54 protein-coding genes and 2 pseudogenes (1 of these 56 only partly in view) are annotated in these 56586 nt (G+C 64.0%); 16 read left to right on the top strand and 40 right to left on the bottom strand.

What is annotated here, in order from left to right:
• The 3 genes from VSR68_RS16000 to VSR68_RS15990 all read right to left on the bottom strand — a co-directional run.
• Window positions 1-360: the beginning of a fimbria/pilus outer membrane usher protein gene (locus VSR68_RS16000; RefSeq protein WP_342940778.1), read on the bottom strand. It extends 2238 nt beyond the left edge of the window; the window shows 360 of its 2598 coding nt (coding positions 1-360); its start codon is at window positions 358-360; its stop codon lies off the left edge, out of view.
• A 121-nt stretch (window positions 361-481) separates the two neighbouring features.
• Window positions 482-1240, bottom strand: a complete 759-nt coding sequence (locus VSR68_RS15995) for a fimbria/pilus periplasmic chaperone (protein ID WP_342940777.1) — start codon at window positions 1238-1240, stop codon at window positions 482-484.
• Window positions 1241-1305: 65 nt separating this feature from the next.
• Window positions 1306-1854: a fimbrial protein gene (locus VSR68_RS15990; protein ID WP_342940776.1), complete on the bottom strand. Its 549-nt coding sequence runs from the start codon at window positions 1852-1854 to the stop codon at window positions 1306-1308.
• A 351-nt stretch (window positions 1855-2205) separates the two neighbouring features.
• On the opposite strand from VSR68_RS15990, the gene VSR68_RS15985 reads away from it, so the two are divergent.
• Window positions 2206-2709, top strand: a complete 504-nt coding sequence (locus VSR68_RS15985; RefSeq protein WP_342940775.1) for a hypothetical protein — start codon at window positions 2206-2208, stop codon at window positions 2707-2709.
• Between the two features lie 187 nt (window positions 2710-2896).
• On the opposite strand, the gene VSR68_RS15980 is transcribed toward VSR68_RS15985, so the two are convergent.
• The 11 genes from VSR68_RS15980 to VSR68_RS15930 form a co-directional block, all read right to left on the bottom strand.
• Window positions 2897-4126 (bottom strand): porin, encoded by a 1230-nt coding sequence (locus VSR68_RS15980; protein WP_342940774.1) that lies wholly within the window; start codon window positions 4124-4126, stop codon window positions 2897-2899.
• Window positions 4127-4178: 52 nt separating this feature from the next.
• Window positions 4179-5684: an aldehyde dehydrogenase family protein gene (locus VSR68_RS15975; protein ID WP_342940773.1), complete on the bottom strand. Its 1506-nt coding sequence runs from the start codon at window positions 5682-5684 to the stop codon at window positions 4179-4181.
• Between the two features lie 24 nt (window positions 5685-5708).
• Window positions 5709-6155: a c-type cytochrome gene (locus VSR68_RS15970; protein ID WP_428983517.1), complete on the bottom strand. Its 447-nt coding sequence runs from the start codon at window positions 6153-6155 to the stop codon at window positions 5709-5711.
• Window positions 6156-6319: 164 nt separating this feature from the next.
• Window positions 6320-6832 carry a cytochrome c gene (locus tag VSR68_RS15965; protein ID WP_342940771.1) on the bottom strand — a complete coding sequence of 171 codons (513 nt, stop codon included), beginning with the start codon at window positions 6830-6832 and terminating at the stop codon, window positions 6320-6322.
• Complete coding sequence (locus VSR68_RS15960) at window positions 6829-7374, bottom strand: methylamine dehydrogenase light chain (RefSeq protein WP_342940770.1); 546 nt, start codon at window positions 7372-7374, stop codon at window positions 6829-6831. Before VSR68_RS15960 ends, VSR68_RS15965 begins: the two co-directional genes overlap by 4 nt.
• Window positions 7375-7413: 39 nt before the next feature.
• Window positions 7414-8040: a methylamine dehydrogenase accessory protein MauD gene (gene mauD / locus VSR68_RS15955; protein WP_342940769.1), complete on the bottom strand. Its 627-nt coding sequence runs from the start codon at window positions 8038-8040 to the stop codon at window positions 7414-7416.
• Window positions 8037-8615 carry a MauE/DoxX family redox-associated membrane protein gene (locus tag VSR68_RS15950; protein WP_342940768.1) on the bottom strand — a complete coding sequence of 193 codons (579 nt, stop codon included), beginning with the start codon at window positions 8613-8615 and terminating at the stop codon, window positions 8037-8039. The genes mauD and VSR68_RS15950 overlap by 4 nt, the downstream gene beginning before the upstream one ends.
• Before the next feature lie 7 nt (window positions 8616-8622).
• Window positions 8623-9780 carry an amine dehydrogenase large subunit gene (locus VSR68_RS15945; protein WP_342940767.1) on the bottom strand — a complete coding sequence of 386 codons (1158 nt, stop codon included), beginning with the start codon at window positions 9778-9780 and terminating at the stop codon, window positions 8623-8625.
• 245 nt (window positions 9781-10025) lie between these two features.
• Entirely contained in the window at window positions 10026-11150 is a 1125-nt protein-coding gene (locus VSR68_RS15940) for a hypothetical protein (protein ID WP_342940766.1), read from the bottom strand.
• A 9-nt stretch (window positions 11151-11159) separates the two neighbouring features.
• Window positions 11160-14201, bottom strand: coding sequence for a hypothetical protein (locus VSR68_RS15935; RefSeq protein ID WP_342940765.1), 3042 nt, complete (start codon window positions 14199-14201; stop codon window positions 11160-11162).
• 26 nt (window positions 14202-14227) lie between these two features.
• On the bottom strand, window positions 14228-15352 hold the full coding sequence (locus tag VSR68_RS15930) for a hypothetical protein (protein WP_342940764.1): 1125 nt from the start codon (window positions 15350-15352) through the stop codon (window positions 14228-14230).
• Window positions 15353-16098: 746 nt separating this feature from the next.
• Between VSR68_RS15930 and VSR68_RS15925 the strand changes: the two genes are divergently transcribed.
• A complete protein-coding gene (locus VSR68_RS15925) occupies window positions 16099-17175 on the top strand; it encodes a M4 family metallopeptidase (RefSeq protein WP_342940763.1) in 1077 nt (358 codons plus the stop codon).
• Window positions 17176-17276: 101 nt separating this feature from the next.
• A complete protein-coding gene (locus VSR68_RS15920; RefSeq protein WP_342940762.1) occupies window positions 17277-17579 on the top strand; it encodes a protealysin inhibitor emfourin in 303 nt (100 codons plus the stop codon).
• Window positions 17580-17666: 87 nt separating this feature from the next.
• Here VSR68_RS15920 and VSR68_RS15915 read toward each other — a convergent pair.
• Window positions 17667-17908 (bottom strand): annotated as a pseudogene (locus VSR68_RS15915) (hypothetical protein).
• A gap of 153 nt (window positions 17909-18061) precedes the next feature.
• On the opposite strand from VSR68_RS15915, the gene VSR68_RS15910 reads away from it, so the two are divergent.
• The 3 genes from VSR68_RS15910 to VSR68_RS15900 all read left to right on the top strand — a co-directional run bounded on the left by VSR68_RS15910 (window position 18062) and on the right by VSR68_RS15900 (window position 19803).
• Window positions 18062-19273, top strand: a complete 1212-nt coding sequence (locus tag VSR68_RS15910; protein ID WP_342940761.1) for an MFS transporter — start codon at window positions 18062-18064, stop codon at window positions 19271-19273.
• Window positions 19274-19360: 87 nt separating this feature from the next.
• On the top strand, window positions 19361-19558 hold the full coding sequence (locus tag VSR68_RS15905) for a hypothetical protein (protein ID WP_342940760.1): 198 nt from the start codon (window positions 19361-19363) through the stop codon (window positions 19556-19558).
• A 50-nt stretch (window positions 19559-19608) separates the two neighbouring features.
• Window positions 19609-19803: a hypothetical protein gene (locus tag VSR68_RS15900; RefSeq protein WP_342940759.1), complete on the top strand. Its 195-nt coding sequence runs from the start codon at window positions 19609-19611 to the stop codon at window positions 19801-19803.
• A gap of 67 nt (window positions 19804-19870) precedes the next feature.
• Here the strand turns inward: VSR68_RS15900 and VSR68_RS15895 are convergent, their stop codons facing one another.
• The 8 genes from VSR68_RS15895 to oxlT form a co-directional block, all read right to left on the bottom strand.
• On the bottom strand, window positions 19871-20185 hold the full coding sequence (locus VSR68_RS15895; RefSeq protein ID WP_342940758.1) for a hypothetical protein: 315 nt from the start codon (window positions 20183-20185) through the stop codon (window positions 19871-19873).
• Between the two features lie 184 nt (window positions 20186-20369).
• Window positions 20370-21335 carry a vWA domain-containing protein gene (locus tag VSR68_RS15890; RefSeq protein WP_342940835.1) on the bottom strand — a complete coding sequence of 322 codons (966 nt, stop codon included), beginning with the start codon at window positions 21333-21335 and terminating at the stop codon, window positions 20370-20372.
• A gap of 5 nt (window positions 21336-21340) precedes the next feature.
• Window positions 21341-21901, bottom strand: a complete 561-nt coding sequence (locus VSR68_RS15885) for an MxaK protein (RefSeq protein WP_342940757.1) — start codon at window positions 21899-21901, stop codon at window positions 21341-21343.
• Entirely contained in the window at window positions 21898-22896 is a 999-nt protein-coding gene (locus VSR68_RS15880; protein ID WP_342940756.1) for a vWA domain-containing protein, read from the bottom strand. The genes VSR68_RS15885 and VSR68_RS15880 overlap by 4 nt, the downstream gene beginning before the upstream one ends.
• The gene (locus VSR68_RS15875; protein ID WP_342940755.1) at window positions 22893-23849 is read right to left on the bottom strand and encodes a hypothetical protein; all 957 of its coding nucleotides are present in this window, start codon (window positions 23847-23849) and stop codon (window positions 22893-22895) included. Before VSR68_RS15875 ends, VSR68_RS15880 begins: the two co-directional genes overlap by 4 nt.
• A complete protein-coding gene (locus tag VSR68_RS15870) occupies window positions 23846-24727 on the bottom strand; it encodes a DUF58 domain-containing protein (RefSeq protein WP_342940754.1) in 882 nt (293 codons plus the stop codon). The genes VSR68_RS15875 and VSR68_RS15870 overlap by 4 nt, the downstream gene beginning before the upstream one ends.
• Window positions 24724-25743: a MoxR family ATPase gene (locus VSR68_RS15865; protein WP_342940753.1), complete on the bottom strand. Its 1020-nt coding sequence runs from the start codon at window positions 25741-25743 to the stop codon at window positions 24724-24726. Before VSR68_RS15865 ends, VSR68_RS15870 begins: the two co-directional genes overlap by 4 nt.
• Before the next feature lie 361 nt (window positions 25744-26104).
• The gene (gene oxlT, locus VSR68_RS15860) at window positions 26105-27454 is read right to left on the bottom strand and encodes an oxalate/formate MFS antiporter (protein ID WP_342940752.1); all 1350 of its coding nucleotides are present in this window, start codon (window positions 27452-27454) and stop codon (window positions 26105-26107) included.
• A 732-nt stretch (window positions 27455-28186) separates the two neighbouring features.
• On the opposite strand from oxlT, the gene VSR68_RS15855 reads away from it, so the two are divergent.
• From VSR68_RS15855 to VSR68_RS15840, 4 genes are all read left to right on the top strand, one after another.
• The gene (locus VSR68_RS15855; RefSeq protein ID WP_342940751.1) at window positions 28187-29545 is read left to right on the top strand and encodes an MFS transporter; all 1359 of its coding nucleotides are present in this window, start codon (window positions 28187-28189) and stop codon (window positions 29543-29545) included.
• Between the two features lie 108 nt (window positions 29546-29653).
• Window positions 29654-30235: a YdeI/OmpD-associated family protein gene (locus VSR68_RS15850; protein ID WP_342940750.1), complete on the top strand. Its 582-nt coding sequence runs from the start codon at window positions 29654-29656 to the stop codon at window positions 30233-30235.
• Window positions 30236-30495: 260 nt separating this feature from the next.
• Entirely contained in the window at window positions 30496-31320 is an 825-nt protein-coding gene (locus VSR68_RS15845) for a substrate-binding periplasmic protein (RefSeq protein WP_428983515.1), read from the top strand.
• Complete coding sequence (locus VSR68_RS15840) at window positions 31320-34067, top strand: bifunctional diguanylate cyclase/phosphodiesterase (protein ID WP_342940749.1); 2748 nt, start codon at window positions 31320-31322, stop codon at window positions 34065-34067. Before VSR68_RS15845 ends, VSR68_RS15840 begins: the two co-directional genes overlap by 1 nt.
• Window positions 34068-34172: 105 nt before the next feature.
• On the opposite strand, the pseudogene VSR68_RS15835 reads toward VSR68_RS15840, so the two are convergent.
• Window positions 34173-34630, bottom strand: a pseudogene (locus VSR68_RS15835) (DUF2846 domain-containing protein).
• Window positions 34623-35087, bottom strand: a complete 465-nt coding sequence (locus VSR68_RS15830) for a hypothetical protein (protein ID WP_342940748.1) — start codon at window positions 35085-35087, stop codon at window positions 34623-34625. The pseudogene VSR68_RS15835 and the gene VSR68_RS15830 overlap by 8 nt, the downstream one beginning before the upstream one ends.
• 148 nt (window positions 35088-35235) lie before the next feature.
• Here VSR68_RS15830 and ltaE point away from each other — a divergent pair, with 148 nt between their 5' ends.
• A complete protein-coding gene (gene ltaE / locus VSR68_RS15825) occupies window positions 35236-36240 on the top strand; it encodes a low-specificity L-threonine aldolase (RefSeq protein WP_342940747.1) in 1005 nt (334 codons plus the stop codon).
• Between the two features lie 78 nt (window positions 36241-36318).
• On the opposite strand, the gene VSR68_RS15820 is transcribed toward ltaE, so the two are convergent.
• Window positions 36319-37698, bottom strand: coding sequence for an MFS transporter (locus tag VSR68_RS15820; protein ID WP_342940833.1), 1380 nt, complete (start codon window positions 37696-37698; stop codon window positions 36319-36321).
• Between the two features lie 458 nt (window positions 37699-38156).
• Window positions 38157-38384: a hypothetical protein gene (locus VSR68_RS15815; RefSeq protein WP_342940746.1), complete on the bottom strand. Its 228-nt coding sequence runs from the start codon at window positions 38382-38384 to the stop codon at window positions 38157-38159.
• A 451-nt stretch (window positions 38385-38835) separates the two neighbouring features.
• On the opposite strand from VSR68_RS15815, the gene VSR68_RS15810 reads away from it, so the two are divergent.
• On the top strand, window positions 38836-41289 hold the full coding sequence (locus VSR68_RS15810) for a glycogen/starch/alpha-glucan phosphorylase (protein ID WP_342940745.1): 2454 nt from the start codon (window positions 38836-38838) through the stop codon (window positions 41287-41289).
• Window positions 41290-41417: 128 nt separating this feature from the next.
• Here VSR68_RS15810 and VSR68_RS15805 read toward each other — a convergent pair whose 3' ends face one another.
• The 3 genes from VSR68_RS15805 to VSR68_RS15795 all read right to left on the bottom strand — a co-directional run bounded on the left by VSR68_RS15805 (window position 41418) and on the right by VSR68_RS15795 (window position 43539).
• Window positions 41418-42533: a hypothetical protein gene (locus tag VSR68_RS15805; protein ID WP_342940744.1), complete on the bottom strand. Its 1116-nt coding sequence runs from the start codon at window positions 42531-42533 to the stop codon at window positions 41418-41420.
• 154 nt (window positions 42534-42687) lie between these two features.
• Window positions 42688-43014, bottom strand: a complete 327-nt coding sequence (locus VSR68_RS15800; protein ID WP_342940743.1) for a hypothetical protein — start codon at window positions 43012-43014, stop codon at window positions 42688-42690.
• A gap of 138 nt (window positions 43015-43152) precedes the next feature.
• On the bottom strand, window positions 43153-43539 hold the full coding sequence (locus tag VSR68_RS15795) for a DUF6232 family protein (protein ID WP_342940742.1): 387 nt from the start codon (window positions 43537-43539) through the stop codon (window positions 43153-43155).
• Between the two features lie 296 nt (window positions 43540-43835).
• Between VSR68_RS15795 and VSR68_RS15790 the strand changes: the two genes are divergently transcribed.
• Window positions 43836-44063 (top strand): hypothetical protein, encoded by a 228-nt coding sequence (locus VSR68_RS15790; RefSeq protein ID WP_342940741.1) that lies wholly within the window; start codon window positions 43836-43838, stop codon window positions 44061-44063.
• 133 nt (window positions 44064-44196) lie between these two features.
• Here the strand turns inward: VSR68_RS15790 and VSR68_RS15785 are convergent, their stop codons facing one another.
• From VSR68_RS15785 to phnG, 10 genes are all read right to left on the bottom strand, one after another.
• Entirely contained in the window at window positions 44197-45363 is a 1167-nt protein-coding gene (locus tag VSR68_RS15785; RefSeq protein WP_342940740.1) for a porin, read from the bottom strand.
• Between the two features lie 296 nt (window positions 45364-45659).
• Entirely contained in the window at window positions 45660-46775 is a 1116-nt protein-coding gene (locus VSR68_RS15780; RefSeq protein ID WP_342940739.1) for a succinylglutamate desuccinylase/aspartoacylase family protein, read from the bottom strand.
• A gap of 297 nt (window positions 46776-47072) precedes the next feature.
• Window positions 47073-47855 (bottom strand): ABC transporter substrate-binding protein, encoded by a 783-nt coding sequence (locus VSR68_RS15775; protein ID WP_342940738.1) that lies wholly within the window; start codon window positions 47853-47855, stop codon window positions 47073-47075.
• Between the two features lie 416 nt (window positions 47856-48271).
• Window positions 48272-49405, bottom strand: coding sequence for an alpha-D-ribose 1-methylphosphonate 5-triphosphate diphosphatase (locus VSR68_RS15770; protein WP_342940737.1), 1134 nt, complete (start codon window positions 49403-49405; stop codon window positions 48272-48274).
• A gap of 25 nt (window positions 49406-49430) precedes the next feature.
• Window positions 49431-50186, bottom strand: coding sequence for a phosphonate C-P lyase system protein PhnL (gene phnL / locus VSR68_RS15765; protein WP_342940736.1), 756 nt, complete (start codon window positions 50184-50186; stop codon window positions 49431-49433).
• Between the two features lie 10 nt (window positions 50187-50196).
• Window positions 50197-50967 (bottom strand): phosphonate C-P lyase system protein PhnK, encoded by a 771-nt coding sequence (phnK, locus tag VSR68_RS15760; protein WP_342940735.1) that lies wholly within the window; start codon window positions 50965-50967, stop codon window positions 50197-50199.
• Window positions 50964-51884, bottom strand: coding sequence for an alpha-D-ribose 1-methylphosphonate 5-phosphate C-P-lyase PhnJ (locus VSR68_RS15755; protein WP_342940734.1), 921 nt, complete (start codon window positions 51882-51884; stop codon window positions 50964-50966). The genes phnK and VSR68_RS15755 overlap by 4 nt, the downstream gene beginning before the upstream one ends.
• Window positions 51881-53020, bottom strand: coding sequence for a carbon-phosphorus lyase complex subunit PhnI (locus VSR68_RS15750; protein WP_342940733.1), 1140 nt, complete (start codon window positions 53018-53020; stop codon window positions 51881-51883). Before VSR68_RS15750 ends, VSR68_RS15755 begins: the two co-directional genes overlap by 4 nt.
• Window positions 53020-53667 (bottom strand): phosphonate C-P lyase system protein PhnH, encoded by a 648-nt coding sequence (phnH, locus tag VSR68_RS15745; protein ID WP_342940732.1) that lies wholly within the window; start codon window positions 53665-53667, stop codon window positions 53020-53022. The genes VSR68_RS15750 and phnH overlap by 1 nt, the downstream gene beginning before the upstream one ends.
• On the bottom strand, window positions 53667-54191 hold the full coding sequence (gene phnG, locus VSR68_RS15740; RefSeq protein WP_342940731.1) for a phosphonate C-P lyase system protein PhnG: 525 nt from the start codon (window positions 54189-54191) through the stop codon (window positions 53667-53669). The genes phnH and phnG overlap by 1 nt, the downstream gene beginning before the upstream one ends.
• Before the next feature lie 199 nt (window positions 54192-54390).
• On the opposite strand from phnG, the gene phnF reads away from it, so the two are divergent.
• Genes phnF through phnN form a run of 3 tightly spaced genes read left to right on the top strand, consistent with a single transcriptional unit; the run spans window position 54391 to window position 56503 of the window.
• Window positions 54391-55149: a phosphonate metabolism transcriptional regulator PhnF gene (gene phnF, locus VSR68_RS15735; protein WP_342940730.1), complete on the top strand. Its 759-nt coding sequence runs from the start codon at window positions 54391-54393 to the stop codon at window positions 55147-55149.
• Window positions 55146-55877 (top strand): DUF1045 domain-containing protein, encoded by a 732-nt coding sequence (locus tag VSR68_RS15730; protein WP_342940729.1) that lies wholly within the window; start codon window positions 55146-55148, stop codon window positions 55875-55877. The genes phnF and VSR68_RS15730 overlap by 4 nt, the downstream gene beginning before the upstream one ends.
• Before the next feature lie 20 nt (window positions 55878-55897).
• Window positions 55898-56503, top strand: coding sequence for a phosphonate metabolism protein/1,5-bisphosphokinase (PRPP-forming) PhnN (gene phnN / locus VSR68_RS15725; RefSeq protein ID WP_342940728.1), 606 nt, complete (start codon window positions 55898-55900; stop codon window positions 56501-56503).
• Window positions 56504-56586 lie beyond the last annotated feature (83 nt).

Here is a 56586-nt window from a genome sequence, read left to right as displayed (position 1 = left end):
CTTGCCCACGTCCACGCCGATGTGCTCCAGCATCGCGCGGTCAAAGCAAGGCTGTACGTCGCCGCCTCCGACCTGGCGCAGCACGGCCTGCGAGCGCCCCGTCCAGACCTCGTTGACGTACAGATCCACCCGGTAGATGCCCGGTGCCGCCGCATTGCCCTGATTGAAGCGCGAGACGTCGAGCCGCGTGCCGCCTTGTTCATGCAGGAACGGATCGTTGAATTCGACCGAAGCGATCGTCGTATCGGCGGGTGCCGGCTGGGCTGCCCATGCACCGACGCTGGAGAACAAAGAAAGCGCCACCGCACTGACCGGACTGAGTCGCGACGGGATCGGGCAGGTACTTCGATACGAATGCATGCAGTCGACTCAGGATCTTTAGACAACAGCCCGCCCTGCAGCTGTCGCAGCTGCATCAAAGAGCCGTTCGGAGTGAGGTGAAGGTCAGCAGCCGGTTACGACGTGCCCGTCCTGGCTGCCCCTAGTTGGCTGCGGATAACGGTGCCTCGCCGTCGATCGGGCCGCCCCAGTCATTGATCGCGCGGTAGTGAACCTTCGCGCCAGCCGCAGGAACGCCTTCGCCCGTCAGAGGAAACACTGCGGTTTCGCCCGCGGCGACCATGCCGCCGTCGTCGTTCTTCAGGGTCTTGCCGCCTGCGCTGACTTCCAGGCTGGCAAAGGAAACGTAGTAGGGCGTCGGGTTGCGTGCCTCGATAGCCGGTGTCTTCGCCGATTGCGTGATGCGCCAGGAAAGCTGTGCCGGCGCATCGGTCGCCACGCCCTTGAGACCGGACGGACGGTAGAAGAGCTTGATACGCGTACGGAAAGCCAGTTGCAGCTTGTTGACATCGGCCAGCTCGCCCGTCGGCTTGGGCGGCACTTCGAGTACGTTGAGCCAGAACACCGATTCCTTGTCCTGCGGCAACGGCTCGCCCGTGTAGATAATTCGCAGGGTCTGCGCTTTGGCGGGATCGATGCGCGCGGCGGGAGGCATGATCGTGAAAGGCACTTCGATGGAAGACGGCGTCTCTTTCGCGTTGCCTTTGTCCACCCACGACTGGACCAGTGCGGGCAGTTTGCCCTCGTTGGTCATCTTGACTGTGGCTTCGCTGTCCTGCGAGTTGAAGATGACGCGTGTTGCACCGACCACCACGGACGCATGCGCACCAGGGGACCCGATGAGTCCCAGTGCAAGCATCCCGGCAGCGAGCACGGATTGGATTGTTTCCCTGGCGTTCATTGCAGCATCCAAAAATGAAATGCAGGGGGACGCCTTTCGATCAGGGCGTCACCCCGCAGAGTCGATTAGTTATACGAGATGTCGTAGGTCACGGTCGCGGACACCGAGCCAGCGCCGGCGGCACCCACCGTGGCGTGGTACTGCGAGTAGTAGTCCAGGTTGGCAGCACCGCTCACGATGGGAACCGACTTGGAGTTCTGCAGGCCCGCGCCGATACCGTCCGATGCACCGACCGTGATGACGCTCGCGTCCTGGTTCAGCAGTTCGACCTGCACGTTGGCGGCTGTGCCGGCATTGATCAGGCGGCCCGTGCCGAGGTCGACCGTCGGGCTGGCTTCAAAGAACGTATGCACGTTGCCCGTGCCCGTACAGTTGCTCAGTGCGATGCGAAAGCCGGTGCGGCCCGAGGTCTGGTCGACCGACGCCAGGGTGGTCGTCGAAACCGTCGGCATCGTCACGGTGAAGTTCTGGGGCGCCGTGCCACCATTGATCAGGCAGGTGGTGGACGTGATTGCGCCGTTGAACGTGATCGTCCCGTCCGGAGCGGCGTGCGCAAACTGCGAACCCATGGCGCCAGCGGCAACGATCAGAGCTGTGAAGAGCTTGATTTTCATAGTGAGTGTCGTGTGAGTCGAAAAATATTGATGAACCAAAGCCGCCCTCGACACGAGAACGCTGCCCGGATTCCACGCTCCTTGGTGCTTGCCAGCGGAATGGCCGTGCATTGCCTGAGGAGTTGCGGCATCGTAGCGACGCGCAGACTCAGCCTCTATAGAACAATTATTAAAATTGGCGAGCCGGATCGAAGAATTTCTAAAATTGCCAGATGAGGATGTTTGTCGAAGGGTGCGGCCGTTCGCCACCATCCGAAGGCCAGTCATTTGATCGCCGTCGACTCTCGAAAGATGCCCTGAGGCATACGATCGTCCTACTATTTCGTAGGGCTTATTCGAGAGGAGGCCGTGATGGTGGCGAGAGGGAAAAGCAATCCAATGAACTGGCGGGTGATTGTCAGAGCGCTGGTCACGGCCACAGCGCTTTGCACATCCGTGATGGTTTCGGCGGCAGAGGGCGGGGCCATTTCGTTTATCGGCGCGGTGGTCGAGCCGCCCTTCGAGGTGATGGCCGCGAGTGCCGAAGCGGCGGAACTGCCGCGGGTCGTTCATTCCGCAGCACGATCCGGCGCCGACGCATCGGCAATGAGCGTGACGTTCGCCGTTCTCGCCAGCAGCACGCCGAGCGCCAGGATCTCGATCGAGGCGGTCAGAAGTTCAGCGACGCGTACAGGGTCCGATGCTTCGGGTTACGTGACGTCCGTGTTTGCCGACGGCTCCGGCCACAAGACCGCGCAAGACCGGAGCGGCGAATATCACGTCGGACGTAAGGGCGGCACGCTGTTGCTGACGTCCGTGGGCGTGAAGTCCGCTGTCGAAGCTCCGCGCGTCACCATAGTGAGCCAGTACAACTGAGTCGAATGGATTGACGTCGATGCTTCTTCTCGACGAGGCGGCGGCAGATCGCATTGCAGATCACGCTGGAGCGCGGCGTGCAAACGCAGATGCAATGCCGGCACCTGCGAGGCGTAGTCGCGGATGCCATCGGCGCGCGTGGCACACCGACACAACACGCCGTCGCAGACAAGAAGCTCAGTGAAATTCAAAAGCTATGCTTCAACCCCACCGTGACCGACACCTGCTTGTCGGTCGATGAATTCGGCAGATTGGGAATCTCCGCATAGTTCGCAGCCTGCCCCGTCACAGGGTCCGTGCCGATCCCGCTTCCCGCCGCCTTCTGGAAAATCCCCACCGCGTAAAGCGTCGTGCGCTTCGACAAACTGTACGTCGCGCCGAGATTCACCTGATGGAATTTCGGCGAGCCGCTCACATCGGTTTTCATCGAGTTGTAGATGTACGCCGCGCCGAGCGTCAGCGCCGGTGACAGCGCATACGTCCCGTTCACCTCGACGATATCGAATCGCGCATCCGCGCCTTGTGGACGCGTGGCGCTGGCGAAATACAGGCTGTCGTCGAGCGTCGTATGCGTATAGACGAGGCCGATCGTCGCCGGCCCGATCGTGTACGAGCCGCCCGCGCCGAAGGCCTTCAAAGCATGCGCGTTCTGCAACTCGCAGTACATCGCCGTCGGATTCGCGCACGCGAAGTCGCCGATATAACCCTGCTCGCCGCCGAGCGCCGCATCGAGCGGATTGTTCAAATCGAGGTAGCCGATGCCGAACGAGAACGGCGCGTTGTTGTAGCTCGCGGAAACGGCCCAGCCGCGCTTCTGCGAGAAGTCGCCCGCAACGCCGCCCAGCGAATACGTGCCGCTCACGGAGAAGCCCGCGAAGGTCGGGCTCACGTATTGCACCGCGTTGTTCAGATTGAGCGCGGCATTCAGGTTGTCGACGTCGCCGATGTGCGAGCCGTACAAGGTCGCCCACGTGATGCTCGACGCGTATGGCGCGAGCGCGTTCGTGTACGAGTCGAACTGTCGGCCGAAGGTCAGCGTGCCATAGCGCTCGTTGGTCAGGCCGACCCACGCGTTCTGGTTGAAGAGCGCGCCCGCTTGCACGAAGTTGCCGCTTCCCGTGAAGAAGCTGTTTTCGAGCTTGAACGTCACGGCCGTGCCGCCGCCGATGTCCTCGCTGCCCGTCAGGCCGAAACGCGACGGCGCGAGATTGCCGCCCGTGAACTGAAAGTTGTGGCCGCCGCCGACACTGCCGTCCGCATGCGTGACCTGCTGGTTGTTCGTGTACGTGATGCCGGCGTCGACGTCGCCGTATAACGTGATGCTGCTTTCGGCATGCGCGATGCCGTGCGCAGCCATCGACGCGGCGAGCGCCGCCACCGCCGCCGCGATCGTGCGCGGCGTCGTCGGATGCTTCATCTGTCTTCCCCTTTTTCCTTGTCTTGTCCTTGCAATCGCGTGACGCGACGCTCTATGCGTAATTGATCATCACCGACTTGCTTTCCGTGTACTGATCGATGACGGCGCGGCCCAGTTCGCGTCCAAAGCCCGATTGCTTCATGCCGCCGAACGGCATCGCGTTGTCGAGCAGCGAGTGGCAGTTGACCCACACGGTGCCCGCCGCAATGCGCGGAATGAGCTTGTGGATCGCCGGGAGATCGTTCGACCAGATGCTCGCGCCGAGACCATACGGCGTGTCGTTGGCGAGTTGCACGGCCGTGTCGATATCGTCGAAGGGCATCGCGACCAGCACCGGCCCGAAGATCTCTTCGCGCACGACGCGCATCGTGTGATTCGTATCGACCATCACGGTCGGCTCGACGAAGAAGCCCGGCCTGTCGAGCGCGTTGCCGCCCGCAACGGCGCGCGCGCCCTCCGCGAAGCCCGAGTCGAGATAGCCGCATACGCGCTCGCGCTGCTTCGCGGACACGAGCGGGCCGATCTGCGTCGACGGGTCCATGCCCGCGCCGATCTTCAGGCTCTTCGCGATCTGCGCGACGCCGTCGATCACCTTGTCGAATACCTTGCTGTGGATATAGACGCGTGAGCCCGCCGTGCACACCTGGCCCTGGTTGAAGAAGATCGCATTCGCGACGCCTTGCGCGGCCTTGTCGATATCGACATCGGGCAGCACGATCACAGGCGACTTGCCGCCCAGTTCGAGCGACATGCGCGTCATGTTGTCGAGCGCCGCATGGCCGATCAGCTTGCCCGTCTGCGTCGAGCCCGTGAACGCGATCTTGTCGATACGCGGATCGCGCGACAGCGCAGCGCCCGCCGTGTGGCCGTAGCCTGTGACGATATTGACGACGCCGTGCGGATAACCTGCTTCGACGATCAGTTCGCCGAGGCGCAGTGCGGTGAGCGGCGTGTCCTCGGCGGGCTTGAGCACGACGGTGCAGCCCGTTGCGAGCGCGGGGGCGAGTTTCCACGCGGCCATCAGCAGCGGGAAATTCCACGGAATGATCGCGCCGACCACGCCGACGGGCTCCTTGCGCGTGTACGCGAACACTTCGCTGTTCGGCATGTACGGCAGGCCCGCATCCATCACGCTGCCCTCGATCTTCGTCGCCCAGCCCGCCATGTAGCGGAAGCACTGCGCGGCCATCGACACATCGAGCCCCTGCGCGACCATCACGGACTTGCCGTTGTCGAGCGATTCGATTTCGGCGAGCTCGCGCGCATTCGCTTCGACGAGATCGGCGAGCTTGAGCAGCAGACGTTCGCGGTCGGTGGTCTTCATCGCGCGCCACGGGCCCGCGTCGAACGCGCGGCGCGCGGCGGCGACGGCCTGTTGCACGTCGTGTTCGTTCGCTTCGGGCACGCGCGTGAGCACGCTGCCGTCGGCGGGATTCACGACGTCGATCGCGCGGCCCGACGAGGCATCCGTCCACTCGCCGCCGATCAGCATCTTCTTCGGCTTCGCGAGAAACGCTCGCGTCGAGTCGAGCAGCGCAAAGGTGTTATTCGTCTCCATGTCCGTTTCCTTGATTGAAAATGTTCAGTAGCGGTCCGCAACGCCCGTGATGCCGCGCTCGTGCAGATCGCGAATCAACTGCGCGCGCACGGTTGCGACATCGGAGAAGGCAGGGCGGCGGTGCGCCGTGATTTCATCGGCTGTGTAGGGCTTGAAGTCTTTCGGCAGCGCATCGCGGTTCATCGTCGTGAGCAGCCAGTTCAGCACGTCGGCGAGTTCCTGGTCGGAGAGCGCCGAGTTCGACGCGCCCGGCACGCGCATCACGTATTCGCGGCCGCGAGGCAGATGCTCGAAGTAGCCGAGCGAATTCGCGAGCGGCGGCACCTTGCCAGGGATGCCGCCGCCCGTCGCCGTGTGGCAGCCCATGCAGTTGAGCACCCAATGCTGTTGCGCGAGCGCCGCATCGGCTTTGCTCTGCGCATTCGCAGACGACGGCGGCGCGAGCGTCGCGGCGCATGCAAGCAGCAGCATCGACACGCGGCGCGCAGCGCTCGTCCACAGCGCAGCCGCCGAAGCAACCCGCGCGCGCTTTTGCGTATGCCGTTGCATGAGCGGATGCATGCGCTCATGCATGTGCAGTTGCATGCGCGGTTGCATGAGCACGCGCCGGCCGGCATGAGGCACGCGGGCGGCGTTCATAGGCCGAGTCCCTTTGTGACGACGGCGCGTTGAGCGTGAACGGCCGCGCTGTCCATCGTCTGCGCGCGAGCCGCCTTGATGTCGGCGGCCGTGTACGGCTTTGCGTCGCCGTGCTGCGCATTCAGATCGAACACGACGTAGTTGAGCACCTGAGCCAGGTCTTCGTCGCTTGCGCTCGCGAAGCTCGGCATCTTGAAGTTGTAGCTCTTGTCGCGCACCTCGATCTCGCCGAACATGCCGTGCACGACGGTCGACGTCAGTTGCGCGCGCCCTTGCGCCGTCGTCGAGTACCTGCCCGGATATTCGGTGAGCGGCGGCGCGAGTCCGTCCTGACCCTTGCCGCCCGCCTGATGGCAAACGGCGCATTGCGCGTCGAACATGTTCTTGCCAGCGGGGAAGTGCGCGGCCTGTTGCGCATGCGCGATCCCCGCCGTCGCAAACGATGCAGCCGCCGCGATGCACGCAGCCGCGATTTTTCCAGCGTGATTTCCAGCGTGATGTGCGTTCATTGCTTGGCCGCTCCCAGCAGGACCGAAACCGAACAGTGGTAGTTCGAATTGCCGTTCGCCATGCACCAGTTGATGTCGTTGTCGAGCGACAGCTTGTACAGCGGCTTCTCGCGTTCGTTGCGATTGCAGAAGCACTTGCCGCACGACGTCTTGCCGCAGCAGTCGTTGTACGAAACGATGTAGTCGGAGCCGTCGTGCGGATTGCGGCAGGTGCCGATCCACGTGATCGGCGAAGGCGTCGTGCCCGGCGGGCAACTGCTCGACGTGCCGCCGCAGCAACTGCACAGCCAGCCGTCGATAGCGCAGTACTTCCAGTAGTCGCAGCTCATCGGGTCGTCGCTCGCGCCGGATGCCGCAGCACCCGATGCACCGGATGCACCCGACGCCGCATCGGCCGCATACGCGGTGCGATCGACGGGCAGAAGCGGCAGCATCGCCGAGCCGATCAGCACCTTGCCGAGCTTCGCCATCGCGCTGCGCCGCGAACTGCGCTGCGCGACGCCGCGCGCCGACTTCTCGAACCATGAATCAAAAACGCCCATACGTTGTTCTCCGCTCAGGTTGAAAGAAGGTTCGGCGCGTCACACGTGCTGTGCGTGCTGCTCGTGGCGATGGTCGCCGTGCACGAACTCCTGCAGCGACGCGACGCCGCGTTCCTTCGCTTCGAACAGGCTTTCCAGATGCTCGCGTGTGTTGACGAGACCCTTCGCGCGCACCTTGCCGCTTTCATCGAGCAGGACGGCATACGGCAGCTTGCCGATCTGATAGGCCATGCCAAGTTCTTGCGACAGCACATACGGGAAGCGTTCGAGGTTGTGCTTCTGCGCGAAGCGTGTGTGTTCGGCGAGATCGCCGTCGCTCGCGAGCACGATATTGACGGGCGTCGATTCACTGGCTTGCAGCGAAGGCAGCAGAGGCAGCAGCTTTTTGCAGACGGGGCACGTCGGCGACAGGAAGAAGAGCAGCGTGGCCTTGCCCTGCGCATCGATGCCGCCCACTTTCACTTGCGAGCCGCGAATGTCGGCGAGTTCGAACGTCGGTGCAATCGCGCCGACGGCGGGCCCTTTGTCGATCATCAGCGCGCCGGCGGGCATGATGCGTTCGTACAGAATGCCGACCTGGCGAACGAGAGCGAGACAGATCGCGCCGAGCGCGAGAACGGCAATCCACAACAGCGCGGTGGAAACGGTAAGAGCGGTTTGCATCATGAATTCCTCAAGTGAGAGAGGCGCGGCACGTTGGCGAGCAGCACATCGAAAGTGAGCAGTGCGCAGACGAGCAGCAGCACGGCGAAGAAAAGCGTCAGGTAGTCGAACCAGACGACCGAACGCGCGGCGGGCTCGATGAGCGCGGTGGCGGCGAGCGCCGCGAGCAGCAATGCGCGCGCGACATGAAACCAGCCGATGCCGCGCGGCGCGTTCGCTTGCATTGCGGCTTGCGTTACGGCTTGCGTTGCGGCAAAGCCCGAGCAGCCGCAGTCGATATCGGTGTGGCCGCGCGCGATGTTGAACGCGAGACCCGCAGCGAACGCGAGCAGCAGCGCGGTGAGCGCGATGGCGCCGAGCATGCGCGTATCGGGGAACAGCAGCGCCGCCGCGCCGACCGTTTCCGTCGCCGCGATGACGAACGCTGCGGGCGCCGTCAACGCATCGGGCAATAGCCGATAACCGGCGAGCGCCTGACGGAACGCGGCAGGGCGCCGCCATTTGGCGACGGCGCCGAGCAGCACGACGATCGCCGTGCTGGCTTGCGCGAGCGTCGCGAGTACAGGATCGGTCATCATCGCGGCCTCACGGATTGACGAGCAGCGTCGACGTATTGCCGATCTGCTTTTCGACGTTGCGCAACTTGCCCGTGCGCGCATCCATCACGACGAGATCCGACGTGCCCGTGATGCCGTAGAAGAGCGGCTTGTCGTCGTCGCTGACCTGGATCGATGCGAGCGGTTCGATCTTCTGCTGCGACAGATCCCAGCGCGCGATGCGCTTCTTCGTCTGCAGGTCGTACACCCAGATTTCGGTGGCGGGGTCCTTGTGCGAGCCTTCTTCGCCCTTGTGCATCGCGACGTAATAGCGATGCAGCTTCGCCTGCACGGCCGTCTGCTGCATGCCGCCCGGACGCCAGCCTTCGGCGCGCTCGGCGTCCGTCAGCAGCGGCCACGGCTTGCCGAATACGGGCTTGTCGCCGTGGAAATCGGCTGAGCGCACCATGCCGTGAAAAGTCGTGAACAGATAGCCGCCCTGATACGGCGACGCGTTGATAAAGGCCGGGTCCTTGTCGACGTCGATGAACGCATCGGACATCGTGCGCTTCGCTTCCTTGCCGTTCGCATCGAGCGTGATGGTCAGCGCCTTGCCACTTTCGCACAGCCCCGTGAAGCGGTCATTGCCCGACGGAAACGCGAGCACGCATGCCGCCATGTCGATCTCCGACAGCACCTTCTTCGATGCCACGTCGATCACCGTCACGGAAGCGGCGGGCGTGATGTTCGATACGTAAAGGCGCTTGCCGTCCGCGCTGAACGTGGTGTTGTACGGCGTCGGAATGTGCTGGCCGTGCTTCGGCGGAATCACGATTTCGCCTGCGTGATCGAGCGTCGCGTTGTCGGTCAGCTCGACGACGTCGGTGCGATCGCCGTGCGAGCCGCGCGCGAAGTACGTCGTCGATACGAAGCTCGTCTTGTGATCGGGCGAAATCGCAAAGCCCGGCGCAAAGCCGGCGTCGATCTGGCCGAGCAGCTTCTTCGCGTCGGCGTCGTATAGATAGACGCGCGCATCCGTCATCGACGGCATCGAAATGTCGACGACGTATACCTCGTGCGGATGCCACGGCGGCAGCTTCTGCACGGTCAGCTCTTCGGGCTTTTCGATTGCGTGCGCGCTGCCGATGCATGCAGCCGCGAATGACAGCGTCGCCGCGATGCACGCGGTTCGTCGCCTTGTTCTCATGTCGCCTCCAGTGATGATTCACGATGTGTGAGGCGACTTTAGATCGACGAAAAATCAGGCCAGCGCCGAAACCGGCAACGCGTGCGTGCCGATTTGGGATATTGGTAGTCTCGCTGAAAGGGATGTAGGGCGTGTGTTGGGTTGCGTTCGGTGGATTCGTCGGGGGTTAGGGTTTTATCCAGGAACAAAAGTCATCGACTCCTCCGTTTTGGCCGGGTCTCTGGGGGGCCTCATGCAGGCGACGGTCAGACACGTGCGTTGAGTCTCTTGTCCACCTTGCGCAGCGCACTGCTCAGATCCTGAGCCATTTCCGCCGACGTGCCCCAGTTACGCGTCCCGTCCGACGCTGCATCCTGTCCGTCGATGGGTAGCGTCTTGACCTGGTTCAGGCGCGCAAGCTCTCTGTCGAGTTCGGCAAGCCATGTATCGAACAGGACGCTGGCTTCGGAAGCCGTGATGTCCGGGCTTTTGCGCATCTGCTGATAGGCGGTGATGAGATTGGCCTTCGCGCGCTCGGGGCCGTCCGCGCCGTCCCACAGCGCGTTGAGTGCATCGTTCTTCATGTCGAGGAAAGGGCCGAGACTTTCGTCGTCGCGCGAGGCCGATCCGGTGATGCTAAGGAGGACGTAATCGGAAGCCCGATAAGGGATCTCGCCGGATGCGCCGGCATCGCGAATCCATAGCCGGCGATCGCGAACGATGAGCGCGTTGGTTTCTTGCGGCACGGGAGGCGCAACCATTGCGCAAAAGCCTGTGGTCAACGGGTCCATCGCCGACGTCGCGAGCGAGAGCCGCAGCCCCGTCAGCATGACCGTGCCCTGGATGTTCAGCAACTCGTCTACGCCTTCGAGTAAAGCGGCGCCTGTTTTCGCCACCACACCGATCTGAAATGCGCCTCCGACGAGATCGGACACGCGCTCGATCATGCTGAGCAGGGTCTTCGCGTAATTGGCGTGCTGGACCTGATAAAAGCCGATGGATATGTCGACGTCACCGCCCCGGTACGGGAAAGGTCCGGCGACGCGCGTATCCAGTACCACTGTGCCGTGCTTCGGGCTTTGTTCGCCATTCTGCTTGCGAATCAGGTTGGGGCCGACGACATATGGGACCGTCACGCGTTGCCTGCCATGGTTGAATTCCGTTACGACCAGAACGAGCGGGTCGTAGACCGCGTACCACTGGCGATTGAGGTCGAGATACATTTCGTTGACGCGTAGCGTGAAATAAGCCTCGTCTCGCCGGATTCGCGCGCCTGCGGACCCCTCCGGCCAGCATCGCTCGGGCGGAACGACGGCGAGCGCGGGCAGCGGCGCACTGTGACCTTTGATGTTCGACCAGATGTGCTGCACTTGTTCGAAGAAGTCGGGCATGGTGGGGGCCTATTGGGATTGACACAGGGATGTCTTGTCATCGACCTTGTACAGCAGTGCTTCCGGCTCGGAGAAGGACTCGTCCGTCGAAGCATTCGCCAGCAGGTCGCACGCGATTGTTTTGAGTTGTGCGGTTTGCGCGGAGTCGAGCCAATGGATGCGTTCGCTGCGAAGGTCCCAAAGCCTGACGGACAAGGGCGAACGAAAATCCCGCTGTTGAAGCAGCAGCAACATGTTGCCGTCGTTCGAGAAAAGCAGTCGCATTCCACCGGGTGATCCGCTCAACAGCGGGCCGGCGATGCCGCGCAACGCAAACATGTCATTAGGATGAGAGGGCGTTGTTTCCCCCAGCCAGATACCACGAGGGGCTGTCCATGCCGCACGCAGTTCATGGCCCACTCGAACGGCGGCGAGTGGAGGGCCTGTCCAGGAAGACCCGCCGCTGACGGGGCGCAGTTCGTCGTCGTCGGGTGGTTTGGACGCGAACAGATTTGTCGGCGGATGAAAGCCGATGCCAGGTATGCGGTAACTCGTGAGACGGCTCTCCAGCATCGCGGGTACGTCGACGTAATACAGCTTCGATGGATCGCCGACCTTGAACACGAGCGAGTCCTGATTCGAAACGAACGCGAGACCCACGGGCTGGCGCTGGCCGGGATTGCTAATTGCCGTGAAGCGACTGATGCTCAGGGTTTTCATCGCCGACTCGCCGCTCACGCGACTGACGTTCAGATCCAATCCTGCACGTGGCACCGCGCCGGAGCCATAAACCAGCCGCTGGTATTTGCGTGACACGAGGTCATCGGAGTCCGAGCTTGGCCGCTCGCCGCCGTCATAGAGGTACGCATAGCTCGCGGGTGAGTTCGACGCGAGTGAGAACACGGGCCCGGATGTGCGAGTCAGGCCGCTGATGAGGCGGGTGACGCCCAGCGGCTTTTCGTTTGCGAGCGCATCCGCGTCGACGTACACCGTGTTGAGCTCGTAGGCATCGCTTACCGAGAAGTTGCCCGCGCTGACGAGCAGGTTGCCTGCAAGGAATTCGAAGCGCGGAAAGACGGCGCCCCGGATCACCTCAGGCAGCATCTTTCTCATCAGGTCCCGCGTGACCAGCGTGCCGTCCGGCTGCCAGTAGTAGGCCGTGCCCGATACGATGGCGACGGGCCCGAGGCCGTCGATGAATCCGATGGCCGAGGTCAGGACGTTCTGTTTCGACGCCGACGGCGGCGGCAGCTTCCGGGTCAGGACCGGCTCCATATGCTGATACGTCGAGTCCTTGGGCAGCGCGTAGATCGTGACGGTCTGCATGTCCTCGGAGAGCACGGCCACCTGGCCGTGGAGAGGATCGATTCCGGCGCTGCGGGCCTGACTCGACATGACGGGTGTGCGTATCAGCGCATTGCGCAACGCGAGTACGGTTCGCTGCGGCGCGTGCTTGCCCCGGGCCCACACGCGCTCGTAGAGATTGTCGGGATTGTCCGTTGCCTTGAGATTGGCGAGCAGCAGGACCAGGCTTTGCCGAAAGTTAGCCTTCGGCGCATACACGGCCAGCCGGTTACGCCCGTCGATCAGGGACTGCTTGGCAGCGAGCAGTTCCGCACTGCGTCCCGCAGTCTGCAAGGCGAACAAGGTGGCCGCCGCGATAACAACAGCCAGAACCGAAGCAAGGGCGAAGAAAACGCGGCGTATGCTTCGTTGTTCCGCCCGCCGCGTATCGATCTCGGTTTTCCAACGCACTAGAACCGTCGCCAGCACGTCATGCTGCAAACTGTACGACTGCGGATTCTCGGGCGGTTCTCCGCGCAATAGCGGGCGGGGACCGCGACTGAGTTCGAGCAACGTCTCGCGTATCTTTCGCCCGATGCCCTCGTTCGACGCCCGCCGCTCAAGTTCCTCGACAGGCTCGGACAGCGACACGAGCGCGCCTCCGCCCTGGCGGCTGACGAGCGAGTGCAGAAGCGCGCGCCACTGGTCAGGTTGAGATCGAGTCTGCCTCGCCGCGTAGTGAACGCCCTCGTCCACATAGGCTCGCATCATTCCGTCGGCACGGCCGTGTGATTCGAAGGCTCTGTACGTGATGACGTGCCCTTGATTCGACACTTCGCCGTACAGCGCTGCGCAAATGATCTGTAGCGCCGGCGTCACCGATCCTGCCCGATACGAATCCAGCACGTTGTCGATGATTTTTTGTAGCGCGTCCGGCTCGAAGGAAAAGTCGTACACGCGCCGTGGCTCGTCTGATGCGGGTTCTGCACTCGTGGTCGCCTCGGTCGGCGCATTCATTGCGCGGTACAACGCATCTCTGTCGCGAATCGACCTCAGCATGTAGGGTTCGACGCCGCCGTGCTTGGGGCGAGCGGCCATCCGGTCGTCGCTGATGCGCAGTTCGTCCCGGAAGCGTCCGTAGTACTCGGTGCGGATCGAGACGATTGCACGGATGTCGACGTTCTGCAGATAAAGCTCTTCGAGAAAGAAGAAGAACGCCGAAGCCGCTTCGCGCCGGGATGGATCGTCCAGCACGTGCGTCAAGACCTCTTCGGCCTGGTCCAGCACGAGCACGAGTTTTCCCGAAAGCTCGGCGCATGTAGCGCGCAATGCGTCGACCAGTCTGACTGCCAGCTGCCGGCGGGGCACTGTCAGCGCGTCGCGTAGCAGGCCGCGGATTTCATTGCGGGTACGGGTGTCGACCAAGGTGCAGACATCGGCGTCGTTGTCATGCGTCGGTTCGCCGGCCGGCAGGGCTTCGCGTTCGAACGCGTCGATCATGGCTTTGGCGATTTCCGGAAGCGGGTCCGCGGTACATCGAATTGCGCCGTCATGAGTCGACAGAAATACGCAAGGTTCCGTAGCATGCGTTCTCAGAAACGGAATAAGGCCTGCGCGCAGAAAGGAGGATTTGCCGGCTCCGCTCACGCCTTGCAAGATCAGCAGTTTGGCGTTGAACCGGAACAACGCGCGCTCGCATTGGCGCTTGTCAGTCTCTCTCTCGCAGAAGAGGAGGGCGTCGCTCTCACGGTAGAACCTCAAACCAGGATAGGGACACTGAGGCCACATGACAGTCCTCCAGATCGAAGCCGCGATCAGGCGGCGAGTTGCAGGCCCTCGAACGGTCGCGTCAAGCGGAAGCGACGATCCGCATAGCATGTGTAGAGGAGATTGAGAGGAAACAGATCCTCATCGCGCTGCATACGGTCAAACGCCTTGCCGAGCGACAGGCCGCGTGCACAGAGGCCCCACATCAAACGCGTACCGCAGCGAATCGCATGCGTGTTGACCATCTCCGCCTCGGTCCCCACGAGTCCGCAAAATCCGGGCGCGGCCACCGATCCCAGAAGAGAGCAATGCTCTTCCCCGGCGACCGAACAGCAGCAATTCAAAATAAGTAACGTGGTCTGGGTTTCACGTTGATCCCGTTGCAGGATCTCAGCGAAACTGCCCGAATCGATTTGTTCGCTGCCCGAAAGCTTGAGGTAGTCACCATTCGAATGTCCGAACACGAAGACGACACGATTCGAATCCGCGATCTGCCGACAGGCTTCCCCGGCCTCGCGCCAGCTGTAATACGCCTTCTTGAATTCGATATTCTTTAGAAGCAGACCTAGCCTGTGGCTGTCCGTGCCGATCAGGTCGTAGATATCCTCGAATTCCGTTTGGTCCATCGCGTAGAGCGACCTGAACGAGTTCGGATCGATGTCGAGCGAATCGCACAACGTGCCCGCGATCAGCATGGAAATCCGGTGCCGGTTGACCCAGAAGCCTGAGAAATCCGCGCGACTCGGGCGAGATATTCGGGCTAGCGGTCGAGGTTGCCGGTCGCAGAAAACGAAGCCGAATGGCAGCGTCACCTGCTCGTCCGAGCAATGAATCGTGAGATCGGCATGTCGTGGCGATGCTGCGGCGAGTTCGTCCGCAAGCCTGCGTGCGCGAGGATCATTGAAGGGTAATAGCGCCTTATGGAGCGCTTGTCCGTGGGTTCTTAAGGCTGAAACAATTTCTATGTAACGCTCCCAGCCGGGGTCTCTGCCGGGGTCCAGCCCGAATGTCCCGACATACTTGCTCAGTCTGGTGAGATCGTCGCGAATTTCCTTCCCGCGCTGCTGGAGAAGGGCCTTGGACAGGAGCAAAGGTTTATCTCGCGACCCAGCCTGGCCAGTGCGCCACGTCAACTTGATATCGTTGCCGTTCGGATCGAGGAACAACTCCATGATTGTTCTCCTTCTTGCAAGCTGGAAAAGTGATTTGATGTCGGGAGTTTTTATAGTCCGGGCGGGAAAGCGAAATAGATAAATTAAGGCCGAAAGAATGCGGCAGGTTGTCGAGCAGTACAGTCGGCGTGCTCGAAAACTTTGCTTTGTCTGAGAGTACATTGAGTGAGTAGTTGAAAATCATGCTAACGGGATTCATCGTTTCTCGGCAATATGCCTTTCGTAATAGCTCGCCGGCCGATGCCCGCCGCGTGCGACGAACGCAAGGAATGAGCGGCCTTCGAAGTGTTATCTAACATTTGCCGTTGTGACAGCACTTCGGGCGACGGTATCCGACGCTCACGAGAAACAGTGGCGTTCACCATATCGCGTCCGCGAACAAAACCATTTTCTTGAAATATAACCGGCCACGTTCGTATTGGTTGAGAGGGGTTGTCTTTTCGATGCGGCGCGAGGATGCGCAATTTTCACGTGAACGATTAGGATCGCTATGTAGTCAACAATGTGCTAATCGAGTGACGCGAAAGTTTAGCGGATTAAGCTGGAATATTGACGAATGGTGTCGGCTGGACATGTCTATTCTTATTGGGCGCGAGAGGAAGAATACGAGTGTGTCCACATCGACGTTCATCTGTCGTTAAAAGAATCGTCAACTATTCAAGCGAATTCGACGAATGAAAAAAATATGATGGATTCCTGTTGCGCCAGTGTTCATGAATGCAATTGGTTATAACGAGGAGTACATCATGTGCAAGAGTCTTGTTGTTGGACGCTCTCACTCTATTTACTGCATTCTTCCGCCTCACATGCTGGAGCACATTGCGAAGAAAGGCGATGAGAAACAGCGCGCGCGAGCCATCGACACCTTGTCGACCGACCACACGATGCGGCAGTTTCGCTCTGTGCAGGCGGCATCGTTCACGCAGAGACGCGCCATGCCGATGCCGGCCGCTGCCGCGCCTTCCGCGCATCGAAGCATCTACACGGCGAATCAGAGTGAGACGCTGCCGGGCGCGATCGTTCGTGCCGAAGGAGCAGGGGCTTCCGGCGATGTGTGCGTCGACGAGGCGTATGACGGACTCGGCGCGACCTTCGAGTTCTATCTCGAGGTGTTCCACCGCAATTCAATCGACGATGCGGGCCTGCCGCTGCTCGGGACTGTCCACTACGGACAAGACTATGACAACGCGTTCTGGAATTCGCAGCAGATGGTATTCGGCGACGGCGACGGCACGCTCTTCAATCGCTTCACCATCGCGGTCGACGTAATCGGCCATGAGCTGACGCACGGCGTGACGGAGCATACAGCGGGGCTGAACTATCTGGGGCAGGCCGGCGCGCTCAATGAATCTGTTTCGGATGTGTTCGGATCGCTGATCAAGCAATACGTGAAGAAGCAGACTGCCGATCAGGCCGACTGGCTCATCGGCGAAGGACTGCTTGCCAAGGGCGTGAATGGCGTTGCGCTGCGCTCGATGAAAGAGCCGGGTACCGCTTACGACGATCCCACGCTCGGCAAGGATCCCCAGCCGGATCACATGAGCAAGTATGTTCACACGACGCAAGATAGCGGGGGCGTGCATATCAACTCGGGCATCCCGAACCGGGCGTTCTACCTCGCTGCCGTTGAAATCGGCGGCCAGGCATGGGTGAAGGCCGGGCGCATCTGGTATGAGACGCTGAACGACTCTCATATCAAGCCATCGTCGACGTTCAAGGGCTTCGCGCAACTCACTGTCTCGAATGCGAACAGGCTGTACGGTGCGAATAGCGCGGAATCGGCTGCTGTCACGAAAGCCTGGAAAGAGGTCGGTGTATTGTGATGGTCATACGTGTCCGCTTTCTTGTTGGACTCGTTTGCGGGGCGTGTCTGGTCACTGTCGCGGCCGGATGCGCCTCCGATGACTCGCCAAAGGAACGCCCCATGCAAGCGGAACTCACGACAGATGGCGGATTCGGCGCCTTCCCCGGACTCATGCGGCCGGTCTTGCTCGACGAAAACGACTTGCCGCCCGATGAGCGCGCCATGTTCGAGCGGCTCGTGGCCGAGGCACGCGCCGAGGCCGCTGCCATCCCGCCTCGAACTGCGAAGCCGGTCCCCGATGGACGGACTTATCGAATCGATGTCCACAGCGACGACATGCTGCGGCTCAGCGCCGCTGACCCTTCCGTGCCGCCGGCCTTCGCCGCGTTGATGGACTTCGTTAAGAAGCATGGGCATCGGTAGGATGCCGGGTCGCCCGCAAGTACGTTTATCGAAAGCCGTCCGCTGCACGGGCCGCGCAAAGGTTGCCCCGACGCTCACGCGTCAAGATCACATCGCCGTATCGCCACCGAGTGAAGGCGAGATCGTGCTGTCGCGGTTCGGATCGTCGGCGCGTTCGTCGGCGCGCACGGACCGCATCGAAACGGGCGGATGATCGTGATGGCACGACTCCACGGTGCCGTTGACGAGGCACTGCTGAAATGCGTCGGCATCTCTTTGTTCGCGAAGGTGTAGGCCGTCTGCTCGACCTCGACCTGAGTGTCGGAGGTGCGAATCGTCGTGATGGTCATGGTGTGCTCCCTTTTCCGCGCGTTGACTCACGGAGCTGGGCGCAAACGGCATGCCCACATTTCGACTAAAGGCCAAAGATATCGGCTAAAAAACAGCGCGCGCGGAATATCGCTTGCTGCTTCGACACGATGCGAACCTCGATGGAGACGCGCATGCATCCGTCTTCGCGCACGCGAACGATGCTGAGCCGCCGGGCATCGCTGATGTCGGCCGCCGTGCTGCTCGGCGTGCTCTACGCCGGCAGTCCGCTCGTCACGCCGCTTTATCCGTTGTATCAGCGCGCATTCGGTCTTTCCGAGCTGATGGTCACGCTCGTCTACGCGGCCTATGTGATCGGCAATCTCGGCGCGCTGTTCGCGTTCGGCCGCGTGTCCGATCGCGCGGGGCGCCGGCCTGTGAGCCTCGTCGTGGTCGCCGTTGCGTTCGTCAGCACGCTGCTGTTTCTTTTCGCCGTGCATCCCGCGTGGCTCTTCGTTGCGCGCGCGGCGAGCGGCCTCGCGATCGGCGTCGGCGCGGCGACGGCGACAGCATGGATCGCCGAACTGCATCCCGCCGACGACAAGGCCGCCGCGAGCCGCCTCGCCGCAGCTGTGAATCTCGCCGGTCTCGCTGCGGGCGTATTGATCGCGGGCCTGCTCGCGCAATTTGCGCCGTGGCCGCTGCGCACGGTGTTCGTCGTCTACGTGCTGGTCCTGGCCGGCACGGCGGCGATGACGGCGAGAGCCTGCGAGACGGTGGATCATCCTGCGCGACGGCTCGCGGACCTGTCGTTCGAGCCGCGCATCGGCGTGCCCGCCGGGTTGTACATGGCGTTCGTCGCGCCTGCCGTCACGGCCTTCGCGACGTTTGCGCTGCTCGGCTTCTATGCGGCGCTGCTGCCCAATCTCATGCAGAACAGCATGCATACGCACAGCACGGCGTTGAGCGGTGCGGTCGTCGCCGAGCTGTTCGCCGCGAGCACCGTCACCGTGATCGCGACACGCACGCTCGGCGCGCGGGTCGCAATGTCCGCCGGCCTGTGGCTGCTGCCGCCCAGCCTCGCGTTGCTGTTGTGGGCGCAAGTTGCGGGATCGATTGCGCTGCTCGTCGTCGCGACGGCGCTCGGCGGCGTTGCGTCGGCACTGGGCTTTCGCGGAAGCCTGCAAGAGGCGAACCGGATGGCGCCCGCCGGTCAGCGCGCGGAATTGCTGTCGGCGTATCTGCTGTGCTGCTACACGGGCAACTCGCTGCCTGCCGTGGGCATCGCGCTGCTGTCGCGCAGCGTCGGGCACCTGTGGGCCGATGTGGTGTTCGCGGCCGTGTCCGCGGCGCTGTCCGTCATCGCGCTGACAGTCGGCGGCCGTCATGTGCGGCGTGCGGGCTGAGCGGCTGATCGGGCGGGAATAAGCGTTGCTCGTCCGATGGTCTCGGCGCGCGCATGCCGCCGCCGATTCACGCCACGGAGGCATGAAATGGCAAACACGATCAACGAGCAGCAGAACACGATGGACGAACCGGGCGGACCGGAAGCGCCGCTCGCCGACGAAAACACACGGCGCACGAAGACGAAAGACAAGCGGGCGGACAAGGCCGCGCATGGCGAGCCGACCGATCCCGACTTCGAGCCGCCCGTCGTTCCCGGCGATACGCATGGAGCGTCGCGCGGCTGAATCATCCGTCGCGCCGACATCGCCTTCCGATCAACATACGGACACACGTCATGCAAACCGATCCGACGGTCGATCCCATCGCGGACCCGGCCAATCAGCCACTCGACGAACCCGAAGAGCAGCCGCGTCCGACGCCGGGCATGCCGCCCGACATGGACCCGCTCGCGCCCACGCCGTCGCCCGAAGAGGAAGAAGAAGACGAACAGCGCCCCGCACCCGGCGACGACGACGCGAGTTTCAAATAGCGTCTGCGATCAGCGCATGCGCTTGCCGTGCCTTCGCTGTTTCGCATCGGCGAAGGCACGGCGGCTGCTATTTGTTGCTGCCCGCACCTGTGCCGTACAGGCCGTTGTCGAAACCTCCGGCGCCCTCGGCCTTGTGATCCGGCTTCGCTGTCGCGCCGCGCTCCTTCTGCGCATCGACGGCTTGCGGTCTGCTGGATTCGAGCGTGTGCGCGGGCGGCGGATCGGACTTCGTGCCCATCGGTGCGCCACGGTTTTCCTGAGACGTGTCGCCGTCTGGCGCCGTGATCTGCGCGACGGCGGCTGTACACATCAACATCGCGCACGCTGCGCCCGCCGAAGAAAGCAGCCGAGACATCAACGAAGAGATTCGATTCGTATGCATGGCCAGGTGTCCTCGCAAAGTTCCTGTCAGCGAGCAGTCCATGTGCCTGCAATCTCTTTGCGGTTGCGGATGTGGCTATGTTTGAAGAAGCGCGTGAGTCAAGAAGCGCGCTGACTTGTGAAGCGCGAACCAGGCTCATGAGGAACGCGTTCACCGCGCGGTCATTAAAACAAACGAAGGCGATTCATGTGCGGCTGATCGCGCGATGAGCGGGGACAGCCGCCGCGCTCGCGGTCTTGTGCCTGCGCACGACCTGTCTCGCAGGGAGAAAGCGCCAGACGAGCAGCACGAGCGCAAGCAGCGCCGGACACCAGCGAACATTGGTCGCGACAGGCGTCGGATGCGCGAACCGTGCGTCGGTCAACGGTGCGCGCAGCGAATCGGCAGCGACCAGCCGCTTGTAGCCGAAGCCGAGATGTCCGGCGACGGCTTCGAGATACGTCTCGCGAAGCTCCGACAGTTCTTCGTGGCTTTCGGCCGTGGTGGGCGCGCCAGGCGTCGGCTGCAACTGGCGCACTTCGTCGGAGCGCCAGAAGCCGGTGCGCACGCCGTCGGCATTCGTTTTAGGGATCGGCGCTGGCTGATCGCCGCCGACGCCGATCAGCCAGCCATGCACGAGTCCTTGCGGAATGTCGCGCACGCTGGTCTCGTTCGGCGCGACGGGGGGCGCTTCCTGGCCATCGGTGACAAAGACGACATCGGTGTTGTGGCCGAGGTCCGCAGCCGCGCGTATCGCCGAATAAAGGCCGCCTTGCGCGATCACGCTGCTATTCACCCAGCGCATCTTTCCCGTGATCTGATCGAGCGACGACAACAACGCATCGTAGTTGCCGCAGACCTCGACGGGCGCGAGCAACAGCAGCGAGCGCTGATTCGCAAACACGCTCCAGCCGATTTCCGATCCGCATGGCAGGTGCTGCAACGCATCGCTCATCGCGGCGCGCGCGAAGTCGAGACGGCTGATCGGCTTGCCGGCCATCGAGACATCTTCGACATCCATGCTCTGCGTGATATCGAACGTGACGACGTATCGGAAGATCGGGCGCGTGAACTGCACGGGCGGCAACCACACGGCGGCGGCGAGCAGCAGTGACGCCAGCGGAAGCTGCCACCAGCGGCGCCCCAGATGCGGCAGCGATGCGCGTCGCAGCGCCTTCACGGCAGTTCCTCCGGCGCTGCGCCGCGCACGTTGATGTTGTGCTGCTCCTTGACGTCCTTGTCGTCGTCGGCGGTGTCCTGGGCTTCGGGCGCGAGGCGCAGCGCGCGCTCGAGGTTGTAGCGCGCGTCCCAGTCGCCGGGGGCGAGGCGCAGCACGTCGCGATAGCGCGCCTTCGCGTTTTCGAGCATCGGCGGCGAGCGCACGGGCCCTTGCGCGTCGTCGCCCGCAGCTTCGCGCAGATACATGTTGGCGAGATCGTAGAGCGCGATACGACCCGTCTCGCTCGATGGCGCGAGCCGCCCGAGATCGTAATAGAGCTTGCCTGCTTCCGCATGCTGGCCCGCGCGCGCGAGCGCGACCGCTTGCGCGAGGCGCACGGCCGGGTCCTGCTGATTCGCGGCTGCCTTGCTCCATTGACTTGGCGGCTGCGTGGAGATCGTCGCGATCTCGCGATTCGCGCTGGCCACGTGCAACACGCGCGCCGCGTAGTATCCGGCGACGGCCGCGCAGCACAGCGTCGCCGCGCCGAACATCAGGTGTATGGGCAGGCGCTTCACGACAGGCTCCGCTTTTGCACGAACCAGATGCACAGCAGGGTCACGCAGCAGAGCAAGGCCGTTGCGAAACACCATGCGCTGCCGTCCTGTCGCGGCAATCGTTCGACGAACGACACGGGCGCGTTCTCGGTGCGCGCGATATCGGTCATTGCGCGCGCAACCTGTTGAGGGCTGTCCGCCTGATACAGGCGATAAGGCGTCGGCAGCGACAGGAAGAAACGATGCAGCTCGGCTTCGGGCGAATGGTCCGACGCGGCGAGCCGCGCATGCAGATCGGGGCTGTACACGCCGCTGCGCAGATAGATGAAATACAGCGCGACGCCATTGCGCGCGAGCCCCGCGCGAATGTGCTCGCGCGCGACGTCGTCGAGCAGCGCGCCGCCGTCCGATACCAGCACGATCGCGCGGCTGCTCGTGCGCGCGCGGCCGTCGAACAGCTCGACGGCCAACTGTATGCCGCGATCGAGCAGCGTGTCGGGCATGCCGCGCCCGATGGCCGTCGCATCGATGGCGGCGTCGATCACCGTGCGATTGCGCGTGAACGGCACGGCCAGCATCGGATGCGTGCCGAACAGCATGAACGCGAAGCGGTCGTTGACGCGCTGCGCGACGAATGCGCTGATCGCATCGCGCGCCATCTGGTTCTTCGTTTCGCCTGCCGTCGGCGCGTCGGCGACGTTCGCGCTGCCGGTGCCGATCGGCGCGTACATGCTGCCGCTTCCGTCCATCAGGATCAGGATTTCGGCGCCCGCTCCCGTGATCCGCTTCTGTTCGCCGGAGAAGCCGGGACCCGCGAGTCCCACGATGACGGCCGCGAGCGCGAGCATCGCGGCCGCTCGCCAGACGAACGCGACGACGCGGCCCGCGCGATCGCGCGGCAGCCACGCGACGTACGAATACGGCAGCGTGTCGATGCTCCGGCGCAGCAGCGGCAACGCGGCGAGCGGCAGCAGCGCGAGCGCCCACGGATAGAGAAAGTCGGGAGGTGTGCTCATCGGTGATGACGCTTTTCTGCGCGATAGAGCGCGCGGTACAGATCGCGCAGCGAAAACGGCGTCGCGACGGGCAGATCGCAGAAGAAGCGGTCCGACGATCGCTGGAAGAACTGCTCGATCTGCGGACGAAGCTCGCGCAGATGAGGCGCGTTGTCCGTCAGGCCAGGGATCGAGCCGGCGTGCACGACGCGTCCCGCCGCTTCGTCGAGCGCGCGATGCAGGCCGCGCCATGCATCCGGGTCCGCTTCGAGCGCGTCGTCGTCGTGCTGGCCGAAGCGGGCCCATGCCTTCGCGAACGGAAGCCGCATCGCGTCGCGCCGGTTGCGCGCGATCCACCAGCCGAGCCACGCGATCAGCACCGCGACGGTCAGCGCGATCCAGATGGTCATCGCGCGTTCGAGCGGCGCGGTGGATGGCGCGGCAAGCAGACGGTCGGGCTGAAGCGTCGCGAGGCGTCCCGCATCGGCGACGCCCAACGGCGCAAGCGGGCCGATCGACAGCGGACTCTGCGCGATATCGAGCGTTGCTCCCGACGTCAGACGCAATTGCAGCGGCGGCGTCGAGGTCACGGTAGGCGCGCGCGGCGAATTCATCACCTGATAGTCGAGCACGAGCCAGCGGCGGCCATCGGCGTCCGTTCGGAGTGTCGGCGGGCGGCGTTCGAGCCACGCGTTGACGCGGCCCGTCGATGGCATCGCGGAAAGCGCCGCGTCGCGTCCGTGATCGTCGAGAAGAATCTGCTGGGTCAGGATATCGCCGAGCACATGGCCGAACGCGCGGGGTTGTTGCACAGTGGCCGGTTTAGGCTGCGTTCCTTGTGGCGTTGCGGGCGCTGCGTGTGTCGTCTGCGCAGTAACGCTTGCGATCATGAAAGCGGCTGCGAGCGCAACGAAGTGCGAGAGCGCGCGTTGCGCCCGTGCGTGCATCGACAACGTGACGTCGGCGCGATTCATGCCGTCATCTCGAGAAAGTAACGGCTGAGCGCCTCGGGATTGAACGCGCCGCGATTGAAGAACGGACGGATGCCATGACGCGCGAACGCAGCGACGATCTGCGCTTGCCGTTCGGCGACGGCATGGCGCCAGCGGTTGCGGACCGAGTCGCGCATCCACATCGTCCGCGCTTCGCCCGATTCGATATCGGCCAGCGACATCCAGCCGTTCTGCGACGGCGGCTCGATTTCGGCGCGGTCCCAGATCACGATGGGGACGACCCACGCGTGAGTCAGCGTGTCGAGCAATCCCGACAGCGCGTCGAGCGGCCAGTGAAAATCGGAGACGAGAAAGACGAGGCACGCGCGGCCAGCAAGACGCGTGACGGCATCGCGCAGGCCGCCCGCGCGCGCGCCCGTTTGCGGCGCTGCCGGTTGCACTGCCGTTTGCGCAGACGCGCGCAGCAGCTCGCCCATCAGCGCGCCCATCCCCCGCGCGTGCCGCGCGGGCACGAAGAGATCTTCGCGCTCGGCATCGTCGAAGGCGATCATGCCGACGGGGTCGCCGATGCGAAACGCGCTGTGTCCGAGCGCCTCGACGAACGTTGCGGCCACATCGAGCTTCGTATGCGCGGCACCGAAGCGCATCGACCCCGACACATCGACGACGGCATGCACGGCTACGGCCACGCGTTGCCGGTGAACGCGCACGAGCCATTCGCGCTGGACCGTGCGCACGCTTGCGCGCACATCGATCCGGCGCGGATCGGGATAGTCGAATAGCCGCGTGTGCGCCGCGAACTCCTGGCCGATGCCGACGCTCGAGCCGCGATGTCCGCCGGGCCGCGCTCCCGATACGCGCATCGGCAGGCGGTACTGGAACTCCGTCAGCGTGTTCACGGCGCCGCGATCCTCGATACGATCTGCGCGATCAGCGCATCGGCGAGTTCCTGGCGGCGCAGTTCATAGACGGGCGTGAAGTACACGCGATGGCCGAGGGTCGGCAGCAGCACGCGGTGAATGTCCTCGGGCATCAGATACGTGCGCCCTTCGAGCCACGCGACGACGCGCGCCGCGCGCAACAGCGCGCTCATGCCGCGCGGACTCGCGCCGGCGAGGATCAGGCGCTGCATGTCGACGTCATCAAGCGCGATATCGAATTGCGTCGGGTTCTCCGTCGCGCGCCAGATGTCGAGCGCATAGCGTTCGATCGCTTCGCTCGCGTGAATCGTGCGCTGAATGCCCGCCGCGATCGCATTGAGCCGTTGCCACGGCAGCACGTCGGGCGCGACGCGCGCGAGCAGCGCTTCCGTGTCGTGAAAGGCGGGATCGAACACGAGCGCGCGGCGCGCGGGCTGATCGTCGGGCGTCGCCATGTTCAGCTCGAACATGAAGCGGTCGCGCGCCGCTGCCGCCAGCTCGAAGGTTTCTTCCTTCTCGACCTTGTTGCGGTCGGCGAACACGGTCATGTGCGGGAAGCGGTATTCGCGGTCGAACGCGAACACAGAGCGCTCGGCCATCGCGCGCAGCAGCAGCGATTGCACCTGCGGACGCGCGCGGTTGATCTCGTTGAAGAAGAACGTCGCGAGCCGTTCGCCGTGCTTGATCAGCGGGCCCGGCTCGATGCGCGGCTTGCCTTCGGCGTCGACGTACGTGTGATACACGAGATCGCCCGGCATCAGGTCGATCGTGCCTTCGACGCGCTCGAAGTCGCCGCCGATCGCTCGCGCGAACGCGCGCAGGATCGTCGTCTTGCCGACGCCGACGCCGCCCTCCAGCAGCGCGTGGCCGCGCGCGAACAGCGCGACGTTGATCAGACGGATGGTCTCGCGCTGCCCGATGACGGCGTTCTCCACCTGATGCTCGATATCGAGCGCGAGCTTGCGCCAGTCCTCGAGTAGCTCTTCGCTTTCCATCGGATCGCCTCTGCGGTCGGCCGTTGTCGGAAGGGCGACACGTACGCCGGCGAAGCGGAAAGGAAGCGTCGGGAAGGGGCGTGCGTATCAGCGAAAGCGTGGCGCGCACGGTTCGTGCCAGGCGAATGGTCGCGGCGCGCTGCGTGCCTTGCCGCGACGGCTCGTGATGCCTGAACGCGCAACGGCAGCGTCTGCGGCAGGGCAGTGTGTCACGCCGACCGCTACAGAGTGCGTCAGGTTTGGCATGCGCGAATGGGTGTCCGCTTTGCAGCCGCAAATGCGCGGCCAGCGGACACCCGTACAGCAGCGGCGGCAACGTGTGCCGCCGATCAGCGTTGTTCAGCGGAATCACTCGCCGCGCTTAGCGTCCTCCCGCGGAAATCCGCGCCGATTCGCTGATGCGCGTGGATTCGTACGGCATCTCGAGCGACGGCTCCGCATGCTGGAGCACATACGCGCGCCGCATCGGCTTGAGCACGAACAGCGCCAGCAGCGCCGCGACGGCGGCCATGCCGGATGCCAGCATGAAGACGGCGTGCCAGCTTCCCGTCGCTGCCGTGACGATGCTCGTGAACGGCACGAGCAGCGCGGCCGTGCCTTTCGCCGTGTACAGCAGGCCGGCGTTGGTCGCGGCGAACTTCGGTCCGAATGTGTCGCCGCAAGTGGCCGGGAAGAGACTGTAGATCTCGCCCCACGCGAAGAACACGATGCCCGTCAGCACGACGAACGCAGTCGGGCTGTGGCCGAACTTCGACAGCGCCACGATGCCGATCGCCTCGATCGCAAACGCGACGAACATCGTGTTCTCACGGCCGATGCGGTCGGAGACCCAGCCGAAGAATGGACGCGTCAAGCCGTTGAGCACGCGGTCGATCGCGAGCGCGAACGTCAGCGCGGGCAGCGTCAGGCCGATCAGCGAAACGGGCGAATCGTGCAAGCCGAAGTCCTTGGCGATGGGGCCCAGTTGCGCCGTCGCCATCAGGCCGCCTGCCGCCATCATCACGAACATCAGGTACATGACCCAGAACACGGGCGCGGACACCACTTCCCGAGGCGTCGCGTTGTGAACGGCGCGCTTGACCGCGCTCTTCACCGCATTGCTCACATTGGCGAGCATGCTGGCGGGCGGCGCAAGCAGGAACAGACCGAGCGCGAACACGACGATCCCCTGGCCGAGGCCGAACCAGAGGAACGTGGCTTCGTATCCGCTGTGCTTGATCATGTTCGCGATCGGCACGACGGTGGCCGCCGATCCCGCGCCGAATCCGGCCGCCGTGATGCCCGCTGCGAGCCCGCGGCGGGTGGGGAACCACTTCAGCGCATTGCCGACGCACGTGCCATACACGGCCCCCGCGCCGATGCCGCCGATGGCCGCCGCCACGTACAACAGCGGCAGCGACGTCGCCATCGAGTTGATGACCCACGCGAGCGCGCACAGCAGGCCGCCGCCGACCACGACGGGTTTAGGTCCGTACTTGTCGACGAGGTAGCCCTCGATCGGCACGAGCCATGTTTCCGTGACGACGAAGATGGTGAACGCGACCTGAATGGCGGCGCGGCCCCAGTGGTACTTCTCGTCGATGGGATTGACGAACAACGTCCAGCCGTATTGCATGTTGGCGATCATTGCCATGCAGATCACGCCGAATACCAGTTGCGCCCACGGTGATGCGTACCACGATGCCGCCTGTTCCTGATGCTCCGTCTTCATCTCTGTCTCCTTTGTCGACGGGAGCTGCGCTTTCGCGCGGACTCTCGTCCCATGCTCGATGGTTGCCGACTTGCTTGCCTATTAATTTGCGAAAGCTCGGACCACGCTTCCGATCACCGTCCGCTCAAAAAGCAGCGCTGATAGATCCCATACGATATGTGATATATCAAGTAAGTCAAGTGAAAGCGGCAAGGGGTTTTCACCGAGTCGATTCGTTTGATGAAAGGAAATTGTAGGTACGCTCGGCTTATGCTGGGTGAGCAAAAAAAAAGCCCGTCGGCTAGCACAGACGGGCTGAGGACATGCAACGAGACAGGCGTGTTCGCGCATGCCCTGTCGTTATAGATGAAAGTAAAACGTAATGGAAGTTTTTTGTTTGTAAGTAAGTGGCGGAAAAAACACATGGGCGCGCAACGATATCCGGCGGGAACGCCTGCTACGCTTGATAAGGCATCCGTATCGCGACAAGTGGATTCGTGAGGCGGCTTCGGCCATCGGTAGTTACCCTTCGTTGACGCTTGCCGAGCGCAACCGCTAAAGTGTTCGCAATTTGAAAGATTGTGCGATATACGAACATCGAGCGATGAGCGGATATCGACACCAGAAGGCGCGGCTTGTGCCGTTTGACAGATCCGGGGCGGGGCGCGGAAGTCGGTATCGCGCATCGCTTCCACGCACTTCAGTACGACTGGACGCAGCACAGCACGCTGCGCCATGTGTAGGAGACAGGCGATGAACCGCACTTCCGTCGTGAACGTTCAGACGTTCATCAACGAGCAGCCATTCGGCGGCTTTCAATGGCTCGTTTTCTTCATGTGCTTCGTGATCGTCCTGCTGGACGGTTTCGACACGGCCGCGATCGGCTTTATCGCGCCGTCGTTGCTCACTGAGTGGCATCTTGCGCGGCCCGATCTCGCGCCCGTGCTGAGCGCCGCGCTGTTTGGCCTCGCATGCGGCGCGCTCGGTTCGGGCCCATTGTCCGACCGCCTCGGACGCCGTTCGCTGCTGCTCGGCTCGGTGTTCCTGTTCGGCCTTGCGTGTCTCGCGTCAGCGTTTTCGTCGAGCATCGGACAACTGACCGTGTTGCGCTTCGTCACGGGCGTCGGTCTTGGCGCCGCGATGCCGAACGCGGTCACGATGATGGGCGAGTTCTGCCCCGATCGCCGCCGCGCGACGTTGATCAATCTGATGTTCTGCGGCTTTCCGCTTGGCGCGGCGTTCGGCGGCTTTCTCGCCGCGTGGATGATTCCGCATTTCGGCTGGCGCAGCGTGCTGATGCTCGGCGGCGCGACGCCGTTGCTGCTCGGTGTCGCGCTGCTCGTCAAGATGCCGGAGTCGGTGCGCTTCATGGTGGCGAACCGTCATGCCGTCGAGCGGATTCGCGCGACGCTCGCGCGCATTTCGTCGGCGGCGCTGGATGCCGGTTCGTTCGTGATGACGGAGACCGCGCCGCAAACGGGCGGCAAGGGCGCGGGCGTCGTGCTGTCGCGTTCGTACATTGTCGGCTCGGTGATGCTGTGGATCACCTATTTCATGGGCCTCGTGATCTTCTACGCGTCGATCAACTGGATGCCGATCCTGTTGAAGGATGCGGGCCTGACACCGAAGAGCGCGACGCTGATTTCGGCGCTGTTCCCGCTGGGCGGCGTGGGCGCGGTTTTGTGCGGTGTGCTGATGGATCGCTTCAACGCGAATCGCGTGATCGCCGTGTGTTATGCGCTGACGGCTGTCAGCGTGTATTTCATCGGACAGGCTGCGGGCAATGTCGGCGCGCTCGTGGCAATCGTGTTCATCGCCGGCGTGTTGATGAACACCGCGCAGTCGTCGATGCCGGCGCTCGCCGCAGCGTTCTATCCGACGGAAGGGCGCGGGACGGGCGTGGCATGGATGCTCGGCGTCGGACGCTTCGGCGGAATCGCGGGGTCGTTTCTCGTGGCCGAACTGACGCGCCGGCATTTCACGTTCTCGGGCGTATTCGCGACGATCGCGGTCGCGGGGCTGATCGCGTGCGTCGCGCTGCTGATCAAGCAGATGGCGCGGCCGCATGGCGTCGATACGCTGCCGAACAAGGTGGAGTCGCTGGGGCATTGAGAGAAGCGCGTGCGTTGCGCCGTCCCTGCCCGTGACGCTCCGACCGATATTGACTTGTCACACGGATGCAGTTAGATAACAGGTTCATTCCGTGTCGGAGCGCCGCAAATGAATCCGGAGGTCGATGCCTTTCTAAGCAACACAAAAAAATGGCAGAAAGAGTTTGAAAAACTGAGAGCGATCGTTCTCGACTGTCAGTTGACGGAAGAAGTGAAGTGGGGCGTTCCCTGCTATACGTTCGATAAAAGAAACGTCGTGCTGATGCACGGATTCAAGGGATACTGCGCGCTTCTGTTTTTCAAGGGTGCGTTGTTAAAGGACGCCAAAGGCATTCTGATCGCGCAGACCGAAAACGTGCAGTCGTCGCGCCAGATACGGTTCACCGACGTGCGCGACATCACGGCCATCGCCGACGTCCTGAAGTCTTATATCCGCGAAGCCGTGGAAGTAGAAAGAGCCGGCCTGAAGGTGACTTTAAAAAAGACCGCGGAATTCGCCGTTCCAGAAGAATTTCAGAACAAACTGGACGAAATGCCGGAGTTGAAAGACGCTTTCGATGCGCTGACTCCGGGGCGGCAACGCGCTTACCTTCTCTATTTCTCCGCGCCCACGCAATCGAAAACCAGGGCGTCGCGAGTCGAAAAGTGCAGCCAGCAGATTCTCGAAGGCAAAGGGCTGAATGACCGGTAGCAGGCATTTCCCCTTCACGAATAAAGAAATGGAATGCATGGATCATTTGCCGTGACCACGCATGGTTTGACCACTTTGTCATTTTTGCCAGCACCCGTTGAAACAACGGCTCAAGTCATCGTCATACCTTGCCGTTAACGCGTGAGGTCTACTCATCTGTGGGCCGACCGTCATGCAAGGCTGACAGTGCCATGACCGGCCTCGCCGGCCGTCCGGCACCGACCGAATCCCGAACCCGAGCCTCGATAACAGGAGTCACCGTGATTCACCGCGGCCTCAACGGTTTGCTAACCCTGCTCATCGCGATGAGCACGCTGAGCGGCAACGCATTCGCACAGAGCGGCCAAGGCGGCCAAAGCGGCCCCGATTGCTCGCGGCCGTTCACGCTCGCGCTGCACGATCACGGCCTGCTGTATTCGCTGGAAACGAACACGGGCATCGACAAGGATTTCGCCGACGAGCTGATTCGCCGCAGCGGCTGCGAGATCCGCGTGAGCCTGATGTCGCGCGCGCGCATCTGGAAGCTGATCGAATCCGGCGCGCTCGACTTCAGCCTGTCCGGCATCACGAACGAGGAACGCGACGGCTACGCGTCGTTTGCCTGGTACTTCAGCGACAAGTTCTACCTGCTCGTGCGCAAGGACGCCGGCATCCATCAGTTATCCGATTTCGAACACAACGACAGGTTTCAACTCGGCGTGATCCGGAGCTTCCGGTATAGTCAGTCGGCCAACGAACTGGTCGATACGCTCGCCGCGGGCAATCGCGTCAGTCAGGCGGGCGGCCTCGAGCCGCTTTATCAGGCGCTGATGCGCGGCAGCATTCAGGGGATGATCATCGAGCCGTTCGACTATCCGGCGCTGGATGAGAAGCGCATCCGCGACATCAGCACGATCATCGAATTCAACGACGCCGCCGTGCCGCACGGCCTCATCATGTCGAAGAAGGCGCTGTCGCCGCAGGAGCGCGAGAAGTGGCGCGCGCTCGTCGCCGCGATGCGCGCGGACGGCACCGTGCGCCGCATTTTCAGGAAGTATTTCAAACCCGAGCTGGCCGATTCGATGGTCGACTTCACGACACCGTGATGAACCGCGCGCGCCTCATCCTGCTGCCGCTGCTGATTCTCGTGACCGGGTTGGGGATCACCTGGTCCGTATGGGATCACGAGCGCCAGGCGGCGAGGCGCGAGCTGTTGTCCGAATTCAACTTCGCGCTCGGCGATTCCGTCAGCCGCATCGAGCAGCGGATGGCGACCTACGAGCAGATGCTGCGCGGCGTGCAGGGCATGTTCGCGGCGCGCGGCTCGCTCGATCTGCAGGCGTTTCACGGCTATCTCGGCGCCGTCAACGCCGACCCGAACTTCTCCGGCATGCAGGCGATCGGCGTCGTCCAATGGGTGCCCGCCGACAGGCACGACGCGCACATGGCCGACATGCGCGGGCGCTTCGGCCGGCGCTATGCGATCGATCCGCCCGGCGAGCGCGCCGGCTACGCGCCCGTGATCAGCCGCGAGCCGCCGCTCGCCGACGGCGGCACGCTGCTCGGCTACGACGCGTGGGCCACTCCCGTGCGCCGCCAGGCGATGGAGCGCTCGCGCGATTCGGGGCTCGCCGTGGTGTCGGGCAAGGTGCAGCTCGCATCGGATGCGGGCGAGCCGCCGCTGCCCGGTTTCGTCATGTATCTGCCCATCTACGAGCAAGGGAAGCCGCAAGATACCGTCGACGAGCGCCGCGCGCATCTGCTGGGCTGGGTGTATGCGGCGTTCCGCATGCGCGATGTGCTCGCGAGTCTCTATGGAGAACAGCCGCCCGGTCTCTATCTGTCGATCTACGACGGCACGCAGCCGTCGCCGGAGTCGCTGCTCTACCGGTCGTCGGAGCCGAAGATCCGCGAGGTGATCTCGGCGAACGAATATCTCGTCGTGGGCGGGCACAACTGGACGCTGTCGATGGCGGCGCAGCACGATTTCAAGGCGCGCTTCGGGCACAACGCGAAGCTGCTGATCGCCTGCACGGGCACGGGGCTCTCGCTGTTGCTCGCGCTGCTCGCATGGAGCCTCGCGAGCGGCCGCAGCCGCGCGATGCGGCTCGCTTCGAAGATGACGGCCGAGGTTCGCGAGAGCGAGGCGGAGCTGCGCATCGCCGCCGTCGCGTTCGATTCGCTCGAAGGCATGATGGTCACGGACGCGAAGGGCACGATCCTGCGCGTCAACTCGGCGTTCACGCAATGCACGGGCTACACGGCCGACGAAGTGGTCGGCAAGAACCCGCGCATGCTCAGCTCGGGCCGTCACGAGCCCGCGTTCTTCCGCGAGATGTGGGACACGATTCATCGCGTCGGCGGCTGGCAGGGTGAGATCTGGGATCGCCGCAAGAACGGCGACATCTATCCGAAGTGGCTGACGATCACGGCCGTGACCGCGCAGGACGGCCGCGTCACGCATTACGTCGGCACGCACTACGACATCACCGAGCGCAAGCTCGCGGAAGAGCAGATCAAGGAGCTGGCGTTCTTCGACGCGCTCACGCATCTGCCGAACCGCACGCTGCTGCGCGACCGGCTGAAACAGGTGATCGCGCTGAGTGCGCAGAACCACACGCACGGCGCGCTGCTGTTCGTCGATCTCGACAACTTCAAGACGCTCAACGACACGCTCGGTCACGACAAGGGTGATCTGCTGCTGAGCCAGGTCGCGTACCGGTTGCTGTCGGCCGTGCGCGAAGGCGATACGGTCGCGCGGATGGGCGGCGACGAATTCGTGGTCGTGCTGAGCGACCTGAGCCGCAACCGCCAGGACGCGGCCGCCGAAACCGAGGCCGCCGCCGAAAAGGTGCTGGTGGCGCTTTCCCGAACGTACCATCTCGACGGCACGGAGTTCCGCACGACGGCGAGCATCGGCGCGACGCTCTTCACGGGACACGAAACGTCCATCGACGAGCTGCTGAAACAGTCCGATCTCGCGATGTACAAGTCGAAGGAAAGCGGGCGCAACGCGATCTGCTTCTTCGATCCGGCGATGCAGACCGTCGTGATGGAACGCGCGGCGCTGGAGGCGGCGCTGCGCTGCGCGATCGACGAAGACCAGTTGCTGGTCCACTACCAGGCGCAGGTGTTCAACGGCGATCGCGTGACGGGCGCCGAGGCGCTCGTGCGCTGGCAGCATCCCGAGCACGGTCTGATTCCGCCCGCCGAGTTCATTCCGCTAGCTGAAGAGACGGGCCTGATTCTCGCGCTCGGCGACAAGGTGCTGGAGACGGCTTGCCGACAGCTCGCGCAGTGGGCGGCGCGCGCGGACAGGGCGCATCTGTCGATCGCCGTCAACGTGAGCGTGCAGCAGCTTCGCGAAGGCAATTTCGTTACCGGCGTGCTCGATGTGCTGGCACGCACGGGCGCCGATCCGAGCCGCCTGAAACTCGAGCTGACGGAAAGCGTGCTGGTCGACAACGTCGAGGACATCATCCGCAAGATGACGTTGCTGCGCGCGAAAGGCGTGGTGTTTTCGCTCGACGACTTCGGCGTCGGCTACTCGTCGCTGTCGTATCTGAAGCGCTTGCCGCTCGGGCAATTGAAGATCGACAGATCGTTCGTGCGCGACGTGCTCGACGATCCGAACGATGCCGTGATCGCGCGCGCGATCGTCGCGCTCGCGCAGAGCCTCGGGCTGGGCGTGATCGCGGAGGGCGTCGAGACGGAAGCGCAGCGTCGGTTTCTTGCCGACGCCGGGTGTCACGCGTATCAGGGCTATCTGTTCTGCCGCCCGCTTCCCATCGAAGGCTTCGAAGCATTCGCCGATACCTTCGATTCGAGGCAGTGGGCCGTCGCGATGCCCTGAAGTCCGTGCGTTTGTTTCGTGCTGCCGATGCGCGAAGAAGCGCACGAAGAAGCGCGCGAAGACCGGCGGCATACGGGATGCCGCCGGCCGTTTCGTCGCGCGGCGTTACTTCGAAGCTGCCGTGGTCGGCGTGCCGATGTAGTGCAGGCCTTCGAGGTCCTTGTTGGCGACCTCCGACGATTCCAGCGAAGGGACGATGCGGCCAACCAGCAGGCCCAGGCCGACGCTCGTCTTCACGTACTTCGTTTCGCCCGCTTCGAGCTTGAACGAGAGCGTCTTCTTGGTTTCGGTGGCGGTCGAGACGACATAATCTCCGGCCGGCTCGTCGACGTAGAAGAAGCCGCCTGGCTTCGATTTGCCGACAGCCTGATCGTTCACGTTGATGTCCGGCTGCAGCGCTGCGCCGAACAGCGAGTTCGAACGATAGAAATAGATGCGGCCTTGCGATTCCTTGATGGTCGGGATCGACGATGCAACGTCCTTGAATTGGGGCCGCTGGCGCAGCCCGTTGCCAGCAGTGCGGCTGCCGATGCAGCGATAAGGACTCGGGAAAGCTTAATCATGGAGGGTCTCGGTAGTTATCGATTGTGAGGGATCGAGCGGGGAGAAATGCGATTCGCCGGGCAGATAGAAGCCCAGCAGGTGATCGTTTTTCACCACGAGCCAGGCCTCGTGCACCTGCCGGCCTTCGACGGTGAAAACGTCGTTGATCGGCCTGTACGCAAAACCCTGCGGAAGCTCGCCTGCCAGACGCCAGAGCGAACCGCTCGAAATGCGCGGCGAATACCCCGTCGAAAGCCGGACATGCACGGTGTCGACTATCCGTATGCGCTGCTGCTGTGTGGCGGCCACCGGCGTGAACTGAACGCCCTGAACGGGCACTGACGGCGCGCACGCGCACAACGCAACAGAGGCGGCAATCGACGCCAGCCATATCTTCGTTTTCAAAGCGAGGTCTCTCAGGTGTGTCGGCAACTGCTGTATCCGCCGATGGACGCAAATCTTGAGTGCCGCCTTCACGATACGCCCGCCGATGGAATCGAAGTACCTGGCCATCCGGCTAACTGCTCATCGCGGGCGGAGTTGATACACTCTGCGGATTCAATCGCGCGCTTCACACGTCGTGCTGTTATATGTGAGGCGCTTCGTCATCCACGAGGAAAAGCACATGATCGATTTGCGCAGCGATACCGTGACCCGACCGAGCAAGGACATGCTCGCCGCGATGACAGCCGCCGAAGTCGGCGACGACGTCTGGGGAGACGACCCGACAGTCCAGCGTCTGCAAGACACCGTCGCCGGGCGCGCGGGCAAGGAGGCAGGGCTGTTCTTCCCGAGCGGCACGCAGAGCAATCTCGCCGCATTGATGGCGCATTGCGCGCGCGGCGACGAGTACATCGTCGGGCAGGCCGCGCACACGTACAAGTACGAGGGCGGCGGCGCGGCCGTGCTCGGCAGCATCCAGCCGCAGCCGATCGAGAACGCGCTCGACGGCTCGCTTCCCCTCGACAAGATCGCGGCCGCGATCAAGCCCATCGACAATCACTTCGCGCGCACGCGCCTGCTCGCGCTCGAAAACACGATCGGCGGCAAGGTGCTGCTGGCGGGCTATGTCGCCGAGGCCACGCAGCTCGCGCGCGAACGCGGGCTGTCGACGCATCTCGACGGCGCGCGCGTGTTCAATGCGGCCGTCGCGTCGAAGCAGCCGCTCGATGCGCTGTGCGCGCCGTTCGACACGGTATCGATCTGTTTTTCGAAGGGGCTTGGCGCGCCTGTGGGCTCGGTGCTGGTCGGCAGCAAGGCGCTGATCGACGTCGCGCACCGCTGGCGCAAGGTGCTGGGCGGCGGCATGCGGCAGGCGGGACTGCTCGCGGCGGCGTGTCTGTATGCGCTCGAGCACAACGTCGAGCGTCTCGCCGAAGACCACGACAACGCCGCGCATCTGGCCGCGGGCCTCGCGCAGATCGATCAGGTGAAGGTGCAGTCGCACGCCACCAACATGGTGTTCGCGCAGTTTCCGCAGGAGCATTGCGCGCCGCTCGAAGCGTGGCTCAAGGAGCGCGGCATCCTCACGCAGATGCTGTACGCGTCGCGCTTCGTCACGCACATGGACGTGTCGCGCGCCGATATCGATACGTTCGTCGCGGCCGTGAACGGTTATTTCGCGCGCTGACGGGCGCGATGCGAAGGGCGGCGGACGCGTTTTGCGCCGTCGCCGTTTTGCATGCGCACCGGGTTACGCGTTTTGAGACTATTGGTCCTTTGCGGCCGTCATGGTGGCGGCGGTGGTCTGCGTGCGATGCGACGGCGCGAAGAGCCGCAAGCCGCTCGCGATGCTGGCCGCGCCGGCGAACACGGCGCCCGTCGCGAGCGACAGTGTCGGGCCGTGGCGGCCCGCGATGCTGAAGCTCAGTGCGACGAGGGCGGCGCCCGTCGTCTGCCCGATCAGCCTCGACGTCGCGATGATGCCGCTCGCGCCGCCGCTGCGATGAGGCGGCGCGCTCGCCATCAGCGCTTTCAAGTTGGGCGACTGGAAAAAACCGAAGCCCGCGCCGCAGACCGCCATGCGAATCGTGATGTCGAGCACGGGCGGATGCGGCGGCAGCATCGCCAGCGAGGCCATGCCGCCGCATAGAATCGCGAGGCCGATCGCGCCGAGCAGCCCCGGCGGATAGCGATCCGACAGCCGTCCCGCGAACGGCGCCGCAAGCGCGACGATCACGGGCCAGGGCGTCATCAGAAAGCCGGTCTCGACCTGGCTGCGATGCAAGACATCTTCGAAATAGAACGGCAGCGAGACAAATGCGAGCCCTTGCGCGGCGAACGAGCACACGGCCGTCAGCGACGAAAGCGCAAACACGGGCAGTTTGAACAGATCGACGGGCAGCATCGGCGCGGGGTGGCCGGCTTCGCGGCGCATCAGCAGCGCGCCGAACACAATGGCGACGGCGGCGGCACTGAGCACGAGCGTCGACGACGCGCGCTGCGCCGCTTCGCCCAACGCGAAGATCAGCGCGGCAAACGTGATGACGTTCAGCAGCGCCGCGACCCTGTCGAATTGATGCGTGCCGCGCGGCGTGCGCGGCAGTCCCGGCAGCGCGAACGACAGCGCCAGTACGCCGAGCGGCACGTTGACGGCGAAGAGCCACGGCCAGCTCGCGACGGACAGGATCAGCGACGCCACCGTCGGTCCCACTGCGAACGACACGCCCACGACCAGCGCATTGAGCCCCAAGCCGCGCCCCAGTTGATGCGGCGGATACATGTGCTTGATCAGCGCCGTGTTGACGCTCATGATGGCGGCCCCGCCGAGTCCCTGCACGACGCGGGCGCCCGCGAGCACGGGCAGCGTCGGCGAGAGCGCGCACGCGAGCGAGGCCGCCGTGAAGATCGCGATGCCGCAGATGTAGATGCGCCGGTGTTCGACGATATCGCCGAGCGCGGCTAGGGGCAGCAGCGTCGCGACCATCGCAAGCTGATACGCGTTGATGATCCACACGGACGCTGCCGGCTTCGCATGCAGATTCGCGGCCATCGCGGGCAGCGCGGTGTTGGCGATCGCGGTATCGAGCGAGGCGAGCGCGACGGACAGCATGATCGCCGCCAACGCATAGCGATGACGGGTGGACATGGGCGCATCGGCGACGCGCGCCGGGTTGGGCGTGATCTCGGGCAAGGACGGCTCGGCAAGGGCTGGAATGGCACAACAGGCGCGCGCCGGGGAGCAGCGCAGCGGTGCTCGGCGCGAATGTTGCAATTGTTGCAGAGCCGCGCGGATCGTGCTCGGCGCCAGGCAGAAATGGCCTGTATGAAAGGTGGTTGCAAGCGAACGCTGGACTGCTAAACGGCGCGCGCGTCGTCGCAAATTGCGCGGCTACGCGTGATGCAACTAACCGCCAGACCTCGCGCCGCGCGGATAAGTTTGCGGCGCGACAGCGGCGAACGCACGAACGCACGAACGCACGAGGGAACGAGGGAACGAGGGAACGAGGGAACGAGGGAACGAGGGAACGAGCGGAGCGAACGACCGACCGACCGCGCCGCGTGATCCCACCACCATCAGCTCGCCATCCAGCGCTATCCCCGAATTCAGCTACACGACGCGAGCAGGATCGACAGTTTGCGGATATGCGCCCTGAATGCTTCCGTCAGTTCACGGTCATGGCCGTCGCTCAGATGCGGTGCCTCGGCCAGTTCGACCTGGCCGTGAAACTCATCGGACACCTTGCGCCGCGCATCGGGCGGCAGCGCGCGGATGAGGGACACGATCAGCAGTTCCTGCGCGTGGATCATACCGAGCACGGATTGTGCGTTCATTTCGACCTCCATCGGAGCGCGGCGACGCGAGCGACTGGGCAGCGGCTGAGCAACGACATGCAACGGGACGGGGAACGGCGCAGCAGGACGATGCTGTCTCCGATCCGCCTTGTTACTCATCCATACTAGTGCAAGGAACAGAGCCGTCTGCACCCGCATCGTGCGAAACGTGAAGACGCCAGGCGGGATGCCGATCGAATCTCAAGCCGCGATCATGGAACTGTGTCGCGGTCGCTCGTGTCTGCTTGGATAGCGGGCGCGATCCTGCACACATTCCCGCGCAAAGACGCGGGGAAAGCAGCGCACGAACCCAGCGACGCAACCAACGGCGGCAGACGCGGGATCACAAAATGTCCTACTCTGCTTATTTATCCACCAGACCGGCTCGCGCCGCCCGCGCACGAGACGCATGCAATAAAGCGCGCGCCGCGTCGATTTACCGGAGGTTTCGATGACAGCGGTGGATCTGGAATTCGACCAGCTCAACAGTACCGTCGATGCGCTGCGGCGCTCGATTTCCAACCGCATGATGTACGGCGTCGGCAAGGACGCCGTGACAGCGCGCCCGCAAGACTGGCTGCATGCCGCGGCGCTCGCTGTGCGCGACCGGCTCGTCGCGCGCTGGATGAAGACCACGCGCCTGCAATACGAGCAGGATGTGAAACGCGTGTATTACCTGTCGATGGAATTTCTGATCGGGCGCACGTTCACGAACGCGCTGCTCGCGCTCGGCATCTACGACCAGATGAAGGAAGCGCTCGCGGGCCTCGGCGTCGATATGGAATCGCTGACCGATCTCGAGCCCGATGCCGCGCTCGGCAACGGCGGCCTCGGACGGCTCGCCGCGTGCTTTCTCGATTCGATGGCGACGCTCGGCATTCCGGGCTTCGGCTACGGCATCCGCTACGAATACGGGATGTTCAAGCAGCAGATCGTCGACGGCGAGCAGATCGAAACGCCGGACTACTGGCTGCGCGCGGGCAACCCGTGGGAGTTTCCGCGCCCCGAAGTGCAGTACATCGTGCATTTCGGCGGGCGCACGGTGCAGCGCAACGGTCACGTCGAGTGGATCGAAACGCAGCACGTGAACGCGATGGCCTACGACACGGTGATCCCCGGCTTCGCGACGAGCGCGACGAACACGCTGCGCCTGTGGTCAGCGCGCGCGACGGAGGAACTCGATCTGTCGGCGTTCAATCAGGGCGACTATCGCCGCGCCGTCGATGCGAAGAACATGTCGGAGAACGTATCGCGCCTGCTGTATCCCGATGACTCGACGCCCGCCGGCCGCGAGTTGCGCTTGCGTCAGGAGTACTTCTTCGTGTCGGCGACGATGCAGGACCTGATCCGCCGTTATCAGCGCACGCACAGCACGTTTGGCCGCTTCGCCGAGAAGGTGGCCGTGCATCTGAACGACACGCACCCCGTGCTCGCGATTCCCGAACTGATGCGTCTGCTCGTCGACGTGCATCACGTGCCGTGGGCGAAAGCATGGAAAGACGTGCAGCAGATGTTCTCGTACACGAACCACACGCTGATGCCCGAAGCACTCGAAACGTGGGACGTCGAGACGCTCGCGCGCCTGCTGCCGCGCCACCTCGAAATCATCTTCGAGATCAACGCCGAGTTTCTCAAGCACGTGAGCGAGCATTCGGGCCATGACGTCGACATGATCCGGCGCATTTCGCTCGTCGACGAATACGGGCAGCGGCGCGTGCGGATGGCGCATCTGGCGATCGTCGCGAGCCAGAAGGTGAACGGCGTCTCGAAGTTGCACTCGCAACTGATGACGCGCGATATCTTCGCGGACTTCGCGCGCATGTTCCCCGAGCGGTTCACGAACGTGACGAACGGCGTGACGCCGCGCCGCTGGCTCGCGCAGGCTAGCCCGTCGATGTCGAAGCTGATCGACGATCAGATCGGCACGCACTGGCGGCGCGATCTGTTCGAGCTGTCGAAGCTGCGCGATCTGCGCAACGACCCGGCGTTCATCGACGCGTTCCATGAAGCGAAGCGGCAGAACAAGATGCGTCTGATCCATCGGCTTCAGCAGCATACGAAGATGGCGTTCGATCCCGAAGCGCTCTTCGATCTGCAGGTCAAGCGCATCCACGAATACAAGCGGCAATTGCTGAACGTGCTGCACGTGATCGTGCGCTACAACCGCATCCGCTCGCACCCGGAGCGCGACTGGGTGCCGCGTGTCGTGATGTTCGCGGGCAAGGCGGCGTCCGCTTACCGGATGGCGAAGACGATCATCAAGCTGATCGGCGACGTGACCCAGAAGGTGAACAACGATCCGCTGGTCGGCGACAAGCTCAAGGTCGTGTTCGTGCCGAACTACGGCGTGAGCGTGGCCGAGCTGATCATTCCCGCCGCCGATCTGTCCGAGCAGATTTCGATGGCGGGCACGGAAGCGTCGGGCACGGGCAACATGAAGCTCGCGCTGAACGGCGCGCTGACGATCGGCACGATGGACGGCGCGAACATCGAGATCAGCGAGGCCGTCGGCCCCGAGAACATTTTCATCTTCGGGCATACGGCCGATCAGGTCGACGATTTGCGCGCGATGGGCTATCGGCCGCGCGAGATCTACGAGCACGACCCGGAACTGAGGGTGGCGCTCGATCAGATCCGCACGGGGTTCTTCTCGCCGGAAGATCCGCTGCGCTTCTCGGATATCTTCCACACGCTCGTCGATTGGGGCGACCACTACATGGTGCTCGCGGATTTCGCGGCGTTTGCGAAGATGCAGGAAGAGGTCGACAGACGCTACGTCGACCGGCGCGGCTGGACGTCGAGCGCGATCGAAAATGTCGCAGGCATGGGGCAGTTCTCGTCGGACCGCACGATCGCCGAGTACGCGCGCGCTATCTGGAACGTGAAGCCCGTCGACATGGAATGATCGCCGGCTCGTTCGACGATTGAAAAAGCCGCCGCGCGATTTGTCATCGCGCGGCGGCTTTTATGTTGGCCATGTTCGCTTCGTATGTTCGGGCTCCATCTCTTCGCTTCGACCGAAGCGCGCGTGTTTCACCCGCCCATCCGTTCGATCTCTTTCGACGCGCGCAAGCCGAGCTTGCCGTTGGTGAAATCGAACAGCACGTCGATGCTTTGCAGCGACATCAGCCCGATCACGATGCGGTTCGCGCCCGGCGCGGCTTTCACGATGGCCGTTTGCGCATCGTTGAAGCGATGCGCCCAGTCGCCGACACCGAGCACCACGTCGTAGTTGCCTTGTGCAAATGCCTTGTGCTCGTCGGTATCGCCGGCCCAGTCGGGGGCCTTGTCGGTCTCGACGCGGATCATGTCCGTGCCGCCCGTCGAAAAGACGACGGGCGCGCAAAAGCGCATCTTGCTGGACACCTGCACGCAGCCCGTCGGCCATTGCATCGAACCGTCCTTCGCGACGGTGAACGGCACGAGCGTGAAGTCCTTCGTCAGTGCATTCGATGGGCTCAGCACGAGAAACGGGCGATTGAGGTTCGAGCGCACCAGATAGCGTTGACCGATGTTCGCGGGCAGCGCGCGCAGCGGCTGCGTGCAGCAGGCGTCGCGCGGCTCGTCGGCGCCGATGCCCAGGATGCCCGAGAACGCCCAGCCGAATTCGCCCGTGTAGCCGTCCTGCGCGACACAGTGCTTATTGGTCTTCAGGCAGCTGACTTCGTCGACGGCTTGCGCGGCGACGTCGACGGGCTTCGTGCCCGCGATGCTCAGCGGCACGTTGACGACGGCGCCGGAAACCTGCGCGTCCGTCGCGAATGCGAGCGAGGTGCGCGCGCCCGCAGCCGGATAGTTCGAGCGCGGCAGCACGGACGACAGCACGCGCACGCCGCGCGTGCCCGTATCGAGCATCAGATAGACGGCCTTGCCGTCCATCTGCACGGGCAGGCCGATCGACGTGCGGCCGTGCGTGTCGCTGCGTTCGGCGTTCAGCGGCACGAGCAGGCCGTCGCGTCCTTCGTTGATGAGGCTCGCTTTCGTTTCGGGCGCAACGGGCGTCGAGATCGGCGTGGAGCAGGCCGCGAGCGCGAGCACGGACAGCGCGCCGGCAAGGCCGGATTTGCGCCGGGAGAGATGAACGCACAACGAGGCAAGCAGCGAGGCAAACAGCAAGACAAACGACGGAGCTAACAGCGGGACAGGCATCGCACACACCTTGCAGAAAATGCGTGGTCCCGGCGACAGCCACGCTTCACAGGGCAGGCGTGGCGCTTCAGGTTTCGGCGAACGCGGACGGCTTTTGTTCGCGACGCGCGGTTGGCCTGGCGCGAGGGCACGCGAGATGACAGGACCGCCGACTCTACGCGCGCGGTCTGGGCCACCTGCAAAAATGTGTGTACGCGGCGCGGCGCAGCGCCGCGAGCGCGCCGACCACGTCGCCGATGCTGCGCGCCATCACGTCGACGCGAAAAGTGATGCACGCGTTGCGTTTGTCGAAGTCGATCACGAAGAGACGCGAGCCTTCGCCGAGCGCTTTCTGCAATGCGCGGCGGCCCGACGCCGACGAGGTGCCGGGCACGGTCACGTCGATCGTCACGAGGGACAACGCTGGCTGCCGCGCGAGATGCGTGGCCGGCGTGCGGCGCGAAGCGGCGCGCGATGAAGCGAGGATGGGTTGCGATTGCATCGTCGATGCGCCGCCGCGGATGGGCGGCGCGGCTGTGAAGACGCGTCCACTGTAGCGGGCGGCATCTCAAGCTCGTGAAAAAAGGAACCGCGCGCGCCGTCAATTTTCCGTAAAGACGGCGCGTGCCGGTGTGGTCCGTCAGCTTTTCTGCGCGGGCGCGGCGAGCGCGTCGCGAACGGTCTGCGCGACGCGCTCGACGAACGGCAGGTCGATGCTGGACAACGCTTCGCGTTCGGCGTCGCCCGTCTGGACCATCAGGCGATGCGTGACGTCCTGCGTGCGCCACGTGAGCCAGCCGACCACGACCAGCATCACGCCGCACACAATGCCCGCCGGCGACGCATAGATGCCGCCGACGACCGCGCCCACTGCGCCGATCAGCGAAATCGCGTAGGGCAAGACCTTGTTCTTGTGCACGGTGACGACGCGCACGTTCCGGATGTCGCGCAACGGAAAGACCTGGCCGGCCGCCGACAAGGCATTGCGAGTGACCGAGACGCCGCGTTCGTTGAATGGAATTTCCATCTTCACAGATTCAGGCTGAGGGAAAGGGCGCAGCGTAACAGATCGGACGGCGGGCCGGTTGGCACGCCCTGTCCGGGCACAGGCATTGCGGCGTTGGGTCGCGGCCGCTTCGATGACGCGCTCGACGCACGGCAGCGTGCCGCTTGCACAAGCGTTCGTGTACGCATCGCGGCACGAATTTCCGCATGCCCATAAAATCGACACGCGCCGGCGCAAAGGCTGGCGCAGTGCTTTTGAACGTAGCCGGTGCGGCGTGCGGTATTTGCATGTGGCCGCGCCTGAAGGATGTATCTGGGATGGAAGAGGTTTTCGTATCGAGAACGAGCGCGGTCGCACGCATTCTGACCGCGCGGCAGGCGCTGCTGAATGATTCGGATGACGCCCGCTGGTTGACCGCGGGCGAAAAGGCGGCGCAGGTCGAACGGCTCGACCGGCTGCTCTTCGACGTGCGCGCGGGCCGCACGTGGGACTTCGTCATGCCGACGCCGAACGGCGAGATACGGATATTCGTGACGCCGGACTAGCGCGACGGCATAAAGGGCAATAGAAGCAAGCTGCGCATCAGAAAAAGAAAACGCCCCGCAAGCGGAGCGTTCTTCGTCCAGTTCATCTGCGCGGAAGCGAAGCGCCCAGCGGCGCCTCGCTTCGCGACACAGCTTAGAACTTGTGGCGCATGCCGACGCGGAACGCCAGCTGGTTCTGCGAGCCCGAACCCGACGTGTTGAAGTACGACGTCGACGAACCGATCTGAGCCTGGATCGGCGTGTTGCCCGTCTTGCCCGATGCGTCCTGATAGATCGCGAGCGCGTAGACATCGGTGCGCTTCGACAGTGCGTAGTCGACGCTTGCGTCCACCTGGTTGAAGTGGCCGTGCGTCGCGCCCGTCAGTTGCGAGTACGTGTAGCCGAGGCCGCCTGCCAGCGCCGGCGTGAACGCGTACTTGACGCCGCCTTCGTAGTTGTTGAACGTCGTCGATGCACCCGTGATCGGCTCGAAGTGCGTGTTCGTCCACAGCGCGTAGAGCGTTGCCGGTCCGATGATGTAGCGGCCGCCGAGGCCGAACGTGCGCAGGTCGCGCACGCTGCCCGTGGCGACGTTTGCGATCGACGTCGAGAATGCCGGCGTTGCCTGGCTCGGGAAGCGGATGTCCGTGTACGCTGCGCCAAGGCCGATCGGGCCGTTCGCGTAGTTCAGGCCGAAGCTGTATGCGCGCGACGAGCCGGCGACGGGATTAGCCGCCGTGCCCGTTGCCGGTGCGCCAGCGAACGCCGTCGAGTTCGAGAAGCCGTACATCGCGCCGAACGTGAGGCCCGAGAAGTTCGCGCTGCTGAACTTGACTGCGTTGTTGATGCGGCTCGACGTCAGCTGGTCGACGTCGTTGATGTGGTAAGCGTAGTTACCGGCAACCGTCAGGCCGCCCGTCGAATAGTTGCCGCCCAGGTAGTCGGTCGAGAACGAGTATTGACGACCGAACGTCAGCGAGCCGATGCCGTCCTTCGACACACCGACATACGCCTGGCGGCCGAACAGCGCGCCGCCTTGGCCGGACGTGCCGTTGCCGCTGTTGAAGCCGCTTTCCAGCACGAACAGTGCCTTCAGGCCGCCGCCCAGGTCTTCCGAGCCGCGCAGGCCCCAACGGCTGCCTTGCGCGACGCCGTCGTCATACTTGAACAGCTTTTCCGAGCCGCCTGCGGTCGTCTTCGAGTGATTCGCGTAGCTGATACCAGCGTCGATCAGGCCATAGAGCGTGACGCTGCTTTGTGCGTGTGCGGAGGCTGCAAAAGCCGAGGCGAGTAGAGCGGTGGTAATGATCTTCTTGTTCAAAAGCTTTCTCCGGTTAAAGGTGCGATCGCGAGCCTGGCTCTCTGGCAGGTCGCGCGACGGGCGCAAATTTATAGGGAGCAAGAGAAAGCAATATGACAGTAAATATTTCTAATGCATTTGTCGTACAAATGCGACAGAAGATCATTCGCGTATGAAAGGCTTGTGCGCGAACCTGTGCATATGCGCGGCGCCGCGCCGTTGACAGGCGCACAAGCGCTTCGGGCGCTGCAAACAGAATCGCCCGCACGGGGCGGGCGATTCTTTGCAACGCGAAGCGGCGCTCGCCGCAGACATCGTTATGCCGACAGCAATTGCCCCGTGCGATATGCCTTCGCGCCCGCGATGCGCGCGATCTCCATCCCCGCCTGGGCAAAGCGCGACAGATGGCGCGCGTACATCACGCCCGCCACGTTCGTCTTGAGCGTGACGACGCGGTTCGTCAGCGGATCGACGATATCGGCGATGGGCTCGCCCGCGTCGACCCACTTGCCCACTTCCTGGCGATACACGACGACGCCGCTTGCGGGCGTCACGATCGGCTCGGTGCCCGCGAGCGGCGTCGCGGCGAACTCGAGCGGCGGCAGCGGCGCGGCTTCGCCCGCGACCAGGCCGCGATGCGTCAGGTATTCGACGATGCCTTGCGCGTCGTGCTCGGCGAACTCGTATGAGACGTCGCGCTGGCTGCGCAACTCGATCGTCACCGAGATCGAGCCGTTCGGAACCGGGAAGCGGTCGCCGACGCGCGTGCGCAGTTCGGACCAGCAGAAGCTGTGAATCTCGTCGAACGGATTGCCGACGGAATCGACTGCGAGCAGCGACGCCTTCGAATCCAGATAGCGCGCGAGCGGCTCGACGTCGGGCCACAGATCCGGGTTCGTGTACAGATGCAGCGCCGCTTCCCAGTCGCAATGCAGGTCGAGCACGATGTCCGCGTCGTACGACAGCTGTTGCAGCGCGAGACGCTGCGATTCGATTTCGGTGCGCGGCTTTTGCGCGTCGAGCGCTTCGCGCATCGCCTGGCGGACGATCGCGCGGTTCTCGTCCGCGTCACCCGTCAGACGTTCTTCGATTACGGGCTCGATCAGATCGAACAGGTTGTAGAAGTTGCGGTTGAAGTTCTGCGCGGTATTCGTTTCGAAGCGGCCGGCGAGCAGGCCGAGCACATGCTGGTTCAGCCCGATCGGGTTCGCGACGGGCACGACGACGACTTCGCCGCGCAGCTTGCCCGCGGCTTCGAGCGCTTCGAGCTTGCGGCGCAGCGCCCACGACACCAGCATGCCGGGCAGCTCGTCGGCGTGCAGCGACGACTGGATGTAGACCTTCTGGCCGCCGCTCGGACCGTAGTGGAAGCTCGTCAGGCTGCGAGCGGTGCCGAGGGTTGGGGAAATCAGCGGATGGTTGTGGGTTTGCATGATCGATGTGGCGCTGCCGACGACGCGCGGCGCGCGCTGTAGTTGCAAAGGGATGAGGCTTGAAACGGTGGCGCGCGCAACGAATCAACGAATCGCGCCGATGAACCGTTCGATCTTAGCCCATTTGGGCGGCGCGGGCGAACGCCCGCTTTCGGGCGGGACGGGCCGGGGCCTTGCTTGCGCCTTGCCTGGGCCTCGCGTGAGCCTTGAGCCAAAAACCAAACGGGCTCCGAAGGGAGCCCGTCTGCGTCGCGTCGCGAGGCGCGGCGTTGCGCGCCTCGCGCGATGCGGCGATGATCAGCTGCCGTACACGTCGAAATCGAAGTACTTCTTCTCGATCTTCTTGTACGTGCCGTCCTTGATGATGTCGGCGATTGCCTTGTCGACCTTCGCCTTCAGATCGGCGTCTTCCTTGCGCATGCCGATGCCGGCGCCTTCGCCGAGGATCTTCTTGTCTACGAGATCCTTGCCGACGAACTGGAAGCCTGCGCCGCGCGGCGTCTTCAGGAAGCCGATTTCAGCCTGCACGGCGTCTTGCAGCGCTGCGTCCAGACGGCCCGAGATCAGGTCGGCGTAGACCTGGTCCTGGTTCTGGTACGGCACGACCTTCGCGCCCTTCGGCTCCCAGTAGGTCTTTGCGTACGTTTCCTGGATCGTGCCCTGTTCGACGCCGACCGACTTGCCCGACAGCGATTCCGCCGTCGGCAGGATGTTCGAGCCCTTCTTCGCGACGAGGCGCGTCGGCGTGTTGAACAGCTTCGACGAGAAAGCGATCTGTTCGGCGCGTTGCGGCGTCATCGACATCGACGACAGCACGCCGTCGAACTTCTTCGCCTTCAGAGCCGGGATCATGCCGTCGAAGTCGTTCTCGACCCACACGCACTTCGCCTTCAGGCGCGTGCAGATTTCGTTGCCGAGATCGATGTCGAAGCCGACCAGCTTGCCGTCGGAGCCCTTCGATTCAAACGGCGGATAGCTGGCGTCGACGCCGAAACGGATGGTGGTCCAGTCTTTTGCGTGTGCGCCGATCGAAACGGTGGCGAGCAGGGCAACCGTCAAAGCCGCAAGCAGTTTTTTCACTGATGTACTCCCGGGAGTGGTTCGAAGTGTCCCGCATGCGGTCGTGCCGCTGCGCGACGATGCCCGGCCGTTGTGTCCGGGCTTGTCTAATGGCCGCCGGCCAGCCGCCAGCAGCGCGCGCCAAGCTTAACAAATCAAAATATTTGCGGTGCTAGTGAAACACCGGATGGCACAGGAGTATTGCCTCTAAAGGGCGGTTTTGTGATATGGAGCAAGGATACCGGCCGAAAGCCAATCGACAGCCTTCTATCGACAGCCGCCGACTGGCTCGCGCACGGCGGCGGGGCGCTTTTGACGGGCGCGTTTGCCGCTCATGCGGCAGTGCGGCAAATGCTTTCGCTCAGTGACGTGAACGGCCCGAGCCGGGCCGCGCGGCCCGGACAGAAGCCGTATCGAACACGCTATCAGGTGGCGTATCAAACGATCCGCTCGCCCGCGCGGTACGTCGCGCGCGGGACGGGCAATGCATCCAGCATCGTCACGCGGACAAAATCCGCGCGCAGCCCGGTTTCGATCGCGCCGCGGTCATGCAGGCCGGCCGTGCGCGCCGGTTCCGCCGACACGGTCGCCATCGCTTGCGGCAGCGTCCAGTCCGCCTTGTCGACAAGCTCGAAGGCAGCCGTCAGCAGGCTCGACGGCACGTAATCGGACGAGAGGATATCGAGCAGCCCCGCCTTCGCCAGCTCCAGCGCCGACACGTTGCCCGAGTGCGAGCCGCCGCGCACGATGTTCGGCGCGCCCATGATCGTCGCGATGCGGTGACGGTGCGCGGCTTCGGCGGCGACGCGCGTGGTCGGGAATTCGGCGAGCACGATGCCTTCGTCGGCGGCCTGCTGCACGTGCTCGACGAGCGTGTCGTCGTGGCTCGCGACGGGCACGCCCAGCGCCTTGCAGCGCTCGACGATCTCGTGGCGATGCTGGTCGGCGAAGCGCTGCTGCTCGTTTTCGAGCGCGACGAGCGTCGCGGCCACGTGTTCGTCCGTCATCTTGCCGTGGCGCTCCTGGAAGCGGCGCCATTGGTCGCGGTCGTGCCATTGGCGCTGGCCGGGCGTGTGGTCCATCACGGAAGCGAGACGCAGCAGCGGATGGTCCTTCAGCGTATCGAACACTTCGACGACATCGGGCGTCGCGATCTCGCAGCGCAGATGCAGGAAGTGCTCGGCGCGCAGCAGCTTGCGCTCGGAGAAACGCTGGAGCGCCTGCGCGCAACGCGTCTGCGTGTCGCGGCCGCGCAAGCCGACGCTCGATCGCGAGCCGATCGCGAGCGCATCGAACACCGTCGTGATGCCAGCGGCCGCCACCTGCGCATCGTGGATCACGAACGCGGCATCCGTATTCCATTCGACGCCCGGACGCGGCACCAGATGCTTCTCGAGATTGTCCGTATGCAGTTCGATCAGGCCCGGCAACAGGTAGTCGCCGTCCCAGTCCTGGGCGTCGGCGGCGGACGTAGTGCCGCGCGCGACATCGCGAATCACGCCGTCTTCGACCTGCACGACGCCGTTGAAAACTTCGTCCCGCGTCACGACGCGAGCGTTCTTGATCAACATCTGGATGCTCCGTATCCGATCGATATCAGTGTAGTGCCGGTGTGTGACGCAGTGGTGGACGCAGTTCGAGCCGTCGTGTGGCGACTTTCGCGCGTGTGTCTTCGTCGTGGAAGATGCCGACGATGGCCGCGCCGCGCTCGCGCGCTTCGACGATCAGGTCCGCGACGATGTCGCGGTTCTCGGCATCGAGCGAAGCCGTTGGTTCGTCGAGTAGCAGCACGGGATGTTCCGCGATCAGGCCGCGCGCGATATTCACGCGCTGCTGCTCGCCGCCCGAAAACGTCGCGGGCGCGAGCGGCCACAAACGCTCGGGCACGTTGAGCCGAGCGAGCAACGCGGCGGCGCGCTCGTGCGCTTCGTTTTCATCGACGCCGCGCGACACGAGCGGCTCGGCGACGAGATCGAGCGCGCTCACGCGCGGAATCACGCGCAGGAACTGGCTCACGTAACCGACGACGCCGCGCCGCAAATACAGCACGTCGCGCGGCTCGGCGCCCGTGATCCGCACGTGCTTCGCTTCGTGCGCTTCGTCGCGGATCGCGATCATGCCCGTGCTCGCCAGATAGTTGCCGTACAGGCAGCGCAGGAACGTGCTCTTGCCCGCGCCCGACGGCCCGACCAGCACGACGCATTCGCCGCGCTCGACGTCGAGCGACACGCCCGCGAGCGCTTCGATCTGCACGCCGCCCTGGCCGTGCAGCGTGAACGTCTTGCCGATATTGACGGCGCGCAGCATCAGCGCGTGGTTGTCGACGAACGATGTTTCGATTGACGTTGTCATCGTCAGGACCTCAAACGGGAAGAACGGAAGAGACGAGCGTCTGCGTGTACGGGTGCTGCGGATCGTCGAGTACCTGATCCGTGAGACCCGCCTCGACCACTTCGCCGCCTTGCATCACCATCAGCCGATGCGCGAGCAGGCGCGCCACGCCGATGTCGTGCGTGACGATCAGCACGGACAGATGCAGCGTCGACGTCAGCGTGCGCAGCAGATCGAGCAGACGCGCCTGCACGGACACGTCGAGACCCGCCGTGGGTTCGTCCATGAATACGAGCCGCGGGCCCGTCACGAGATTGCGCGCGATCTGCAGACGCTGCTGCATGCCGCCCGAAAACGCCGACGGCAATTCGTCGATACGCGCCGCGTCGAGCTCGACGCGCGACATCCACTGCGTCGCCGTATCGCGGATGCGGCCGTAATGGCGCGCGCCGACGGCCATCAACGGCTCGCCGATATTCGCGCCCGCCGACACGCCGTTGCGCAGACCGTCGCGCGGATTCTGCTGCACGAAGCCCCACTCGGTGCGCATCAGCAGACGCTTGCGCGGCTCCGACAATTCGAGCAGATCGAGTGTTTCACCATGCGCGCTCGCATAGTGCAGCGTGCCTGCATCGGCGTTCGTGCGCAGCGCGAGCGTATTCAGCAGCGTCGATTTGCCCGAGCCCGATTCGCCGACGATGCACAGCACTTCGCCCGGATACAGGTCGAAGCTGACGTTGCGGCAACCGTTGCGGCCGCCGTATTGTTTGGTGAGCGCGCGTGCGCTCAGAAGCGGCGTCATGCGCTTTCTCCTTCGTTGTGTTCCCCGACCTGTTCGATCCCTTGCTGTTCGCGGCGCTCGTGGCAGTAGTCGCTGTCCGAGCAGACGAACATGCGCTTGCCTTCATCGTCGACGATCATTTCATCGAGGAAGCTCTCCGTCGATCCGCACAGCGCGCACGCGTGCTCCCAACGCTGCACCTCGAACGGATGATCGTCGAAGTCGAGGCTTTTTACGGGCGTGTACGGCGGAATCGCGTGGATGCGCCGCTCGCGTCCCGCGCCGAACAGTTGCAGCGCCGGGTTCATGTGCATCTTCGGGTTGTCGTACTTCGGGATCGGCGACGGCGACGCGAGATAGCGTCCGTTGACGATCACCGGGTAGTCATACGTCGTCGCGATGCTGCCGTGATGCACGATGTCCTCGTACAGCTTCACGCTGATGAGCCCGTAGTCGGCGAGCGCATGCAGCTTCTTGCACTCGGCGACGCGCGGTTCGAGCCGGAAGAGCGGCTCGGGCATCGGCACCTGGTAGACGAGAATCTGCTTGTCGGTGAGCGGCGTTTCGGGGATGCGGTGACGCGTCTGCACGATGGTCGCCTCGCTCGTCTTGCGGGTCGTGCTGACGCCCGTCGTGCGCGCGAAGAAGCGGCGAATGTTGACGGCGTTCGTCGTTTCGTCGGAGCCCTGATCGATCACCTTCAGCGTGTCGTCGCGCCCGATGATCGATGCCGTCACCTGAATGCCGCCCGTGCCCCAGCCGAACGGCAGCGGCATTTCGCGCGACGCGAACGGCACCTGATAGCCCGGCACGGCCACTGCCTTCAGCAGCGCGCGACGAATCATGCGCTTGGTCTGCTCGTCGAGATACGCGAAGTTGTAGCCTTCTGCGGCGCTGTCGTGCGCCGAAGTTTGCATCGTCGTGTCGGGCGCGTTCATGCCGCTTGCTCCTCTTTGTCCTCTTTGCCGTTCGGGTCGCTGTCGTCGCGCTGATCGCGTGCCGCGTGTTTCGCGCGCAGACGGCGCACGAGTTCGAGTTCGGACTGGAAGTCGACGTAATGCGGCAGCTTCAGATGCTGCACGAAGCCCGATGCCTCGACGTTATCGCTGTGCGACAGCATGAATTCGACGTCCTGCGTCGGCGAGCCGAGCGTTTCGCCGAGTTCTTCGGCGCGCAGCGCGCGATCGACCAGCGCCATCGCCATCGCCTTGCGCTCCGAGTGACCGAACGCGAGACCGTAGCCTTGCGTGAACGTGGGCGGCACTTCGCTGCTGCCCGCGAACTGGTTGATCATCTGGCATTCCGTCACGTCGATTTCGCCGATCTCGACGGCCTCGCCGAGTTCGTCGAGTTCCATCTCGACGGCCACCGTGCCGAAGCGGATCTCGCCCGCGAACGGATGCGAGTGCGCGTAGCCGCGCTGGGTTGCGTAGCCCATCGCGAGCAGAAAGCCTTCGTCGCCGCGCGCGAGATTCTGCAGGCGCGTCGCGCGGCTCGCGGGAAACGACAGCGGCTCGCGCGACAGATCGCCGGGTTCGGGCGCGTCTTCGGACACGTGTTCCTGTTCGATCAGGCCTTCCTTGTCGAGCAGCGAGACGACGCGCGGCATCGCTTCCTCGCTTGCGCTTTCGCTGCGCTTCGCGCGCGCGGCGCCATCGCCGTCGCCTTCGGCGAGCAACGTGAAATCCAGCAACCGCTGCGTGTAGTCATACGTCGCGCCGAGCATCTGGCCGCCCGGCACGTCCTTGAACGTCGCGGAGATGCGCCGCTCGATGTGCATGTTCTCCGTGTCGACGGGCTGCGTATAGCCGAAGCGCGGCAGCGTCGTGCGATAGGCGCGCAGCAGGAAGATCGCTTCGACGAGATCGCCGGCTGCCTGCTTGATCGCGAGCGCGGCAAGCTCTTCGTCGTAGACCGAGCCTTCCGTCATCACGCGCGCGACGGCGAGGCGCAACTGCGAACGGATCTGCGCGACGCTCAGTTCGGCGAACTGCGTATCGCCGCGGCGCGCCTTGTCGAGCAGACGCCACGATGCTTCGATCGCGCGTTCTCCACCTTTGACGGCAACGTACATTAGTTCAGCTCCACTCGGGTTGTGCGCGGCAGACCGATCAGCATGTCGCCGCAGACGAGATAACAGTCGATGCCGCACGGAAAGAGCGGCGCGAGTTCGGCGCGCTCGCGCCAGAAACGCGCGGGCAGGCCGGAAGGGGCGATCGTGTGCGTGTCTTCGATGCCGGGGCCGCGCAACGTGACGGGCGCACCTTGCGCCAACGAATCGACGCGCACGAGCAGCGTCACCGATTGCTCCGGCGTTTCGGGCGCGCCGGGCGCGAAGCTCGTCAGCGGCGGCAGCGTGCTCGCGTCGTGCACATAGGCGAACGCGGCGTCTTGCGGCTCGTCGACGAGCGGCGCACCCGTATGAAAGCGCAACGCCGAGCCGAGCACGGCATCGGGCTGCGAGAGCCACACGGGCGTCGAGTAATCGCACAGCGCGAGCAGCGCGGCGAAAGCGGCGAGATCGGCGCGCGCGTGCGGCAGGTTGTTGCGCGCGTCGCTGCGCGAAGCGGGCAGCACGTTGTTGATCGTGCCGATCTTTCCCGGACGCGACAGCGCATCGAGCAGCGTGCGGAACACCGTCTGCGTATCGTGGACGGGATCGGCGAAGCCCGGCGTCAGCATGGAGAGCGCGATCTGCGCGGATTGCGTGGAAGGGTTCATCAGTCGCCTCGGACCATCGTGAAGAATTCGACGCGCGTCGATGCGGCGTCCTGTTGACGTTGCGTGCGTTTCGCCGCGAGCTGCGTAGCGAGCGGTGCGATCAGCTGCTGTTGCAGACGTTCGTGATGCTGCGGCGTTTGCAGCAGTGCGTCCGCGATGGCAGCGAGTTCGGCGCGGCGGCGGTCGCGTCCCAGATGACAAGCGACGCCGACCGTTGCGCCTTCATCCGTATCGTCATTGGCGTAATTGGCCGTGCGCAAACGCAGCGTGGCGCGCGTGACGGTCGCTTCGCCGAGATTGAACGCATCGCCCGTGCCGCCGATGCGTCCGCGCACCATCGCGAGCCCGATCTCGGGCGGGCGCAGCCAGTCGAAAGCGGGGAACGGCGTGCCTTCCATCGCGCGGCTCAGCGCGGCTTCGAGATCGGCGCGCGGCGTTCTGGCGAGGACGGCCATCCATGCGCGGCGCGCGGGGTTGGCAGAGGCGGGGGAGGCGGTGGCAGGCGGAGAGGCGGGGGCGCTCATCGGCATTTCCTGGAAGTGGACGATCAGTGGACCATCAGTGGCAAGTGCAGACATTTGAGCATCTATTCGTCTAAACGTCTAGACGTTTAGAGCTAAAATGTCGCTGTCCCGTGACAGAAGGTGCATTTCATATTTCCGCCACGGCTCGCGGACTACAATGCACAGAACGCTTATTTGAACCGAAGGGAATGACAGCACCATGACATCGAACGACGACGCGGCGCCGGGCACGATGCTCGAACGGGGAGCGGGCGTTGCCGTATGGCGGCAGATCGAGCAGATCCTCGCGAAGGAGATCGCGGCAAGCGGCTTCGGCGAGGACGGACGTCTGCCGAGCGAAGGCGAGCTTGCGCGACGCTTCGACGTGAATCGCCATACGATCCGCCGCGCGATGCTGGGTCTCGCCGCGCAAGGACTCGTCAGCGTCGAGCAGGGGCGCGGCACGTTCGTGCAGCCGGGCGCCATCGACTATACGATCGGCCGCCGCACGCGCTTTACCGAGAACCTGCGGCAGCAGCATCATTCGGCGGCGGGCACGATGCTGTCGGCGGCGCGCGTGAAGGCCGATCCCACCGTCGCGAAAGCGCTGGGCCTGCGCGCGGGCGCGTTCGTGTATCGCATCGAGTCGCTGCATGAAGCGGACGGCGTGCCGCTCACGTTCGCGCGCAACTTCTATCCGGCCGCGCGTTTCGCGGATCTGCCCGACGTGCTCGAACGCGTGGGCGGCATTACGAAGGCAATGGCCGAATATGGCGTGAACGATTATCTGCGCAAGTGGAGCCGTATCGGCAGCGTATTGCCCGAGCCGGAAGTCGCGCGGCGTCTCGGCATCAACCGGCAGCAGCCGGTGCTGTGGGTCGAAAACGTCGACGTCGACACGCAAGGCACGCCGATCAAATACGGCTTCACGCACTTTGCCGCGGACCGCGTGCAACTGATGGTCGAGCACGACGTATGAGCGCGTCTACGATGAATGCCTGGTCCGCGCAGGCACGCTTCGCGATCTATTACGCGCCGGCGCGCGCGTCGGGCTGGTGGGATGCGGGCGCCGCGTGGCTCGGCCGCGATGCCGAGAGCGGCGCTTCGATCGATCCGCAAGAAGCGCCCGCGCTGTCGGAGCCGCTTGCGCAACTGACGGCATCGCCGCGCCGTTATGGCTGGCACGGCACGCTCGTCGCGCCGTTCTGTCTTGCCGATCGCGCGAGCGTCGCCGATCTGCTCGAAGCCGCGGAAAACTGGGCCCATACGCAGAGGCCTTTCGCATTGCACGTCGAAGCGGCGACGTTGGGCGACTTTGTGGCGATGCGTCCCGCGACGCCATCGGGCGACGAACAGATGCGCGCGCTTGCCGCCGACGCGCTGCGCACGTTCGCGCCGCTGCGCGAGAAGCCGTCCGCCGCCGACACCGCGAAGCGCATGCAGGCGCCGCTGACGGAACGCCAGCGCGAACTTCTCGGCGAATGGGGATATCCGTATGTGCTCGACGAGTTTCGGTTCCACATGACGCTGTCCAATTCGCTCGACAATGCCGCCGATCGCGCCGCGATCGTCGCATGGTGGCATCGCGAGGCGCAGCGTCTCGGGCCGTTGCCCATCGACGGCGCGGCGATCTTCGTCGAGCCTGCGCCGGGCGAGCCGTTCATGCTGTGGCAGCGGCTCGCGTTTACGGCAGAACACAAGGAGTGAACGAAGGAGTGAACGAACGGATGAAGGGTCGTTTGATCTATGTGATCGGACCATCGGGCGCGGGCAAGGATTCGCTGCTGCACTTCGCGCGCGATCACGTCGCGGGCACGCCTGTCGTGTTTGCGCATCGCTACATCACGCGCGGCACGGGGCACAACGAGAATCACATCGCGTTGACGCAAGAAGAGTTCGCCGCGCGTTCGGCGCAGGGGCTCTTTGCGCTCGAATGGTCGAGTCACGAGTTGCACTACGGCATCGGCATCGAGATCGACGCGTGGCTCGCGCGCGGCTGCACGGTCGTCGTCAATGGATCGCGTGCGTATCTGTCGCGTGCGCTGAAGCGCTATCCGCATCTCGAAGTCGTGCATATCCATGCCGCGCAGCATATTCTCGCGCAGCGTCTCGCGGCGCGCGGACGCGAGACGCAGGAGCAGGTCGAGGCCCGTCTCGCGCGCCAGGCGCCGTTCACGCTGCCCGACGGCGCGCATCTCACGCATATCGACAATTCCGGCACGCTCGAAGCAGCCGGTCAGGCGTTCGTCGACGTGCTGAAGAACGAAGCGCCGGAGCCGCCGTCGCGTGAGCCGCGAACCGATGCGCCCGTTCCCGATGAAAGCGTTAAGTAAGTCAAAGGCACGGCCGTCTTACGGGAAAGGCCTCGCGTTGCTATAGTCTGCGGATTGACGCTGCGCACGAGACGCGGCGAAGA

It is taken from the genome of Paraburkholderia phymatum (genome assembly GCF_038900715.1).
Lineage (GTDB): Bacteria > Pseudomonadota > Gammaproteobacteria > Burkholderiales > Burkholderiaceae > Paraburkholderia > Paraburkholderia phymatum_A.
This window is presented reverse-complemented; position numbering and strand designations above follow the sequence as displayed.

Coding starts and splice junctions, on each gene's coding strand:
- VSR68_RS15820 (WP_342940833.1), bottom strand. CDS start 37,698: ATGTCCACCCGTCATCGCTATGCGTTGGCGGCGATCATGCTGTCCGTC.
- VSR68_RS15865 (WP_342940753.1), bottom strand. CDS start 25,743: ATGGAAAGCGAAGAGCTACTCGAGGACTGGCGCAAGCTCGCGCTCGAT.
- VSR68_RS15800 (WP_342940743.1), bottom strand. CDS start 43,014: ATGCAATCGCAACCCATCCTCGCTTCATCGCGCGCCGCTTCGCGCCGC.
- mauD (WP_342940769.1), bottom strand. CDS start 8,040: ATGATGCAAACCGCTCTTACCGTTTCCACCGCGCTGTTGTGGATTGCC.
- VSR68_RS15790 (WP_342940741.1), top strand. CDS start 43,836: ATGGAAGAGGTTTTCGTATCGAGAACGAGCGCGGTCGCACGCATTCTG.
- VSR68_RS15805 (WP_342940744.1), bottom strand. CDS start 42,533: ATGCCTGTCCCGCTGTTAGCTCCGTCGTTTGTCTTGCTGTTTGCCTCG.
- oxlT (WP_342940752.1), bottom strand. CDS start 27,454: ATGAAGACGGAGCATCAGGAACAGGCGGCATCGTGGTACGCATCACCG.
- phnG (WP_342940731.1), bottom strand. CDS start 54,191: ATGAGCGCCCCCGCCTCTCCGCCTGCCACCGCCTCCCCCGCCTCTGCC.
- VSR68_RS15970 (WP_428983517.1), bottom strand. CDS start 6,155: ATGCTGCTGCTTGCATGCGCCGCGACGCTCGCGCCGCCGTCGTCTGCG.
- VSR68_RS15990 (WP_342940776.1), bottom strand. CDS start 1,854: ATGAAAATCAAGCTCTTCACAGCTCTGATCGTTGCCGCTGGCGCCATG.
- VSR68_RS15930 (WP_342940764.1), bottom strand. CDS start 15,352: ATGGAGTTGTTCCTCGATCCGAACGGCAACGATATCAAGTTGACGTGG.
- VSR68_RS15950 (WP_342940768.1), bottom strand. CDS start 8,615: ATGATGACCGATCCTGTACTCGCGACGCTCGCGCAAGCCAGCACGGCG.
- VSR68_RS15810 (WP_342940745.1), top strand. CDS start 38,836: ATGACAGCGGTGGATCTGGAATTCGACCAGCTCAACAGTACCGTCGAT.
- VSR68_RS15975 (WP_342940773.1), bottom strand. CDS start 5,684: ATGGAGACGAATAACACCTTTGCGCTGCTCGACTCGACGCGAGCGTTT.
- phnH (WP_342940732.1), bottom strand. CDS start 53,667: ATGAACCCTTCCACGCAATCCGCGCAGATCGCGCTCTCCATGCTGACG.
- VSR68_RS15900 (WP_342940759.1), top strand. CDS start 19,609: ATGCAAACCGATCCGACGGTCGATCCCATCGCGGACCCGGCCAATCAG.
- VSR68_RS15940 (WP_342940766.1), bottom strand. CDS start 11,150: ATGCCCGACTTCTTCGAACAAGTGCAGCACATCTGGTCGAACATCAAA.
- VSR68_RS15755 (WP_342940734.1), bottom strand. CDS start 51,884: ATGAACGCGCCCGACACGACGATGCAAACTTCGGCGCACGACAGCGCC.
- VSR68_RS15905 (WP_342940760.1), top strand. CDS start 19,361: ATGGCAAACACGATCAACGAGCAGCAGAACACGATGGACGAACCGGGC.
- VSR68_RS15795 (WP_342940742.1), bottom strand. CDS start 43,539: ATGGAAATTCCATTCAACGAACGCGGCGTCTCGGTCACTCGCAATGCC.
- VSR68_RS15780 (WP_342940739.1), bottom strand. CDS start 46,775: ATGCAAACCCACAACCATCCGCTGATTTCCCCAACCCTCGGCACCGCT.
- ltaE (WP_342940747.1), top strand. CDS start 35,236: ATGATCGATTTGCGCAGCGATACCGTGACCCGACCGAGCAAGGACATG.
- VSR68_RS15945 (WP_342940767.1), bottom strand. CDS start 9,780: ATGAGAACAAGGCGACGAACCGCGTGCATCGCGGCGACGCTGTCATTC.
- VSR68_RS15925 (WP_342940763.1), top strand. CDS start 16,099: ATGTGCAAGAGTCTTGTTGTTGGACGCTCTCACTCTATTTACTGCATT.
- VSR68_RS15815 (WP_342940746.1), bottom strand. CDS start 38,384: ATGAACGCACAATCCGTGCTCGGTATGATCCACGCGCAGGAACTGCTG.
- VSR68_RS15875 (WP_342940755.1), bottom strand. CDS start 23,849: ATGAATCGCGCCGACGTCACGTTGTCGATGCACGCACGGGCGCAACGC.
- VSR68_RS15935 (WP_342940765.1), bottom strand. CDS start 14,201: ATGTGGCCTCAGTGTCCCTATCCTGGTTTGAGGTTCTACCGTGAGAGC.
- phnL (WP_342940736.1), bottom strand. CDS start 50,186: ATGACAACGTCAATCGAAACATCGTTCGTCGACAACCACGCGCTGATG.
- phnN (WP_342940728.1), top strand. CDS start 55,898: ATGAAGGGTCGTTTGATCTATGTGATCGGACCATCGGGCGCGGGCAAG.
- VSR68_RS15840 (WP_342940749.1), top strand. CDS start 31,320: ATGAACCGCGCGCGCCTCATCCTGCTGCCGCTGCTGATTCTCGTGACC.
- VSR68_RS15880 (WP_342940756.1), bottom strand. CDS start 22,896: ATGAGCACACCTCCCGACTTTCTCTATCCGTGGGCGCTCGCGCTGCTG.
- VSR68_RS15985 (WP_342940775.1), top strand. CDS start 2,206: ATGGTGGCGAGAGGGAAAAGCAATCCAATGAACTGGCGGGTGATTGTC.
- VSR68_RS15850 (WP_342940750.1), top strand. CDS start 29,654: ATGAATCCGGAGGTCGATGCCTTTCTAAGCAACACAAAAAAATGGCAG.
- VSR68_RS15920 (WP_342940762.1), top strand. CDS start 17,277: ATGCAAGCGGAACTCACGACAGATGGCGGATTCGGCGCCTTCCCCGGA.
- VSR68_RS15960 (WP_342940770.1), bottom strand. CDS start 7,374: ATGGGCGTTTTTGATTCATGGTTCGAGAAGTCGGCGCGCGGCGTCGCG.
- VSR68_RS15910 (WP_342940761.1), top strand. CDS start 18,062: ATGCATCCGTCTTCGCGCACGCGAACGATGCTGAGCCGCCGGGCATCG.
- VSR68_RS15750 (WP_342940733.1), bottom strand. CDS start 53,020: ATGTACGTTGCCGTCAAAGGTGGAGAACGCGCGATCGAAGCATCGTGG.
- VSR68_RS15730 (WP_342940729.1), top strand. CDS start 55,146: ATGAGCGCGTCTACGATGAATGCCTGGTCCGCGCAGGCACGCTTCGCG.
- VSR68_RS15965 (WP_342940771.1), bottom strand. CDS start 6,832: ATGAACGCACATCACGCTGGAAATCACGCTGGAAAAATCGCGGCTGCG.
- VSR68_RS15980 (WP_342940774.1), bottom strand. CDS start 4,126: ATGAAGCATCCGACGACGCCGCGCACGATCGCGGCGGCGGTGGCGGCG.
- VSR68_RS15770 (WP_342940737.1), bottom strand. CDS start 49,405: ATGTTGATCAAGAACGCTCGCGTCGTGACGCGGGACGAAGTTTTCAAC.
- phnK (WP_342940735.1), bottom strand. CDS start 50,967: ATGACGCCGCTTCTGAGCGCACGCGCGCTCACCAAACAATACGGCGGC.
- phnF (WP_342940730.1), top strand. CDS start 54,391: ATGACATCGAACGACGACGCGGCGCCGGGCACGATGCTCGAACGGGGA.
- VSR68_RS15995 (WP_342940777.1), bottom strand. CDS start 1,240: ATGAACGCCAGGGAAACAATCCAATCCGTGCTCGCTGCCGGGATGCTT.
- VSR68_RS15855 (WP_342940751.1), top strand. CDS start 28,187: ATGAACCGCACTTCCGTCGTGAACGTTCAGACGTTCATCAACGAGCAG.
- VSR68_RS15895 (WP_342940758.1), bottom strand. CDS start 20,185: ATGCATACGAATCGAATCTCTTCGTTGATGTCTCGGCTGCTTTCTTCG.